We start from the raw sequence: 56,603 nt of genomic DNA, 5'->3' as shown, positions 1-56,603 counted from the left end.
TGGTACCGCCTTGTTTAAGTTGTGGCACAGTACAACTGTTATCCGGAAGGATTAACTGCGATTGACCATCTACAGTGGTTATGGCAGCCGACCAGAGCGGCTCGGCAAGGTAGAGATTAAAACTCAGTACGCGATTGCCGTTACGGTCCCTAAAGTGGATTTTGAGCGCCCTTGGTGCAGATGCCCCAGCGCCTTGAAGCGGTTTGGTAATTTGAATCAGGGTTTGATTACCCCCCAAATTACTATAATAAGGGAAGATTAAAACCTGCCCCTCTTTGCCAGGATTTAGGGAAACAGCAGCAGCCTGGGTGGCCAAAGTAAGGGTGAAAAAGACCAGTGCTAAACGCAAAACAACCATAACTTCCTCCGTGGAAGCCATCTGTTGACCGGGGAACATATAATCATTGCCATTGCAATATACAACAACATTATATGAAACCCCCTTGTTTATAAGATGACTCCTTTCATCTAAAATAATGGGGGCGTAGAAGACATTGCCCCCTAGCAACAGCTCTGTAAAGAGAGCTGCTCACAGTAAACATACGGTATATGTATATTAGCTGTCAAGGAAATGGGAGGATACTTCGGTGTATTTCTTCCGATGAACCAGCACCAAGCAATTATCAACCCAACAACAATTGAAATAAATTATACCTATGCTCATTATTGCATTCGTCTAACATTTGAGATAAACAGCGCGGTTACGCGTCTGCTGCAGCTACTTATTGGGCTTTTAAGGTACGAATTTTATTTCTAGCCGACAGTCTAAAGCTACCGCATATTTTTTTAGTGTTGCAATAGATGGTGAGTGTTGGCCACTAGATAAAGATGATTCTAATCTTGTAATAGCGGGTGGTTTTGTCCCCATGCGTTTAGCAATATCCGTTTGGCTTAAACCAGTTTTGTTGCGTGCTTTTAATATTTGTTTTAGCAAGCTAAATTCTGGTTCTAAAGCTTCATACTCTTGTCTAACTTTTTTGTTTTTTAATGCCTGTTTTTAAATTCTTCATGTTTCATTGGAAAGCAGCTCTTTCATTCGTTTTGTTGCAAGCGCGTGTTCTTTTTTTGGAATCTTTTGACTTTTCTTAATAAAAACATACAGCATTACAATCTGTTTGCCTACTTTTGTACAATAAAATACTCGCGTTATTCTTATCTTTACTTTTAACTCTTAATTCATTTAACCCGTTACCAATAGATTGCGTATGAGGTATTCCTAGGTTAAGCCAAATTCAAGCATCATGTCAATTAAACGCAGATAACGAGCTAATAGACCAACTGGAAGGTTCAATATTTCTGTTTCGACTTGTTTGCTAAAATAATGAATTTGCCAGCGCATACGGTAATAGTGACATGTTTGTTATGTTTGTTATGTAAGAATTTACAGAATCTCCGGGTTGGTGAATCCGGTAGTAGATTGCGCGACTTTCTAAGCTTATTCTAAAACTAATTCAAGAGGCAGGCACAATGTCTGAGTCTAGGAACTGTAAACTTTAAACGCTGTTATTGTGTTTTTCTTCAATCCGTTGAACACAGGCTTGCAGCGCGTCTTCCCGATCTCCAAACAATTTAACTTTGGGATTTATCATGCGATGGGATTGGCCTAGCTCACGCTGTGCCTCGTTACTGACAACCACAGCATAAAGCAATATTTCCTCTATATCTGAAAGCACAATCATCGATTCCAGTGTATGGCTATAACTTTCATGCCGATGGGCCAACACGCAGAAATATTTAGGCATGGCGACTTTAACTAAACCAAAAGCTTTGGCTATGTGTTCGGCTTTGAGCTCAACCCCAGCATCCACCGATACTTCAACCACACCATCAGCTACGATCTTCCAGTCGAAATAGTTTAATTCAGAATCCCGCATTTAATGATAATCCAGTTATAGTTGCAAGCAAGTCCCTACTAAATAATATAGCTTATAACTTCTGTTTAATCCAGAACTCTACCAAGCAAAATTTTAGACTGGCTTACGCTTTATCGCTCGCGACTACGCCAGCGGATTCCCAGCTCTGTGCTATAGCCGACCGATCGGGAAATGATCTGACCGGCCTCATTGAGCACATAGTAGGTCGGAAAAGCTTGGATTTTCCAGTCGATCATTTGCTCGCGGCCGCCGAGTAATACCGGCATTTGTAACTTGTGTTTGTCAACATACGCCCAAATCTCCTCTTCCTCTTGGTACTCGACACCCAAAGCCAGAATAGCTAGGTCTGGGTCGCGTTTTGCCGCTACATCAACCAAATTATGCATACTAAAAGAGCAGGTTTTGCACCAAGGGGCGAAAAAATACACCAGCACCCGTTTACCGCGAAAATCTTCAAGATTAACAATATTACCCTGACGATCCGGCAGGCTAAATACCGGCGCTATTTGCTGCGAGCCCGGCGGCAATAAGTCACGCGCCTGCCACATACCAATAGCCAGAAATACCGAAATAATCAGCACTGCATCAAATGCCAGCGCAAGCCAGTAGTTCCTGCGAAAGCGCTGCCACAAAGTTAATTGTTGTTTGTTTTCCATCTTAAAAAACTATCCCGAAAGTATTTTCTAATAACATTTACAAATAAAATATATTCTTATCGATATTTACTTTTCAAAAAATCCAGACCAAAGCTGCTCATCAATCACCGCTTCAGCCTGATATAAGTCCAGATTTAAGCGGCCTTTAATAAAAACTAAGCCCTCAGAGCACAGCAACTTATATTGCCGTAAATATTCTGATGAGCCCTTGGGAAAGGATATTTTTCCCTGTGAGTTAATTACTCGCTGCCAGGGTAAGTGTATGTCAGCAGGTGCTTTGCGCAGCGCGCTACTGACCATTCTGGCGGCTCTACCAAGGCCCGCCCTATCGGCAACTTGCGCATAAGTCATTACCCGTCCGGGCGGTATTGCAGCAACCACTGACCATACCGCGCGTTGGGCTGGGGTAGCGTTGGCTGCTTCAGGAGAACTAGAACTCATCAATGTAAGACTTTACTCATCGACTTCCGGGGTTTTCTCTGGCTTTATAAAATCGGTGGCGCAAGCTCGCTGACTAGCCGCTAGAATTCCGCGCAATATATTTATTTCATTTTGGTCCGGGCGGGCCCTTGAATATAATCTGCGTAAACGCGCCATTAACATTTTAGGTTGTGCAGGATTCAGAAAACGGGTATCGGTAAGTGTCTGTTCCAGGTGTTCAAAAAAGCGCTCCATCTGGGTAGCATCAACTGGCGAATAATCCAACGGGGCTTTGGTTAGCCCGGCTTCTCCCAGTGCTGCCACGCGTAACTCATAACTCAAAACCTGCACTGCCTGAGAAAGATTCAAAGAGCTGTAGTCAGGGTTACTGGGAATATTTAGCAAATAGTGGCAGCGTTGCATTTCTTCATTCAATAAGCCATGCCGTTCGCGACCAAATAAAATAGCGACCTCATGCTGCTTAGATTCTATTACAACCCTTTCTGCAGCAGCTCGAACATCCATTTGTGGCATCGACAAGGTACGCAAACGGGCGCTGGTGCCAAATACCAAGGGCACACCATCAAGCGCGCTCTCAAGGCTGTCGTGAATTACCGCATTATGCAGCAAGTCATCCGCACCAGAAGCCATGGCTGTGGCCTGGGCATCCGGAAACTTCAGCGGGCTAACAAGGTGCAAGTCACTCAGGCCCATAACTTTCATGGCCCTGGCAACCGAGCCGATATTTCCCGGATGAGTAGTGTTAATAAGGATGATACGGATATTATTCAATAGTTGAGTCATACTTTGCTCATGTCTGATCTGTTATACTGCGCGGCTAAACACGGATTAGATATTATGTCAGAAGCTGCCCTGAATATTGCCATTGATGCCGCCCGTAAAGCCGGTGACATCATCCATCGTTACTTACCTAAGATGGATAGAATTGCGGTGAGTAAAAAAACCCGGAACGACTATGTCTCTGAAGTTGATCGTGCCTGCGAATACGCTATTGTAAATCATATTCGCAAGCTGCACCCGGAACATGCAATCCTTGCCGAAGAAGGTGGGGCCGATGGTGAAAGTAACGAACTGTGGATCATTGACCCACTCGATGGCACCACCAATTTTCTCCATGGTATTCCGCATTACGCCATCTCGATTGCCCACCAGGTGAATGGAAAACTGGTGGCTGCGGTGATTTACGACCCTATTAAAGAAGAGTTATTCACGGCCAGCAGAGGTCGCGGGGCATATCTAAATGACCACCGTATCCGTGTTAGCCCACGCACCAACCTTGAAGGCGCTATTATGGGTACAGCACTGCCTTTCAGGAAGCGTCGCCACCTACAGCAGTCCCTAAACATCCTCGCGAGTGTATTTACTGAAGTTGAAGACATTCGTCGTGCGGGCAGTGCCGCACTAGATCTTGCCTATGTCGCCGCCGGTAGACTGGATGGTTACTGGGAAATGGGCCTAGACCGCTGGGATATCGCCGCCGGTATATTACTGGTACGAGAAGCCGGTGGCATTGTCACTGATTTTTCAGGTAATGATACTCTTGAGCGTGGCGGCAATATTATCGCCGCACCCTATAAAGTTATGGCCGCCTTACAACCACTTGTCGGCAAACACGGGTAACTCACAGCCCTCCTCTGGTTTTATTCTAAACATACATTTTTAATGTCTGTGGGAACAGTATCTACAGAAAGTGATGAAATAACGAACTCTCCTTGAAACGCACCCACATTATCATTTGGAAAAAACTTGTAATCATCAATCAAATGGATTCCTTCTAACTGTTTTGGGCACTGGGAGAGACTTTCATTTCATGGCAATCTGGAGCACATGCCCGGCGGCGGTTCAATGATGCGGTCAAAGCTCAGGGGCGCAATAAAAAACGCCGGTGTTGATGGCTCTTGTTATGCATTATTTCCCCACGGATTAAGCAATTCCACTGAACTTTGCTGCATGTCGGAAATGTTTCTTGTAACAACAACACAATTATTTACTAGACCTGTTATAGCTATTAGCCCATCAATTGAGGGAAGAGGCTTCCCCGCCATTTCCGATTTTCCCTGCATCTCACCCCATTTAGATGCCACTTTTATATCTATTTGAAGTACCCGCCCTTCAAATCGCTGCTTCAAATCTTCCTCAACCCACAGCCTCAATTTATTTTTTCTTCTTTTATCAGCTGATTTTTCAATACCTTTCTCAATCTCTCCAAATGTGAGAGCGCTGAGATATAGGTTTTTTTCATCCTGCTGTTTTAGCCATACCAAAACCTTGCTACTCGGTTTTGGCTTTATAACTTCAGAAATAACACAGGTATCAAGAAGGTATTTCATAGATTGATATCCCTTGGAACATCTTTGTTTCTTGTAATATCAATCGCTATCTCTGCGAGAGGAGACTCTATCAAAAACTTAACCAAGTCGGTCTTTGGTTTAGTGATTTTTGTATATTCCTCAAATGATAAAACCACTACTGCTTTGTCGCCGTACTTAGTGACAATTTGCGGCTCCTTATGCATAGCATCCTCAACCAACTGACTAAATTTGCTCTTTGCTTCTTGTAATTGCCATGTATTGTCTTTCATCATCACCCCAAACAATCAGACTAGTATGACTAGACTCTAGTTCTTGTTTGGGATTTTGTCAAGCCACGAACTTCATGAATGCAGTCGTGGTAGAACGGCTTCCCCGCAATATGTAAAATGTAAGCAAGGAATGCTGAGTGGCGTTAAAAGTAGTTGGTTTAGAAATAAAAAATTTGGCTGATGATGAACAGTGTTATCACCAAGTCAGGCAATTAAGATGACCAGATAAAATTTACTGCCCACATTGCCAGTCAGAGAAGATTATCAAACGAGGGAAAGATGATAGCGAACCTTACCGTCAACGGTATGAACCCAAATCCCCAGATAGGGGGGCATCATGACTCCAAGAGACCTTGAATCCCTCTTTCAGGTTTTATTGATGTGAGTAAACCGTTTGTTGTATCGAGTTTGTAGGGTAGAATAGTCATAAGCCTTGAGCTGTGCACCCATTGGGTGATGGTGGGTTTTGTCGCTAACCATTATACAGCCAAGGCTTACTGCGGTTTAGATCTTTCTATCTGGGGATCGGGGAACCACTAAAATTCATATGAAATTGATTTTATTGAGATATTTTCTTAAAGAAGCAATATCTAGAGCTAGAGAGGTATAACCTTATTAGCACATGGCCCTTTCTCGCCTTGACCAACTTCAAATTCCACCTTCTGACCATCATTGAGACTTGAATATCCACCGCCACTTTGAATTTCAGAATGATGAACGAATAGATCCTTGCTACCATCATCTGGAGTAATGAAACCGAAACCTTTGTCTGCATTGAACCACTTTACTGTACCTGTACTCATTTCGTGTTTTCCTTTATGTATTTAATATTTGTTGACTTTGATTGATTTTTCTATGTATCACTAGTTGTTACCAAGTTAATCAGTGTAGATTGATCATCCTACGACAGAGTATCGCTCGCTACTGTTTTTTGCAAGTGTGACGCGCCAGTCTTGTTCAATTAAGAAGCTTTAAGTTCACTACCAAACCAATGAAGTCACCTATCGAAATAATGTATAAGTTATTTCGTGACCGTTCCTAAGGAACAAAATCACAAACTTCACAACAACGTCTCCAATGTTTCACGCACTTTCCTGCCATCTTTATAATCTTCATTTAGCTGCACCGTGCCATCACGATCAATCACTACGATTATCCCCATACCGCCCTTAAAGACATCAAGCAATGCTTGATTACTATCGACCAATACGACGAAATTAGCATAACCATTGGCTAGCTGCGCTGCACGGGAAGCTGATACTGAACCACTCACATAATCAATCGTAAGAAAACTCACATTAGGAAAATCAGAAAGTAAATGTGAACGAATGTGGCTCATGTGACTGTCGCAGATGGGACACCACATAGTAAAATAGAGCACAACACCATCAGCCTGCAGTAACTCATCGCTCAGTGTATAGCTGTTATTACGAGTATCTACCACTGTAAATTCAGGTGCTAACTGCCCTGGTTCTGAACCGGTGGAGCCCAAACTGACTGTTGGGCGTTTATCATTATTTGATGGTGCCAGATCGTCAACTATCTCCTGACACCCCATTAACAGCACGGCCAACATGCATAAAAATAAGCAAGGTTTAACGTAAGACACGACTCACCCCCAGTGTTAATACATCAGTCGTAGGAAAATTTTCACCCCACCCATCCCTATCAATCGCATGGCTCCAAGTCACTTTGAAAACCCAGTCACGATTCATCGTCGCGTAAGCTGCGGTCAACGCAACTGAACGCTTGTCAAAAGCACTGATTGAGTCGTTGTATCCGTCAATTTCTGCTTCATCTTCCTGCAAGTGAGAAAGTGCCATAGTATAAGTTAGTGTATCCATAGATTTTAAAAACTGGGTATAACCAAGTGATAGAGTGCCCAGAAAACGATCTCCCAGATTTTTTTCATAAGGCTCAATATATTTGCCATATTCACGGTTCACTGACCGCTCAAAATATTTCCCATAGGACAACAGAAGCGAGGCATTCCAGGGATAGATGGTTTTTTCCAGCAACATAGTGCCATCCAGACGATAAAAGCCACGACCCGTAATATCAAAATTATTTTCAACATCATCAAAAAGTGAAACTCCTGTAGGCACTGTTAAAGTCGCACCGAAGTAAGCGGCCGGCTTCAGATCCTCCAGACTTTTCACCTTCCAGACACAGGTCATGCCATCAAATGCTTCGTACCACAGATTGAATGTAGCGTCACCCAAACCACGAGTTTGACTACTCAAACCACTGTATTGATTGTCGTTCCAAACATAAGGAATGATAACGCTGGCTTGCCAACGTGAAGCAAGCCGATGAGCGTAACCGAAGTTTAAACGGTACTGGTTCAGATCAGAGCCGGGAGGATCAGAGATATGATCACCTTCTTTATTCCAAAAACCATCATAACGCTCAATATCAAGAGAGCCGTCTACCATCGAGCGAGAAAATTTAGGTAGCACCAACGAAGTAGCAGAACCCCCACCACAACAAGATGCTGCATTGACAGTGGTGGTGGTAGACAATAAAACAGTTCCCGCAAGGAGAGTTGCCATTAGTGAAGTAGGCTTCATAAGTGACTAGGTGTCACGTTGAATTTTGCAAAGTGGTTATTAGCATCGTCTGAGGCTGGTAAGCCATTGGTTTTGAAACCATCAGTAGTCTTCTGTTCACCTTCCACTTTCAGTTTAACGTAGAGCGTACCCTGACTACCATCCGTCAACCCAGGAATACCACTTGCTACCCAGTAACCAGGCTGACCTTCTTTTTCCGTAGCGAACGTCCAATCGTTTGCATCACTGGAAACCTCAACTGACATCGTTGTAACTGATAGTTCATGGCGCATATCCCCTACACTCAACGTGCTTCCCATTGAGACCGCTGGGTAGTTCATCATATTGTCTTTTGCTGCGATAAAAAACTCAAATGAATGGTTATTGGTCACACCTGTGAGCGCCTGTTTAAATAAATAGTAGGTACGAGCCTCTGTTTCATCCTGCATACCGTTACCATTCATATCACTATCATGATTCATGCTGCTGGAGATTTTATCATTTTGACCTTTGAGCCTAGCCTGCGCTGTATCGCCCATCGCCATTGTGACCTTCGGATAAAAATAGGCATACTCACCATCATGGCCGCCCACCATCACTTTTAATTCCCAAGAGCCCATAGACATGCCATTCATCATGACGGAAGGCATTAGATAGTAAACCCTGCAGTCGTATGCACCCACCACATCACTCTCATTACATGTTGTTTCAAATGGTGTGCCATGTACCATTTCAGTCATATCCATCTTCGGCTTGATAGAAACATCCAGCCCTTCTTGTGGTGTGCCACTGAGGTCACTCACTTTCAGAGTAAATTTTGTTTGACCGTTAATTGCACCACGCATGCCAGGCACGTACTCTAACTTGTAGCTGTCAGTCATCGCAGTTTTAGAGAACGATAGACTACTAACATCATCAATTTGTACGTCATTACCTCCCGATCCACCACAGGCAGCCAATAGACTGATCAAAGGAACTCCCAACCAGCGTAAATGTACAACTTTTCTTTCTTTTGTTTTCATCGTCTTTGCCCTTAATTTAAGATGTAACACAATATTTTCAGATGAAATCAAGGCTAACGATAAAATCCTGTTGCGGGAAGTGACATAATGTCGCACCTGTCATGCAAAGTACGTAAATGTTATTCTGGCCTCAACTATTAACAAGTATTCCACCCGATAAAAAAACATATGTTCACCGTATTCATTGTTACCATTATTCTCGTAACCCTCTGTATCCTGATCCATTACGAAGCTCTGATTCGATTATCCCGAATGATGAGGAAAACTCATGTTTTACCGAGAATACGTATTGTATTTGGTTTAGTTGGTGCATTATTAGCGCATGTGGCTGAGGTCTGGATATTTTCTTTTGGTTATTTTTTTCTTGATCAATTTAATAACACAGGAAAGTTAGTCGGCTCTTTGAGTCACTCATATTCTGATTACGTCTATTTCTCTTTTTCCACCTATACTTCGCTAGGATTTGGCGACATTGTCCCAGAAGGACCTTTGCGTTTTATTACAGGTATGGAGGTGTTGCTGGGGTTAGTTTTGATCGCCTGGACTGCCTCATTTATGTACGTACAAATGGAACGTTTCTGGAGAGATACCTGAAGCAATAAAGAGTTGTTGAACCTGTTGTGAAAGTGAGGCACATGCTTTATCTTTGAACACTGGCTCAAACAAGGAAATTTTTATGCATCTTCATAATAAAAAACTAATCTCAACTTTAGTCACACTAAGTCTGATCTGTGCTTCAAGTGTTGTACTTTCTACTGAAATAGAGGATCGTGAACAAGCAGCAAAGCAGGCATCTTTGCAACTAATAAAGCAGCTCGGTAGTACACTAAAAAAAGAGATGAAAAACCACGGCGCAGAAGCGGCGATTAGCGTGTGCAGAGATCTCGCTCCGAAAATTTCTGGTGAAATTTCGCGAAAAAATGGTTGGCAAGTCACCCGTGTCAGCCAAAAAGTACGCAACCCTCTATTGGGCATCCCCGATGCTTGGGAACACAAAGTACTCACCGATTTCGAAACACGAAAAAAGAGAGGTGAGAAGTATTCTGAAATGACATTCAGTGAAACAGTTGAAGAAAGTGGCGTTCATTATTACCGCTTCATGAAAGCCATTGGTACAAAGCCTGTATGCCTCTCTTGTCACGGTAATTCAGATAAAATACCCGATGGGCTAAAAGCCAAATTGAATGCTGATTATCCAATGGATCAAGCTTTAGGGTATCAAGTAGGAGAGCTGCGTGGTGCCGTGAGCATAAAACAACCCATGGCAATTCCACTACCACGATAGTATTTGCATACAAATTTAAAAAATCATACAACATGCCATCAAAACGATCAAAAACACTCCGTAGCTGGCTCGTAAACATTTTAATATTTGCTTTGATTTATTGGGCAATTCAAGCCTACCAAAGCCGTGGCGCCCCTTCTTCGGGCCTTGCGCCTCAAATTGAAGGTGTCACGGTGAATGGACAAAACCTCTCTTTAGCATCACTCAAAGGAGAACCTGTTCTGGTTTATTTTTGGGCCACTTGGTGCGGTATTTGTTCACTGACCCGTGACAGCATCAACAACATTTCCCAAGACCACGCCGTCATTACCATTGCCAGCCAATCAGGCAGCACAGCTGAAATTTTCAAATACATCAAGGAGCACAACTTTTCTGCCTCAGTAATTAATGATGAGCAGGGCGCGCTCAGTCAACTTTATGGTGTCAGAGCCTTTCCATCCATTTTCATTATTGATGCCCAGGGTGAAATAAGTGACGTAGAAATTGGTTTAAGCAGTGAGTGGGGTTTACGACTGCGGCTGTGGTGGGCTGGAATTTGAGATATTTCAAAACGAATATTTAACCTCAGCAAACAACCGATCATTATCCGACAAAGCCTCCATAACAGGATTATCCCCACCGATATAATCCACCACACCAACGCTTGCCATCAAACCATCACTGATATCATAGTTTGCCCATAGGCGCTGAAAACCGCCATCATCACCACCACTTCCAAATAAGCTAATCAACCACGTTACATCAATCGTATCGTGATTGAATGAACGGGTGACGCGCAGCGCGGTTTGTAGCTCATTTTTATTTACAAAATCGGCGGGATTGATCATCTGAACTTCGTAGTCATTAATATGGCGATTGGCTATTTCCAGCGAAATAGAGGTCTCTTTAAAGCCCATATATTCCGTACCAATCAAAAAGTCCCAGCGGCTCTTTTTATTTTGAGTGGTGTTGTATTGAAGACCATTCAATGCGGCCAGCTCAGTTTTAAATAACCAGCTTCCTGCGGTAAAGTTCACTGCGGCACCGAGCATCTGGACTCGCCCGTACCGACGAACACTGTTGCTTTCCTCAAAGTGCCAACGACTGTCGAGCACATCAGCAGCATACAGTGAAAGATCCCAACCTTGGAACACGCCATTTAAGGCTAATCCATACTGGGTGTTATCTAAATTCTGCTCAGGTGTTTCATCTTCAGGAAAAATAAAGCCCTCAGGAAAAGGAAAAACATTCAAAGGCAAAAAATCACTGCCTTGCGCGGCTTCTTTAGGAATTCGGCTTTCATGAACAATGAGAGCCGAAAGATTCCAGGCACCACCTGGATAATAATCAAAGCGACTGGTGAATACCGGCAAACGCAGGTCTTCTATATCGGTCATGCCCGGTTCGCGACTGTCCAGTGGATTGATGATATCGGTGATACGAATATTGTCAGATTTTCCCCATACGATAATTTGGCGACCCAATTTAAAGTCTAGTTTTTCACTCACCGAACCTTGAACCCAAGCCTCAACGATTTCAGCTTCACTTTCATAGCTATCCAGCACATCATCGCTGTAATCACTGCGCCCATTGATTTGATAAGCCAAGTCATAAAAAGCTCTGCCTTCAATGCGTGCTTTCCAATGCTCATTGATACGGATATCCAGTTGCAGATCTAACTTATTTTTTGCGCGAGACAAACCTCGATAATCCGTATTGCCTGCCATAGGTGCATCATGTGCGTAATTAAATGAGGACGAAAAAGTATAAGCACCGCTGAGTTGGTAGCGACTTTGTAGCGCTGGCACCTGCTGCGGCACCTCTAATACAACTGACACCTCCTCATCAAAGCCCCCCATTAAATCATCAAAGGATTCATCCGCCCCATAAACAACCGCTGACATCAGCCATAAAGTGGCAATGGCCAAACGAAAAATTTTCACTTACAACCCCTTTTCCAAGGTACGAATACTGAAATAGGACTCACTCAAATCTTGATTAAATTTAATATTGCTCAAACTCAATACTGTGGTGTGAAGCCGCTCTTTCCCCTTCATCGTTTTCATTTCAATTTCAGTGGCCACCCAGATGCCATCAATCTGCTCCAGTTTTTTCACATCCATATATTTCTTTTTGCTGCCTTCGCTGGTGAGATGCAGCGCTCGAATCACCACGAAGTTATCTTGACGAACAAACATCCACGATTTTTTATAACCCGTTTCGTCAACCGTTTTTTTAGTTTTCGGCACAGACTCCATCACCCAGACTTTATGCCCGCCTACTTCCTGTTCTTTCACCAGCTTGTATTTATAGTCTTCTATATTGCGTGATGTCATATCCGAGTAGCTAAAATCCGAACCCATAAAGCTGCCGCTTTTGTCGCTGGATGCGATACGTTTAGTTTTCTTTAGCGCCGGCAGATAAAGCCACTGATCATCATCACGGTCGTCATCATAATCAAAGGTTAAAAACCCCGTGTTACGTACGTCAGCAGGCGTTTTGAAAAATAGTAATTTCAAATCGTCACCACCTCTTTTTTTACTAAAATTAAGCATGGTGCGCTGACGCTGATGGCCACGTTTGTCGATCAAGGTCATCTTCATATCAAACTTTGAGTTATCACCTGTATCACGAACATCTACCTGATGGGCAATTTCATCGGCGGTGATCGCTTGCACTTGCCATGAAACCGATAGAAGGCCGAGTATTAATCCACTCATTAACGTCTTGCTCACTTTCATATTCATGGTGTTGCCTCTCTGTTATTTTTGTTGCGGTAGATCAAAGCCATTAATGCAGGGGCTAATAAAAAATCCGCCAGCAGTGCGACCACAATTGCGATACTGGTGAGTAAACCAAAATTAAACAAATTATTCATTGATGCAAAAACGTAGATAAAAAAGCCGACACTCAGCACAATACTGGTCACTAACATGGCACGGCCGGTACTGGTCAAAGTGAGCCTAATCGCTTGCTCCACATCTCCCGTGTTGTCGTAATAACGTTTGAAGTTATGCATAAAATGTACGGTATCATCAACGGCCATACCAATCACAATCGCACCAATCAACATGGTAAAAAGATCCAACGGAATGTTGGAAATCACCATCACTGCTAACACGGTAAAGATCGGAATTAAATTAGGAAACATACTGATTGCCCCCAGTTTAAAACTTCCCAACATTGCCATCATCATCAATGTAATGGCGATAAAAGCAATCAGATAGCTGTAACCAGAACTATAGATGGCCGCACTGATGGTGTCGGCTAGTAAAGGAATCATTCCCGTCAATGTCACTGTGGCTTTTCCGGCGAACAGTGTGTCGGCTTTGTTTGAAACATCATCAAGTAAATCATGGTAATCAATCGCATCAATCCATGGCATTTTAATCGTCATCCGAGCCTTACTGAACCTGGAATCGACCCAATCTTCCAAATCATCTGAACCACTATTTTCAAAGAGCAATATCTCCTGTGCAATTAACTCAGGATCGTGCGGAATCGCATAAAACTCTTTCTGATTTTCATTCAATGCTTGATGAATTTCTTTGATAATATCGCTCAAAGAGACCGCTTTACCGACAAAATAGAGATCGGTTTTGATGGCCTCAGCGTAACGGCCTAATTCATCCAGCCCCTGCAAAACATCAAGGTCATACAGGCCATTTTCTTTGCCAGTATCAATCACCAGTTCCATGGAGATGGAGCCCTGCATTTCATGGTCAATAACTTCTGTTGCGACCCGAACGGGATGATCTTCGGGAAACCATTTCAGTGGATCGTGTGAATAACGCAGCTGCGAGGCCGATGCCATGGCCAGAATGGCAAAGATCACAGAGACAATCACGATTTTGCTCGCATGTTTCACAGAAAAATGGCTAAACCAGACAAGCATCTCTTCCATACGATCATGGTGGCCTGCATCGGTTTTGGGTTTCGGTTTGGCTTTAATGGGGAAAATACTGAGCAGTGCGGGTAATAAAATTAGCGTAAAAGCCAATACAATCAATACACCGAGACTGGCAAATATGCCTAACCTGGCAACTGGAGCGACCGTTGAAAAAGAGAAAGATGCAAGCCCTGCTGCCGTTGTCAATGAAGTTAATGTAATCGCCAGGCCGGAATGGCCCAAGGTGTGTGCAATGGCCTCAGCTTTGTTTTTATTTGTATCGTAATGGTGATAAAACATGGCGAGTAAATGAATCGATGCCCCAACTCCGACCGCCAATAAAAATGAGGGAATGATTTGCGTCATCGTTTGAATCGGCACACTGAAATGAGCCATCAAACCCATGGTGCTCACCACTGAGATTAATACCACCAAAATAGGCAGAACAACCCCTGAAGCACGTCTAAAAAGCAGTGCTAAAAAAATCAGTATGGTAGCAATAATCATGACAATGAATTTTGCCATATCTTTTGCCATTGAACGCTTCAACTGGTCAGTGACACTGGGGGAACCCGCACTATAAATAACAAAATCATCACTGCGATATTTTTCGATAATTTGCTCAACCGCATGAACCATCTCACTGTTTTCAGCATCTGTGAGAAATTCTTTAGGCATATCACTGCCTTCTTCCACCTCATCAAAACCAGCAAATAAATCCTCTTCGCTGACCTCTTCGGTACGATAAGTATTAGACTCTAAAACAATGGCAGTGAAGGTCGCATCATCATTAATAATGAGGTTCTTTAAGAGCGGATTATTTAAAGCCTTTTGCCGAATGGTTTCTAACTCTGCCTCTGTCTCAGGCCAATACTCAAAGAGGTCTTCGACGAGAAGGCTCTCTTCATCGCCCGTTGTGCTACGGGCATTAATCAGGCCGACAATATCATTAAGGTAGGGAGTATTTTCAGCCAGCTCTGTTTGTAAGTCACGTAGCTTTTCCAGTATGGGAAACTGAAAAATCCCTGCTGTTTTAATCGCAATGACTATTTTTTCATCCCGACCAAATTGATCTCTAAACTCGTTATAGGCAACACGCGCTGAGTCTGTTTCGTGCAAAAAACCTTCCGTGGACGTATCCACGGTCGTTTTGGGTAAACCTGATGCCAGCATGAAAAATGGAATCAACATCAGTATCAGGAATAGGTATCTCCTTTTGTAAATAACAAATCCTAAATTTTCAAAACCTCTCTCTATTTTATCTCTGACGTTTTTCATGACACGACTCCGATTAAAGACTCAATCCAGCCTCTCAGCGCTGGCCGTAAAAATGATTTTTGAGTTTTTTACGGTAACTTTCATGACACGTTAAGCACGTATTCTGTAATGTCGCAAACGCTGAAATCACCGCCCGACCATCATGGCCTTTTGCAATTTTTGCCAGTTCACGTGCCGCAGCATGTGTTTTCATATCACTGTCTTTAAATCTGGCCATCTCCGGCCCCATCAACTTCATGATACGTATTCGTTCGCTCATCGGTGGTTTGGGATGATCGGCAATTTTCATGGCTGACTTTTCAACTTTCACCCAATTTTCACTCGAAATTCCTGCGGTAATGTTCTGCATATTCTTATCCATATCAAACATAATTTTTTGTAGATCCAGAGGTTCTCTAGATGAACCGGATGCGGCCTCAGCCATAGCCTGGCCACACAAAATGATCGCTGAAAAACCTGCAACGAAAGCAACCTTTCGAATAAGTTGTATTTTCATCTCTATTTCTCCTTAAGTTCAAGTTAACTATATTGAATAAAAAGTATAAACCCTTAAATATAAGTTATTAATTAATTAATTATAATAGTTTAATTTAAAGTTAACAATGCGACAATTTGTCGCATACATCAGTGCAGCGCTAAGCTATATAATGCTGCAATGAATAAATTCCAGGCGAGCCACGACCCCACCGCTGCACTTAACCTGCGGCGCATCTTTATCTTGAGAAGTATTGCCATCATTTGTGCATTGGCAGCGATTGCTGTTGCTTCTCAGGTATTCGAGATGAACTTGCCATTATTACCACTGCTGCTAATTGTTGCCCTGCATGGTGTTATTAACATCATAACGTTGCTGCGAATGAGGCAACCGCACCCAGTTTCATCGTCGGAATTCTTTGTGCAGATGGCGCTAGATACTCTGATTTTATGCGCCCTACTCTATTTTTCAGGCGGATCGACCAACCCTTTTGTTTCACTTTTTCTGTTACCACTGGTTATCGTTGCCTCTATTTTGCCGCAACGTTTTACCTGGGCAATGGCGATATTGACTGTCGGTTGTTATAGCGTGTTGATCTATTTTTATCAGCCACTGCCCCACTCACATATCGAACACGGTGCTGATTTTGACCTGCATGTGACAGGTATGTGGTTTGGTTTTCTTTTAAGTGCTGGGCTTATTGTTTTCTTTGTAGTTCGTATGGCCAATAGCCTGCGAGAACGGGATGCAATTTTAACCGAAACGCGTGAACAGGCTTTGCGTAACCAACACTTGGTCGCACTGGGCACACTCGCCACTGGAGCCGCCCACGAGCTGGGTACGCCATTAGCAACAATGGCTGTGTTGGCCAGTGAACTGAAGCGTGAGCACGCTGATAATGCCGATGTTGTTGAAAAAGCACAAATGCTGCGCAGCCAGCTGGATCGCTGTAAAAATATACTCTCAAATATCACAGCCAGTGCCGGGCAAGCACGCCCTGAAGGAGGCAATCGGCTGGCTATTGATGACTACTTAATCAGTGTCGTGGAACTCATGCGTACATCACGTCCCGATGCAAAAATTATTTACCAACTGAACGGCTCAAAACCACCTCCACAAATTCTGGCAGACAAAACGCTCACTCAAGCCCTACTAAACATACTCAACAATGCGGCTGATGCCTCTATCGATCATATTGAAGTTAAAGGACAATGGAACAGCGAACAACTAACAGTAATTATCTGTGACCGAGGAGAAGGCATGAGCCCAGCCGTGCAAGCCGCTGCTGGCACACCATTTTTCACCACCAAACCAAATGGCCAGGGACTAGGGCTTTACCTGGCTCGTGCGGTCATGGATCGTTTCGGTGGAGAGGTGCGACTGCTCAATCGAAAAGGCGGTGGCGCTCAAGTCATCATTAAATTACCACTGAAAAACATTGAGGTTACTGTGTGACAAATGCCCCAGATTTACCCACCCTGTTATTAGTTGAGGATGATCTGTTGTTTTGCCAAGTAATGGGTGGTGCATTAGAAAAACGTGGTTTTAATGTACAGATCGCACATAACGTTGATGAAGGCATTGCGTTAAGCGAAAAAACAGCGCCTGAATATGCTGTGGTCGATCTTAATATGCCAGGGCCTTCAGGGCTGGTATTAGTCAAGCATTTAATCGCCATTGATCCTCACACCCGAATCGTCGTTCTCACTGGCTTTGCCAGCGTTGCCACCGCTGTTGAAACCATCAAGCTTGGAGCCATTCACTACCTTTCAAAACCTGCCGATGCCGATGAAGTAATCGCCGCATTTTATCGTGAGGAGGGAAACCCTGATGTCAAAATCAAAATACAACCTTTTTCAGTCAATCGTATGGAGTGGGAACATATCCAAAAGGTGCTGTCTGACCATGATGGTAATATCTCTGCCACTGCTCGAGCCCTCGGCATGCACCGTCGAACACTACAGCGAAAGCTACAAAAGCGACCACGATTAAAATGAAACTCACACAACAACTAGGGGCTGGAATTTGAATTTCTTAAATACAACACGCTACAGTAGACGTTCAAAATATCAAAATGGAGTGATTCAATATGGCACTTTCTGAATTTATCACTGAACATGAAGTGATGATTCGTCTCAGCTTCTTTTTTGGTATCTTTGCCTTGATGGCGCTATGGGAAATCAAAGCACCACGCCGTGCACTCACCGTTTCCAAAGTGATGCGCTGGGTGAATAATTTGGGATTGGTACTTCTGAACAGCATTATTTTACGCCTACTCTTTCCCGCTGCCGCTGTAGGTATGGCTGTTTTTGTTACTGATAATGGCTGGGGATTACTCAACCACTTTGCAATTCCATTTGCATTAGCTGTAATAATTTCAGTCATTTTCATGGACTTTATTATCTATTTTCAACACGTTTTGGTACATGCCGTTCCAACGTTATGGCGACTGCACCGAGTACATCATGCCGACCCTGATTATGATGTCACCACAGGTACGCGCTTTCACCCCGTCGAAATCATACTCTCCATGCTCATTAAGTTTGCCACCATTGTAGTATTAGGCCCACCCGTGATTGCAGTAATCATCTTTGAAATCATGTTAAATGGTATGGCAATGTTTAATCACAGCAACGTAAAATTACCATTGGGATTGGATCGTCTATTGCGCTTTATCGTTGTAACACCCGATATGCATCGAGTTCACCATTCAGTCGAGGACAACGAGACCAATAGCAACTTTGGCTTCAATCTCTCTATTTGGGATCGACTTTTCGGCACTTATATTGATCAACCCCGTGCTGGCCATATGAAAATGACCATCGGCATCCATAAATACAGAGATCCGAAACAGGTCTCCTGGTTATCTGGCATGCTGATTCTGCCTTTCATAGGTAAGATTACAAGCTATGCCATCAACCGGCGCGAATGGAGCAAGCCTGACGATTCATAAACAAGAGTTTATGGCTTTTTATCGACCTTACAGCTACTAAAACCGAATAGCGCATAAGGTGGGCACCAACCGATTAATCCAGTTAATAAAGGTATGAGACCGACCGCACCCCACCCACTCTGGAAATAAACACCGACACCAATAATAACCAAACCAATAATAATTCGCGCTGTTTTATCAATACCACCAACATTCTTTTTCATGACGATCCCCTTCAGTAACTTTTCTCAAGTGAGTAGTATTCACTTTAGAGGGTTTCTCATGGCCGGTATGTGACTAAGTCACTTTTAAGTGAGCATATTCATAAAGTGCCTGGACATCAGGAATCAAAATTTCTTTTCGACCTACAGATAGCAGCTTTTGTGCATCTAGGGTTTTTAAAGTACGACTGACAACTTCTCGTGATGTACCTAATTCAGCCGCAATTTCCTGATGGGTAATATTTAATACTATATCGACCTGACCTTGAGTCTCTGCTAAATGAACAAGGTACGCTGCAATACGTATATCCAGACGTTCAAATGCGACCTCTTCCAGCAAGGTAATAACACTTACCAACCTTTTTGAAATCAGACCAAAAATGAACGCACACCAAACTTGAGATTTAGAGATCCATGCGCGGGCAATATCCGCCGGTATGATGATCGCTTCGATATCACTATCCGCTTCTGCAATGGCAGGAAAACGAGAGTGGCTCATAATGCAGGAGGCTGTAAATACACAACTATCGCCTGAATTAATACGATAGAGTGTAATTTCACGACCGGATGCGGCAATTTTATAAACGCGTACCTGCCCAGACAATACCAAAGCTAGGTTGGTACAACGGTCATTCTCCGAAGCAATTACAAACCCTTTCGGCAATCGAACAGATGTGGCTGCATTAAAAAACATCTTTTGAAATGCAGGCTCCATATCTTTGATGAACGAAAAATTCTCAAAAATGGCCTGTTTTTTATTTGAGCTGTCGATCATATGAGCTATTTCAGGCCATTGCGCGATACGGTTATGAAAGGTTACTTGGCTACTTTGGAAATCTTTGCTTTTTCCAGTAACAATGGATATATGTACCCTCCCCCAAAATCATGATCGACTGCGACTGCTCCAACAACAGTAATTTCATCGCCAACCTGAGCGGTATCCTGGCTCGTGATCGTCAGATTGCCTGTCTTATTTTCACCCGTACCATCCTGTATATGGATGAAATTTTTGTTCATAATCCCATTGTTAACTTTAACAACCTTGCCTTTCAATTGAACCTGCTGACCTTTTAACTCAGCCTTTTCTTTGTATAGCGCTTCGATCGTTTTCTTCACTGGCTCACCCGCGGTCACTGACGTTACACCAAAGCAAAACAATAAAGAGAGAAGAGTAATAGAAATAATACGAGACATAGACTTTTCCTATATTTGTAATTGTTATTAAGAAAAAAATAAGTATAACAATAACTCACTTAATTTGGTCAATCTCAAATTTCAATGTGCTAAAATAACACGCTATTATAAATTTTCTGAATCAATTGCAAGTCTGCACGGAAGCGCCATATAAACTCAACCACTGGGGGCAAAACTATGCGCTGGAGAAGCGGAAAACGTAGCAGCAACATCGAAGATCGACGCGGCAGACGAATGAGACCCATGCGGCGCGGCGCAAAACTCGGTGGTGGCGCTACAATTATTATACTGCTGGTCAGCCTCTTTCTAGGCGCTGATCCGCAAGTACTTCTCAATGCAGTCAGTGGCACGGGAGGGTCTGGAGTATCAACCTCCTCTTCTGGATCTATGGCAGACGGCGCAAACATTGATCCTAATGATGAAACAGCCCTCTTTGTATCTGTCATTCTGGCCGACACCGAACAGACATGGCAAAAAATATTTGCTCAGAGCGGCAGTCGTTATCAAGAACCCAAGCTTGTTCTATTCACCGATCAGGTTCGCTCTGCCTGCGGCACCACCTCCTCTGCTTCGGGGCCTTTTTATTGCCCTGGAGATAATCAAGTCTATATTGATCTCAGCTTTTTTCGCCAACTAAAACAAATGGGTGCGCCAGGTGATTTTGCACAAGCCTATGTGATCGGCCATGAAATTGGTCACCATATTCAAAATATTACTGGCACGTCTCAAAAAATACGCAGCATGCAAGCACGTACCGACAAAGCTGGAGCCAATGCCTTATCGGTAAAACAGGAACTTCAAGCGGATTGCTATGCCGGTGTATGGGCTTATCACAGTAATAAAGATCGTAATATGCTCGAAGATGGTGATGTCGAAGAAGGTCTCAGAGCCGCTGCCGCAATCGGTGATGATGCACTCATGCGTGGTGCTGGTCGCAGTATCAGACCCGAATCATTCACCCATGGTTCATCAAGACAACGTATCAAGTGGCTCCGCATCGGCTTGGAAACGGGTTCACCTGATGCTTGCGATACGTTTGCCAACAGCTAAAACTGGAGTTTAACGCATGATAAAAAACTACCTCCTTTCACTGATCTTTGTCACCACATTTTTAAGTGGCTGCTCTGTCAATCCGGTCACAGGAAAAAAGGAACTCAGCCTAGTATCTGAAGCACAAGAACTTCAGATCGGCGCGCAGCAATATGCACCACTCAGGCAGTCACAGGGCGGTGATTACGCTGTTGATGTCGCATTAACCAAATATATCAACGAAGTCGGTCAGAAGTTGGCCGCCGTCAGCGATAGAAAACTCCCATATGAATTCAAAGTGCTGAACAACTCCATCCCCAACGCCTGGGCACTGCCTGGAGGGAAGATTTCGATTAACCGAGGGCTGCTGACCGAACTGGGCAGTGAAAGTGAACTCGCTGCTGTGCTAGGCCATGAAATCACCCATGCCGCTGCAAAGCACGGCGTACGAAGCATGTCTCGAGGTATGTTGTTACAAGGCGCGATGATGGCGACTGTGATCGCCAGCCAAGGCAAAGATTACGCTCAACTAGCTCAATTGGGTGCAGGTATTGGCGCACAGCTTATCACGACAAAATATGGCCGCGATGCTGAACGTGAATCAGACTATTATGGAATGCGCTATATGTCCCGTGCGGGCTATGATCTACAAGGCGCAGTGGATCTACAAAAAACCTTTGTCAAACTCTCCGAAGGCAAAAAATCAGATTGGTTAAGCGGCCTGTTCGCCAGCCACCCTCCTTCTCAAGAACGAGTGCAGAACAATATTGAAACAGCTAAACAGTTCCCTGGCAGTGGAGAACGCGGGATCGCACGATTCAAAAAAATGATGGCGCACCTTCAAAAAACAAAACCCGCCTACGAAGCCTATGATAAAGGCCGTATTGCTCTGGCAGATGGCAAACCCAAACAAGCACTCACTCTTATTAAAAAAGCAATGACCATTGAACCCCGTGAAGGTCACTTTTATGCACTATTGGGAGATATTAATTTAAAGTCAAAGAATCTAAGTAGTGCAAAAAACAGTTACGACAAAGCCATAAGTTTTAATAACCAATTTTTTTATTACTACTTGCAACGTGGGCAAATCCACGAACAACTGAATCACAATGCACAAGCCAAAAAAGACCTAGAGCAGAGCATAAAACTACTGCCAACAGCGAATGCCTACCACTCACTGGGTAATATCGCCCAACAAGAAGGACGAACAGAGGAAGCCAAATCGTATTACGCCAAAGCAGCCCCAGAAAAAAGTGACATTGGCCAAAAGGCTTTCAATTCACTATTAGAACTGGATCTTGCTGACAACCCTAAAAATTACATCTCAGCCCGAGCGACTACAAATCGTAATGGTCGAGTGTTTGCACAGATTAGCAACCCAACGCCCAGAGATATCAGAGGTGTACTCATCGCGGTACAGTTTCGAGATGCAAAAGGGCGAATTCGGCAAACCACGCAACCACTGCATGGCACATTGCGTTCGGGTAGCAGCAAAACCATTGACCTGGGTTTTAATGTCGTTGATGCCGTTCAGTTGCGCACTGTCCGTACAACAATCATCCGTGCGCAGCTGAAATAACCACATATTACTTGCTGAATAAATTATATTTCTATAATATTAGAAACTATGAATATAGATATCCAGCCAGACAAGATTCAACAAGCCGTTGAAGGGTTAAAAGGACTCAGCCACGAAACCCGACTTTTAATATTATGTCACCTTGCCCAGAAAGGCCCTATGACAGTGAATGAACTGACCGAAATAACCCAGGCTTCCCAGTCAGGTGTTTCGCAACACCTTTCAAAAATGCAACATGCGGGTTGGGTCACATTCGAAAGAGATGGCGCAAGCAAGCGTTATCAAATCGCCAATGAAGATCACCTGAAACTATTGGAAGCTTTGCACCGAATTTTTTGTTAATCATCTAAAACCCGCCCCCGTAACTTCTTCGTTTTACCTCGCAGGGTTTTTCTGTCCAGTCTTTTTTTCTGAGAGCTTTGAGTGGCTTTAGTGGGTCGCCTGACTTTCCGTACGATAGCTACACTTTTAATTAATTCCTGTAGCCGCTCCAGTGCATCTTCTCTATTTTTAACTTGAGTGCGAAATCGCTGTGCTTTGATAATAATCACACCCTCCTTGTTGATGCGACGATCTCGAAGGTTCAACAGGCGCTGTTTGTAGATGTCTGGAAGAGATGATGTGTTGATATCAAAATATAGATGAATTGCTGAAGAGACTTTATTAACATTTTGCCCACCAGCACCCTGCGCCCGAATCGCTGAAAGCTCAATTTCATTAGAAGGAAGAGATATGTTTTGAGATATATTTAACATAGCCAGATTTATCTTGGGTTGTGGCTTCTTTCAGGTGAACGAGTTTACCAACTTCGCCAGACAAAAAAAGGGTGATATTTCCATATCACCCTTTTATAAGAAGCTAAAATTTTAGTTGTTAGCTCACTTTTGGATCCAAAGAACCACTCTCATAGTTTCCAGTCATTGTTTCCAATGAAACAGGTTTAATTTTGGAAGCCATCCCCTCACAGCCAAACATCTGATAGCGAGCTTTACAGATCTCCATCATTGCATTAGTTGCTTCTTTATAGAACTTACGAGGGTCGAAATTAGAAGTATTTTCAGTTAAGTGACGGCGAATCGCACCAGTCGATGCCATACGCAAGTCCGTATCAATATTAACTTTACGTACACCACTTTTAATGCCTTCAGCAATCTCTTCAACAGGCACACCATAAGTCTGTGCCATATCGCCACCAAAATTATTAATCACTTTTAACCACTCTTGTGGCACCGAAGAGGAGCCATGCATCACTAAGTGTGTATTTGGAATTCGAGCATTAATCTCTTTGATTCGAGAGATTGCCAACACATCACCTGTAGGTGGGCGCGTAAATTTATAAGCTCCATGGCTGGTACCAATCGCAATCGCAAGTGCATCGACTTTAGTTTTCTTAACAAAGTCAGCCGCTTCTTCAGGGTCAGTCAGCATTTGTTCTATAGTCAACTTGCCTTCAGCGCCAACACCATCCTCTTCACCCGCTTCGCCAGTTTCTAAAGAACCTAAAACACCCAGCTCACCTTCAACAGATACACCACAAGCATGCGCGATATCAACCACTTTACGAGTCACTTCAACGTTGTACTCATAAGTTGAAGGGGTTTTAGCATCATCCATCAAAGAACCATCCATCATGACAGAACTAAAGCCACTCTGAATAGAACGGATACATACACTTGGTGATGAGCCATGATCTTGGTGCATTACAATAGGAATATGAGGATACTGCTCAAGAGCCGCCAAAATCAAATGACGCAAAAAAGGTTCGCCTGCATAATTGCGTGCACCGGCAGAACCTTGCATGATTACTGGGCTATTCATCGCATCAGCCGCTTGCATAATCGCGTGTACTTGTTCCATATTATTGACATTAAATGCCGGAACACCGTAGCTATTCTCAGCGGCATGATCAAGCAGCTGTCTGAGAGAAATTAAAGCCATTTTTTATCTCCTTAATTTATTGAATCAATATTAAAAATAGTTATTTTATATGTCTTGAGGTTCAGCCATATCGCCTACACAAACAATTTTCATTGCATTTGTCCCTGCAACAACTCCCATCAAATCACCTTTTGTAATAATAACCAGGTCGCCATCCTTAACGACATTACGCTCTTGTAATTCTGCAATAACCTGTTTATTAACTAATACATGATCGTTACTATCTGTACTAAACAAAATGGGCTTAACCCCTTTATACAAAGTCATTTTACGACTTGTTCTTACATGTGAACTTAAAGCAAAAATTGGAACTTCAGAGCTAATACGCGACATCCAGAGAGGAGTGGCTCCCGACTCTGTCAATGCAACAATCGCTTTTACACCAAAGTGATTTGCAGTATACATTGTAGCCATTGCAATCGCTTCGTCAGTACGACTAAAACGAGTATTTAGACGATGACCGGAAACTCGTGCAATTTTTTGTTTTTCAGCTTCAAGACAAATCCGTGCCATTGCCGCAACAGATTTTTCCGGGTACTTACCTGCCGCTGTTTCTGCCGAGAGCATAACGGCATCTGTTCCATCAAGCACAGCATTCGCTACATCAAAGACTTCAGCGCGTGTCGGAATCGGATTTTCGATCATTGACTCCATCATTTGAGTCGCAGTAATCGTCATACGATTCATGGCTCGTGCCAACTTAATCAAATGTTTCTGTACCGCAGGCAACTCAGCATCACCAATTTCAACACCCAGATCACCACGCGCAATCATGATGACATCCGAAGCAATTATAATTTCTTCGATATTGTCTATTGCTTCGGTACGTTCGATTTTGGCAACAATGCCTCCATGACCTCCTGCGGCCTCCAAAAGCTCACGAGCATATGTAATATCAGCCGCACAACGTGGAAAAGAGACCGCAAGATAGTCTGCTTCAATTTCCGCAGCAACCTTAATATCTGTTTTATCTTTTTCTGTCAGCGCATCAGCCGAGAGTCCCCCGCCTTGGCGATTAATGCCTTTATTATTGGAAAGCGCACCAGCGACTTCAACGATGCAATGAATCTGGGCACCTTTGACCTTACTGACTTTTAGTACAATACGGCCATCATCAAGCAGCAATGTATCACCAGATAAAACATCATTCGGTAGCTGTTTATAAGCGATACCGACTCGTGTTTTATCTCCAGCATTCGGATCACACTCAGCATCTAAAATAAATGCATCACCCTCTTCAAGCGTAATTTTCCCGTCAATAAAACGATCTATTCGAATTTTTGGCCCTTGTAAATCGGCCAAAACTCCAACTTGCCGCCCCGCCTCTTTCGCACACTCACGAACAAGATTACAACGCTGCCGATGATCGTCTGCATCGCCGTGCGAAAAATTAAGCCGTACGACATTAACACCTGCCGCAATCAGTGCAGCAATGCTTTCCTTGTCATCTGTCGCAGGCCCCAGTGTCGCAACAATTTTCGTTCTTCTGGCGTTCAAATCAGGCACAGGCTAAAAAGCTCCAATCTAGTTATATATTTTAAGTAAAGGAAAAGTCGCTTAAGCGCCTCTCTTCTCCAGCATGACTACAGCAGGCAGCTCTTTTCCTTCCAAAAACTCAAGAAAAGCACCACCACCTGTCGAGATATAAGAAATTTTATCTGAAATATTATATTTTGAAACGGCCGCAAGCGTATCACCACCGCCAGCAATTGAGAATGCAGGACTGTCAGCGATCGCTTCCGCTAATGCTTTGGTGCCTTCACCAAATTGATCAAACTCAAATACACCAACAGGGCCATTCCAGACAATCGTACCGGCCTTTTTTAAAATTTCAGCAAACGCTTTTGATGTCTCAGGACCTACATCAAAGATCATGTCATCATCCAGCGCTTCATCAACATTTTTTAGTGTTGCAGCCGCAGATTCAGAAAATTCTTTTGCACAAACAACATCACTCGGCACCGGAATACTTCCACCTCGAGCCTTTGCACTCTCTGAAAGTTCTTTTGCCACGCTCACTAAATCTTTTTCATATAATGATTTACCCACTTCATGACCGTCAGCTGCGATAAAAGTATTTGCAATACCGCCGCCTACAATCAACTGATCAACCACTTTAGAAAGCGACTTCAGCACAGTCAATTTAGTCGATACTTTTGAGCCACCCACGATTGCAACCATTGGACGCGCTGGATTATCCAACGCTTTACCAAGTGCTTCCAGCTCATTAGCTAGCAGTGGGCCGGCACATGCAACAGGTGCATGCTCGCCAACACCATGGGTAGAGGCCTGTGCTCGATGAGCGGTACCAAAAGCATCCATCACATAAATATCACACAAAGCGGCTATTTTTTTCGATAATGCTTCGTCATCCTTCTTTTCGCCTTTATTAAAGCGAACATTCTCACACAGAACAACTTCACCTTCAGCAACATCGACACCATCCAGCCAATCTTTTGCTAAGCGAACAGGTTGGCCCAACAAACCAGACAGATGCTCAGCGACAGGAGCAAGGGAGAATTTTTCTTCATACTCGCCTTCTGTTGGCCGACCCAAGTGAGACATCAGCATCACTTTAGCGCCCGCATCAACCGCTAATTTAATCGTAGCGAGTGAAGCACGAATACGAGTATCATCAGCCACTTTGCCATCTTTTAATGGCACATTTAAATCTTGGCGAATCAGTAAACGCTTACCTGATAAATTAAGATCTGTCATTTTAATCACAGACATAGTCAATCTCCATAATATTTATTTAAAAACTATTTGCAGAAGCCTGACTTTTGCAAATAGCTCTTGATACTCGAGCCAAATCAATAGAAAAAGGCATGAAAATTATTCTCATGCCTTTTCAAAACATCAATGCATATTAATTAGCAGCAACGTGCTCAACCAGACGCATCATGTTGCAGGTATAACCATATTCATTATCATACCAAGCGACTACTTTAACGAAAGTTCCATCAAGCGCAATACCTGCACCTGCATCAAAGATTGATGACTGGCCAATACCACGAAAATCAGTAGAAACAACTTTCTCGTCTGTGTAGCCCAATGTTCCAGCCATTGCACCTTCAGAAGCCGCTTTCATTGCCGCACAAATCTCGTCATAAGAAGCATTGCTGTTCAACTCTACAGTCAAATCAACAACGGATACGTCTGAAGTCGGTACACGGAACGCCATACCTGTTAACTTACCATTCAGCTCAGGTAAAACAACACCCACAGCTTTAGCTGCGCCGGTCGATGAAGGAATGATGTTTTCCAAAATACCACGTCCACCACGCCAATCTTTCATAGATGGGCCATCCACTGTTTTTTGAGTGGCAGTTGCTGCATGAACAGTCGTCATCAAACCACGCTTGATTCCCCACTTATCATTCAGAACTTTAGCAACAGGCGCTAAGCAGTTTGTTGTGCACGAAGCTGCAGATACAATTGCCTGGCCTGCATAGGTATCATGGTTAACGCCATAGACAAACATTGGGGTGCTATCTTTGGAAGGGGCACTTTGTACCACTTTTTTAGCGCCTGCATCAATGTGTGCCTGACAACTCTCTTCAGTTAAGAAGAAACCCGTACAATCAATAACAATCTCTGCACCGACTTCATTCCACTTCAAGTTCGCTGGATCACGCTCCGCAGTTAAGCGAATTGTTTTACCGCCAACAACAAGGTTATTACCTTCTACTGCAACCTCTTCACCGAAGCGACCATGTACTGAATCATATTTCAGCATGTATGCCAAATAGTCCGCTTCTAACAAGTCATTAATACCAACAACTTCAATGTCATTAAAATCTTGTGCCACTGCACGAAAAACCATCCGGCCAATACGACCAAAACCATTAATACCTACTTTAATAGCCATATACTTCTCCTAAATAATGTAAACAAATTTTTCTACCCTACCGCTACCGCAGCTGGGCTATATATTATTTTCCGAGAACTTTGTTTGCAGTCGCAACAACATTCTCTACTGTAAAACCAAATTGTTTAAACAGCTCACTAGCAGGGGCAGACTCACCGAAGGTCTTCATCGCAACAATACCGCCTTCCAAGCCAACGTATTTATACCAACCATCACCCATGCCCGCTTCGATAGCAACACGTTTAACACCTGGAATCAAAACAGAGTCTTTATAGGCTTGGTCTTGAGTATCATATGCACAAGTCGATGGCATAGAAACAATGCGCACGTTAGCATCCATTGCTTCTGCAGCGTCAACAGCCAGACCCACTTCAGAGCCAGTTGAAATAAAGATAATGTCTGGAGTTCCAGCACAATCTTTCAATACGTAACCGCCCTTCTCAATATTAGCCACCTGTTCAGCAGTACGCTCCATAGGGGTCAAAGTTTGACGAGAAAAAACCAGAGCTGTTGGCGCATCACCGCGCATCATTGCTACTTTCCAGGAAACAGCCGATTCGATGGCATCGCAACCACGCCATGTCTGGAAGTTAGGAATCACACGCATGGTTGCCAACTGTTCAACAGGTTGATGAGTTGGGCCGTCTTCACCCAGGCCAATCGAGTCATGAGTATAAACGTAGATCGTGCCAATCTTCATCAACGCAGACATACGCAGTGCGTTGCGCATGAACTCCATAAACATAAAGAAAGTTGCGCCGTAGACTTTAAAGCCACCATGAAGAACCATACCGTTCATCATGTGAGCCATGCCGAATTCACGCACCCCCCAAGAGATATAGTTACCATCAGCATTTTCAGCATTCACTTTAACCGTACCAGACCAGTTAGTCAGGTTTGAACCCGTCAAGTCAGCAGAACCACCGAACATTTCTGGAACCAATGGCCCCATCGCTTCGATCGCATTTTGAGACGCTTTACGAGAAGCGATATTTGGCATATCTGCTTGCGTTTTGGCGATGAATTTATCCATTTCAACTTCAAAATTAGCAGGCAGATCACCCGCCATACGACGTTCAAACTCAGCCGCTTCGGCAGGAAAGGCTGCTTTATAAGCTTTAAACTTAGCATTCCAAGAAGCTTCGTCTGTAGCACCTTGCACTTTGTGATCCCAGCCGGCATAAACATCGGCGGGCACTTCAAATGCACCGTGATCCCAACCCAGCGCCGCTTTGGTCAGGTTGATTTCTTCTTCACCCAGTGGTGCACCATGACAAGCGTGGCTGCCAGATAAATTTGGCGAACCAAAACCGATGGTAGTACGGGTACAGATCAAAGTTGGTTTATCAGAAACAGACTTGGCTTCTGTAATCGCCGCATTGATTGCTTCAGGGTCATGTCCATCAACATTAGGAATGACGTGCCAATCGTAGGACTTGAAACGACCCGGTACGCCCTTCTCCATCCACTCACCGATGTGACCGTCAATAGAGATATCATTATCATCCCAGAATGCGATCAACTTACCTAGACCCAAGGTACCGGCCATGGCACACGACTCGTGAGACAGGCCCTCCATCAAACAACCGTCGCCCATGAATACATAAGTATTGTGATCAACGATTTCGTGACCTGGCTTGTTGAATTGTGCAGCTAAAGTACGTTCAGCAATCGCCATGCCTACTGCATTAGTGATGCCTTGACCTAAAGGACCAGTGGTTGTTTCAATGCCATCGGCATAACCGTATTCAGGATGACCTGCGGTCTTTGCGTGTAACTGACGGAAGCTCTTAATGTCTTCAATGCTCAGATCAAAACCAGTCAAATGCAATAGCGAGTAAATCAGCATGGAGCCGTGGCCATTTGAAAGCACAAAACGGTCGCGGTCAGCCCACTTTGCGTTGGTTGGGTTGTATTTCATGTGGCTATTCCACAGAACTTCAGCAATATCAGCCATACCCATCGGCGCACCTGGGTGACCTGAATTAGCTTTTTGCACAGCATCCATACTCAGTGCACGAACAGCATTTGCCAGATTCTTACGAGAAGACATTTATTTCTCCTTATCCTAATTTTTTACAAAAACAAAAGATTTTCAAATGATGAATATATAAAACTCACTGCAGTCACCTGACTAAAGGCAACCACTTTAATACTTAGCAGCGCTTCAATTTTAGTATGATAAACGCATCGACAGGTCGTCGAAAAACGTGACATTCTGGCCTATTTAGCCCTTTTCAGCAAGCCTTCCAAGCATTGACAGTCAATAAAACAACAACAAACTATTGAAATAACTTACGAATATCAAATAACACTAATTTTATTCAAGCCATTTAATAGAGCAGCCCATGCTTGGAATTTGCTCTTTTGGGCCATGGCCTGTCTGTGCAACTTGTTTCATCGCCTCAAATAAATCCCGACGAACCTCACCTTCGGCCGTCTCTTTTCGGCTCGCATCCAAACGTCCGCGATACTGCAATTTAAGGTCTGCATTGTAACCAAAAAAATCAGGTGTACAGATTGCTCCGTAAGCTTTTGCCACTGATTGTGTTTCATCAATTAAATAAGGGAAAGGAAAAGCAAATTGCTCTGCCACTTTTTTCATATTTTCAGGTGAGTCTTCTTTATACATAGATGCGTCATTAGACATAATGGCCACACAATTCACATCATAACCCAAAAGTTCTTTTGCATCCCGCACCAGACGCGCCTGAATCGCTTTTACATAAGGGCAATGATTGCAGATAAACATCACAAGCAAGCCTTTTTCACCCTGCAATGAGGCTAGGCTCCAGAGCTTGCCGTCGGGGTCTGGCAGTGAAAAATCAACCGCAGGTAAATTAAAATCACAAACCGGTGTTTCCAAACTAACCATGTTAACAACCTCACATTATCTATATTTAATTAAAGATTTGATGAAAAATTACGATATGGCGTATTGTGAACGAGGTACGGTTAAAGGTAAACTAGTACAGCATTTTTATGCTGCAAACCAAACAGATACCAAATGTACTCGAAATCTGTTAATGCTATTGCCTGATGTTATCACACAATCAATAGCATCTCGCCAACTATTAAATTAATCAAATTGAGAGGAAATATATGGCAGGTAATCACCTTTTTACGTCTGAATCTGTCTCGGAGGGACATCCAGACAAAGTCGCAGATCAAATCTCCGACGCAATTCTTGATGCAATTCTTGCACAAGACCCTAAAGCTCGCGTTGCGTGTGAAACACTGGTCAATACCGGCATGGTTGTACTTGCGGGTGAGATCACTACCTCTGCATGGGTTGACATGCAGGAAGTCGCGCGCAATACAATCAAACAAATTGGCTATAACAGCTCCGAGATGGGTTTTGACTGGGAGTCTTGCGCAGTACTGACCTCTATTGACAAACAATCGGCTGATATCGCACAGGGCGTTGATGAATCAAGCGATCATGATCAAGGCGCAGGCGATCAAGGCCTCATGTTTGGCTACGCCAGCAATGAAACGGATGTTTTAATGCCCGCACCCATCACCTACGCTCACCGTTTGGTCAAACGTCAGGCAGAAGTTCGCAAAAATGGCATGTTGCCCTGGTTGCGTCCCGATGCAAAAAGCCAAGTGACATTCCGTTATGAAAACAATAAACCTGTCGGTATTGATGCCGTTGTACTCTCAACTCAGCACAACCCTGAAGTTTCAAACGACACCATTCGTGAAGCGGTGATGGATGAAATTATCAAGCCTGTTCTGCCTGCAGATTGGCTGAGTGATAAAACCCAGTTTCACATTAATCCAACCGGTCGCTTTGTGATTGGTGGGCCTGTCGGCGATTGTGGTTTAACAGGACGTAAAATCATTGTTGATACTTATGGCGGCATGGCTCGTCATGGCGGCGGTGCATTTTCTGGCAAAGACCCCTCCAAAGTCGATCGTTCTGCTGCGTATGCCGGCCGTTATGTGGCCAAAAATATTGTGGCTGCGGGTTTGGCTGAGCGTTGTGAAATCCAGATCTCCTATGCAATCGGTGTATCAGAACCCACTTCAATCAGCGTTGAAACCTTTGGTACTGGAAAGATCAGTGATGAACGCATCACCCAGTTGGTTCGTGATCAATTTGATCTGCGTGCTAAAGGACTGGTTACCATGCTTGATTTGTTGCGCCCCATTTATGCCAAAACAGCGGCATACGGTCATTTTGGTCGCAGCGAAACTGAATTTACCTGGGAACGTACCGATAAAGCAGATGCACTGCGTGATGCTGCTGGAATTTAACCACTGGATTAAATGACAGAAATCATATAAATTTCAAACCCCCGATTTTCGAGGAGCGCTGCGACAGGAAGACCCTGCCAGGCTCGAAAACCGGTTTTCAAAACGGCGCTCAGTTTTTTATTAATTTTAGAGGACTGATTGATGAACGCTGTAGAAAATGGCTTCACTGACTATAAAATAGCAGATATTTCACTGGCCGAATGGGGACGCAAAGAGGTCAGCATCGCCGAAACAGAAATGCCCGGCCTCATGGCTCTGCGCAAAGAATACAAAGGCAAAAACCCCTTAAAAGGTGCTCGCATTGCGGGCTGTCTGCACATGACCATTCAAACGGCTGTGTTGATGGAAACCCTGATTGACCTTGGCGCAGAAATTCGCTGGTCATCTTGCAATATTTTTTCCACACAAGATCAAGCCGCCGCTGCGATGGCCGCTGTCGGCATTCCTATTTTTGCCTGGAAAGGTGAAACAGAAGAAGAAGCCGAATGGTGCATCGAACAAACCATCATTGGCACAGACGGCTGGCGTCCAAATCTGATTCTGGATGATGGCGGCGATTTGACCATCATGATGCATGACAAATTTCCTGAGTTGCTCAATGACGTAAAAGGCCTTTCTGAAGAGACTACAACAGGAGTACATCGCCTTGCTGAAATGATGAAAGCAGGCACTCTGAAAGTCCCTGCTATTAACGTCAACGACTCTGTAACAAAATCAAAATTCGACAATTTATATGGCTGTCGTGAGTCACTGCTTGATGGCATCAAGCGTGCGACTGACGTGATGATCGCTGGAAAAATCTGTGTCGTACTGGGTTACGGCGATGTTGGTAAAGGCTGCGCGCAAGCATTCCGTGGCATGGGTGCAACTGTATGGGTCACTGAAATCGACCCAATCTGTGCACTGCAAGCTGCAATGGAAGGCTATCGCGTTGTTGACATGAATGAAGTCGCCAGCCAAGGGAATATTTTTGTCACCACCACCGGCAACGTCAACGTCATCAACCATGACCACATGAAAGCGATGAAAGATGAAAGCATCGTTTGTAACATTGGCCATTTTGACTCTGAAATTGAGATTTCTTCACTGCGCCAATATGAGTGGGAAAACATCAAGCCTCAAGTGGATCACGTGATCTTTCCTGACGGCAAGCGCATCATCATACTTGCGGAAGGCCGCTTGGTTAATCTGGGCTGCGCGACTGGCCATCCAAGCTTTGTTATGTCAGCTTCATTTACCAATCAAGTAATGGCTCAGATTGAATTGTGGGAAAATTCAGCAAATTACAAAAATGAGCTGTATGTTCTGCCTAAAGAGCTTGATGAAAAAGTAGCACGATTGCACCTAGATAAAGTGGGTGCAAACATCACCACGATGACCAAAGAGCAATCTGATTATTTGGGTATTCCAGTTGAAGGCCCTTATAAACCAACCCACTATCGTTACTGATATATAACTTATTCAGCTCACCCCCTGAAATCCGCTATTTTTGTCTTAAAATGACGAATTTTAGGGGCAATCTGAATAGTTATACTGAATTTATATATAAATAACTCTCTGCCATGTTTTTAAAACATGGCAGAGAAGCACTATAGGGAATCGACCTATGAAATCACAAAAACAGTACCCCCGCGCTTTCAGCTTTGAATTTTTCCCGACCAAGACAGAAGAAGGAGCCAAAAAGCTACTGACGACCAGCAGCACATTGGCCGCTATTGAACCTTGTTTTTTTTCGGTCACATTTGGCGCAGGCGGCTCAACACGAGAGCGCACTTTTCAAACCGTTACCGACATCAAACAACATACCGGCATTGATGTTGCGCCACACCTCTCTTGCATCAGTTCAAGCAAAGAAAGCATTCGTGAAATATTAAATCGCTATATGGAACAAGACATTCGTCATCTTGTTGCTTTACGTGGAGATATGCCCTCAGGCGTACATGAGCCTGGTGAATTTCGTTACGCCAATGAGTTGATCGAGTTTATTCGCACTGAAACGGGCGATCATTTTTTTATTGAAGTGGCCGCTTATCCAGAGTTCCACCCTCAAGCTTCGAGCGCGACTGAAGATTTAATCAACTTCAAACGCAAAGTAGATGCCGGTGCAGATGCCGCTATCACACAGTATTTTTACAATACGGATGCCTATTTTCACTTTGTTGAAAGCTGTGAAAAATTAGGCATTGATATACCGATCGTGCCGGGCATCATGCCCATTACGAACATCACACAACTGGCACGTTTTTCAGATATGTGTGGTGCAGAAATTCCTCGCTGGTTGCGAAAATCATTAGAAAATTATGGTGATGACATGGAGTCTTTGCGTGCATTTGGACTGGATGTCACTACGAAGTTGTGCCAACAGCTTTTAGAGGGTGGCGCTCCGGGACTGCACTTCTATTCCATGAATCAAAGCGGCCCAAGCATGGCGATTTGGAATAATTTACAACTCAGTTCATCAATTTAACCTAAACCCTGAAAATAAGAATGCCAAAACCTCACAAATTTAAAAAATAAGAAGCTCGCGCTTTGAGTTCAGGTCATAAGAGCATAACTTATTAAATCATTTTTGCTGATTCCCGTGATCTCTTCAAAAACTTCATAGAGAGTTTTGGCATCCTGATTACCACCCATTTTCATGACCACTTGATCAAACATTACAAATGCCGCCCCCCGGCTTCAAATATTTCTCACTTTCAGGCAGTGATTTTAGTTTATTATAAGGTATCATCATGTTCTTACAGTAGTATTTCTTATGCTGTATTAATTTTGAATCTTCAATTTCATGGTACCGCAAACGGAGGCAAATAAGCCCGCAAAGATTAAAAACCAGTTGCTAAATTTACAAAGGAAAAAACATGACCGATGTATATAAAATATTATCATTTGATGGTGGCGGCATTAGAGGAGTCATCCCTTCTATATGGCTAAGCTATATGGAAAATAAATGTTTAGAAGGAAAACTATTACATAATTATGTTGATATGGTTGCTGGCACATCCACAGGTAGCTTGATAGCTTGTGGTGTTGCAGCTGGGATTGAAGCTGAACGTATAAATTCCCTATTTATTGATAGTGGACCTTTGATATTCCCAAGTAAAACAAAACGCTTATGGGGGAGGTTTACAAGAACATTTTCCCAAGGTTTCAGTGCCCCAAAGTATGACGCTAATGGATTGGAAAAAGAGATCAAAAAAATTTTCACAAAGTCTGGGAGAGCACTAAAACTGAAAGATTTAAAGATCCCTGTAATGGTCGTTTCATATGATGTACTTAATAGAAGGCCTATTGTTTTTAAATCAACAAAAAAAGAGCATGAAAATTATGAGGTATGGCAAATTTGTAAAGCATCATGCTCTGCTCCTACATATTTCCCTGCTCATGAAATGAAACTTGGTCGTTCAATATCACCTTTGATTGATGGAGGCGTAGTCGCTAATAATCCTTCAGCTTGTGCGGTTGCAGAGGCAAAAAAATTGGGTAACGCTCTAGATAATATTTTGCTTGCTTCATTCGGGACTGGGCGCTCTACAAGAAAGATTTCACGTGATGAAGCAGAAGAATGGGGAGCTTTAGAGTGGGCAATACCTATTATCGACGTTCTTTTTGATGCGTCAGTCGAAATTGTTGACTATATAAACAATCAGTTTTTAGCTGACGGAAATTATTTTCGATTTCAAGTCATCTTAGATAAAGCATATGATGATCTCGATAACGCAGATGCCACAAACCTAAATGCACTTCAAGGTATTGCTGAGAGTTTTTTGAATGGAAAAGAGCAAGGAGATGAGCAACTAAATAGATTGAGTTCTAGACTTAAAGGTTAACCAAAAGTCAGGACGAGCGAGCCGTACTTATCTCTTTTACCTTATCTTCAATCCATGTCTCGGCAAGTTTGTTAATTTCAGAGGCTGAGCGATTTTTTGATTCAATCACGGGCCCAACACTGACCTGAATCGTTCCTGGCTTTAATATCAAGCCACGGCGCGGCCAAAACTCACCGGCATTGTGTGCAACAGGAACAACGGATGCGCCACTTTTCTGAGCGAGCATAGAGCCACCCATGTGATATTTACCTTTTTCTCCCGGTGCAATACGTGTTCCTTCGGGGAATATGATCATCCAGCGCCCCTCTTTCAAACGTTGAACCCCCTGCTCGACCAGTTGATTTAATGCCTGCCGTCCGGCTGAACGATCAATCGCAACAGGCTTTAACATTGCCAACCCCCAACCCAGAAATGGAATCCATAACAGCATTCGTTTTAGCACCCAGGTTTGCATTGGAAAAATATCCTGCAATACCAGAGAGTCCCAGTTTGATTGATGCTTGCAAAAAACAATACCTGCCTTATCTGGAATATTTTCCCTGCCATCGACAACATAATCAAGCTTGCATGTCACCCTCATCCAGAAAAGGCAAAAGCGAGCCCAGCCAGACAGCACCCGAAACCGTGTTTGAGGTGAAAAAGGAAAAACCAGCAGCCCAGCTACAAGAAAGAAAACCAAAGAAATAACAAGACCAGACCAGAAAAACAGAGAGCGAATCACCAACATGAGCTAAACCGCCTCACCATTTAACAACACATCAACAACGGCAGCCAAATCATCATAAACAGGAATTCCTTCCAACCCTTCATCTTTTTCCAATGTTGTTTCTCCTTTACCCGTGCGAACTAAAATGGGTGCAATTCCAACAGCCTGCGCAGCTTGCAAGTCACGCAAAGAATCACCGACCAGCCATATCGCCTGAAAATCCACACCAAGACGAGAGACAATTTTCCTGATCATTCCTGGCTTGGGCTTGCGACACTCACAGTCATCATCAGAGCTATGAGGGCAAAAAGAAATCATATCAATATAGCCACCAATATCAGCCAATTCCTGTCGCATTTTGTCATGCATCAGATTCAAAGCATCAAGGTCAAACAGGCCATGCGCCAGACCTGATTGATTTGTTGCAACCGCCACGTAATAACCGTGACGATTCAAACGTACAATAGCTTCCAGACTGCCCGGTAGAGCGACCCATTCATCAGGTGATTTGATAAGTTCGTCAGAATTTTCATTAATAACACCGTCACGATCTAATATAACTAAGCGCATCAGATTAACCCTGTAATCGTGACAAATCGGCCACGCGTAAAAATAGAGTATTCATCTGGTTCAAAAGCGCCAGGCGATTATTGCGTAGCTGGATATCATCCGTCATGACCATCACTGTATCGAAAAATGAATCGACGGGTGTTCGTAATCCCGCGAGATGAGTCATTGCCTCATTGTAATTACCTGCATCCAGTAACTTCGATACTGTTTTTGATAATGCATTCACGGCCTCGGCTAATGCTTTCTCAGCCGGTTCGACTAAAATTTCATGATTCACCGCACTCGGAATGTTTCCGTCAGATTTTTTAAGAATATTACGAATGCGTTTATTCGCAGCCGCCAGACTCGAAGCTTCAGGCAGTTGCCGAAAAGCCAATATCGCAGTAATGCGTCGATCAAAATCTAAGGGGGATGGTGGGCGACGCGCTAATACGGCATCAAACAAGTCAGCAGAAACTCCTTTTTCATGATAATACGTACGCAGCCGCTCCATCATAAAATCATAAATTTGTGATGATAAATCGGCCTTTAAATCACCCACTTTTTCTTTAGTGGACTCGATAGCCAAATCCAGCAGTTTAACCAAATCAAGCTCAAGCTTTTGCTCAATCACGGTTCGTAAAACACCTAATGCGGCACGGCGCAAGGCAAAAGGGTCTTTATCACCCGTGGGTATCAAGCCCACCGCAAAAATCCCAACCAGAGTATCCAGTTTATCTGCAATCGCCAGAGCTTGTGCAATTGGCTGACTCGGCAATTGATCCCCAGCAAAACGGGGCATATATTGCTCATCTAATGCCAACGCCACCCCTTCTGGCTCACCATCATGTAGAGCATAGTAACGCCCCATCACACCTTGGAGATCAGGGAACTCTCCAACCATCTCGGTCATCAAATCATTTTTTGATAATAGTGCGGCGCGCCCTGCGTGCTTAACATCAGCCCCCAAATCAGCTGCAATGGTTTTTGCTAATACAGATACTCGCTGAACCTTCTCTCGCAGACTCCCTAGTTTGGCCTGAAATACCACCGAATCGAGCATTGAGCTGTATGCTTCAAGAGGCTGTTTACGGTCTTGATTCCAGAAAAAAGCGGCATCCGCTAAACGAGGACGAATCACCCGCTCGTTACCTTCTTTGACTTTGCTCGGATCTTTGCTATCAATATTGGAGATCGTTACAAAATAGGGCAGTAACTGACCCGAAGTATCTTTGACTGGAAAGTATTTTTGATGACCCTGCATACTGGAAATCAGCGCTTCAGCAGGCACATCCAGAAAATCTGTATCAAACTGGCCACACACAGCAACAGGCCACTCAACCAAAGCGGTCACCTCATCCAATAAACCATCATCAATAAACGCCTCACCACCCACTGCTTTTGCCGCTTTGATGGCTTGATCACGCACCATTTTGCGTCGCAACGAATAGTCTGCAATCACTTTTCCTTGATCTTTCAATAGATCAAGATAAGCGGCCGGACTCTCTATGGATAACCGCTGCGGACAGTGGAAGCGATGACCATAAGTTTCACGCCCACTATTCACACCTAATATTTGGCATGGCACAACTTCATCATCTAACAATAAAACAACCCAGTGCACAGGACGAACAAACTCAACATCTGAACTACCCCAACGCATGCGTTTTGGGATGGGCAGACCTGCCAATGCTTTTGTAATAATAGCGGGCAGCAGCTCTTTTGTTTGTTGTCCGGTTTTAGTTGAGCGGAAAACGAGCCAAGTCCCTTTTGGCGTTTCCAGGCGCTCCAAATCACTCGGTTCAATACCACACGAACGTGCAAAACCTTTCACTGCGGATGTTGGGTTTCCATCTTCATCGAATGCAGCCACCAGTGCCGGGCCACGCCGCTCCTGTACTTGATTCGCTTGAGAGCTTGCTAAATCTTTAATCTTCACCGCTAAACGACGTGGTGACGCATACAAGTCCACCCCACCAAATACCAACTCAGCTTTTTTCAAACCATCCGTAATACCCGAGCCAAGTGCCTCACTTAGCTTTTTCAAAGCCTTAGGAGGAAGCTCTTCCGTACCAATCTCAAACAGTAGATCACATTTGTCCGACACTTATTTATCCTCCTTCAGCATTGGAAAATTCAACGCTTCTCGGCTTTTATAATAAGCTTCAGCGACAGCCCGAGAGAGAGTGCGCACTCGGCCAATAAACCGTGCACGTTCGGTGACACTGATGGCATGACGTGCATCCAGCAAGTTAAAGGTATGAGAGGCTTTCAACACCATTTCGTAAGCGGGCAGAGGCAAACCGGCTTCAATCAGTTTTTTACTCTCTTTTTCAGAGCAATCAAAAGCATGGAACAGATCTTTCGTATCGGCATGTTCAAAGTTATAAGTCGACATCTCAACTTCATTTTGATGAAACACGTCGCCATAAGTAATGGTTTGCCCTGCTTTGCCCTGCGCATCATTCCAGACAAGATCATAAACACTTTTAACGCCTTGCAGATACATCGCAATGCGCTCCAGACCGTAAGTGATTTCACCCGTGACAGGACGACACTCCAAACCACCCACTTGTTGAAAATAGGTAAACTGAGTCACTTCCATGCCATTCAACCAGACTTCCCAGCCCAGCCCCCAAGCACCCAATGTCGGTGACTCCCAGTTATCCTCGACAAAACGAATATCGTGAACCAATGGATCAATACCCAACATTTCCAGAGACTCCAGGTAGAGCTCCTGAATATTATCGGGAGATGGCTTAAGAATGACCTGAAATTGATAATAATGCTGAAGGCGATTTGGATTTTCGCCATAACGACCATCAGTGGGACGACGTGATGGCTGCACATAAGCAGCGCGCCAAGGCTCAGGGCCTATCGATCGTAAAAAGGTCGCTGGATGGAACGTGCCCGCGCCGACCTCCATATCATAAGGTTGCAACACGGCACAGCCTTGCTCTGCCCAAAATTGCTGAAGTTTCAGAATCAAGCCCTGAAATGTAATGACGCTGCTTGACCCATTTTGCTCAGGGTGATCTTCGTTCAAATCAAACCTTCCGTTACATACCAATAAAAGCGCACGAGTATAACGCGAGAAACAGATAGGTTAAAACAGAAATTCCAGCCCCACACTGATCCTGCTTGAATAGCGGTTCACTTCATTCAAACGTGTGCTTGCTTTTTGGCCATTGCTAAAATAGACCGTATCGAGACCATTAGTGACATTCCACGCCTGATACTGCGCTTCAACAAAAACAATTTGATAAGGTGTCATCCAGTATTCCCATGTCAATGAAAAGAGGCTGCCAATACCATTACCGCTGTGACGAAAACTCACGGGTTGAGCAAAATCCTGACGTAAATTCCATTGAGCCTTGGCTGTATAGTCCACTTGATGATATTCAACATTATACAGTAAAGCATGTTTTGCATTGAGCTCCCACCACAACTCTACACCGATCCATTGCCCCTCCCAAAGCGCCTCATAACTACTATCAAGACCATCAAGCACTCCTGCTGGCTTTTGGTTTACACCTAATGATGGACAAGTTTCTGAAGCTGTTTGCTGTCCATCAAAAATAGTTAAATACTGACGATAACGTGAAAAACCAATTTGAGGGATCAGAAAGATATTACGACTTAATAAACCATCAAACAAAACACCTACACCAAACATACTATTATCCAAATAGCCTCGTGATTGATTATTACTGCGTGAAAACTCCCCCGTACGATTATCATTACAATAATCAGAATCCTGATTTTTCCCTGATGTAATGTTACCCCGAGCTAACTGTCCACGAATATACAACGTATTATCAAGTAATAACTTCCCACCCACACCGGCATAAAAAACATCTAGATTCTCCCAGCGTAGCTCAGATAGTATATTAGGTGAACCCAAACCATCTATACTTCCAGAAATATTCCAATCTAGCTGGTCTAGCTGATACCCAGCCTGATAACGTATCGAATAATCCACCCCCATCGCTGCAAATGCACTGCTGGGAATACAGCTAAAAATGAGTAAATACAAAATTGAATAACGATCTATTTGTAAATTTTTAAACCACATAAAATTCACTAAATTTAGACCTTGCTTGATATACAGACTGAGGAGTGTTCACTAAAAATGATTGTATTCGTAAGATGAGATAACCGCCAGACACCCACAAAACCAATTTTTTGCATGCCTTTGATAATACACGCATGCGTAATGTTGCAGATTGCATTATAATTCCCAAAAGGTACGATACCATTCACAACACATGTTTACAAACCAGCTTCAAAACATATGAATAAACAGCGTAAAGCAGTCGCATTAATTTCTGGTGGCCTGGATTCTCTTCTTGCCGCAAAAGTCACTCAGGATCAGGGTATACACGTTGAAGGCATTAACTTTTTTACAGGCTTTTGTGTTGAAGGGCATACTCATGCTATTCGCAAGAAAGACCAGAAAAAGGTCAAACGCAATAATTCATTGTGGGTCGCTGAAAAACTCGGCATTAAACTTCACATTCTCGATATTTCAGAAGAGTATAAAGATGTGGTTATTAACCCTCAATATGGGTATGGAGCCAACCTGAACCCTTGCCTTGATTGTAAAATTTTTATGGTTAACAAGGCACGTGACTGGATGAAAGAAAATAACTTTGATTTCATTATTACAGGGGAGGTCATAGGGCAACGTCCAAAATCACAGCGCAAGGAGACTATGCCAATTATTTCACGAGACTCCGGCATTGATGACCTTTTACTTCGCCCACTCTGCGCCAAATTACTACCAGAAACATTGCCTGAACATGAAGGCTGGGTTAACAGAAAAGAGCTGTACGATTTCAGTGGTCGCTCTCGCAAACCACAGATGGCGCTTGCGGCTCAATTTGGTTTTGAAGAGTATGCACAACCAGCAGGTGGCTGCTGTTTCTTAACCGATGAACACTACTCATCAAAATTGGCTGATTTATGGAAATTCCGTGGCGAACGCACCTATGAGCTGGATGACATCATGCTGCTTAAAATAGGTCGTCACTTGCGCCCTCGCCCTAACTTTAAATTAATTATTGGTCGCGAAGAAGGGGAGAATAAATTTATGCAGGGTTACCGCAAAATGTTTACTCATTTACAGGTCAATGGTCATGCTGGCCCCATGGTATTGCTTGATGGCCAAACCAGTGAGAGTGACTTAGAACTTGCAGCTCAAATTACCGCTCGCTACAGCCAAGGTCGAAACCTTGATACAGTCAACGTTATAATTACTGATAAAACAGGCAATTTCAGTGAAATAACAGTCACTCCCATGCCTGAAAAATTAATACGTAAGGAGTGGTATATATGAGCCATCATACACTTGATGCACGTCGTTTATTATGCCCTATGCCTGTGATTCGCACACAAAATTCTATTAAAAACCTTGCAAAAGGTGACACCTTAGCGGTAATCTGCACCGACCCTGGTGCGGAGCACGATATTCCGGCCTGGTGCCGAATCAATGGCCATAAGGTGATTGACATTTCATCAACTGAAGAAGAGATGACAATTACTGTTGAAGTAGGCACGCTGGTATGACTACTCTAGAATAAAACAATATTTTTTACTTAAACTCTAAAAAAACATTCGTTTGGAGAATGCAAATGTCAGATTCAGTATTAAAGATCATTAAAGAACAAAGTGTTAAATTTGTCGATTTTCGCTTTACCGACACTCTAGGTAAAGAGCAACACATCTCTTTTCCTGCTCACACAATTGAAGAAGATGACTTCAAAGATGGTCGCATGTTTGATGGCTCTTCCATCTCTGGCTGGAAAGGTATTAACGAATCTGACATGGTCATGATGCCTGATGCGAGCACAGCCATTTTAGACCCTTTTTCTGACGAAACCACTTTGATTTTGCGCTGCGATATCCTTGAGCCTAATACGATGCAAGGTTACGAACGTGATCCACGCTCTGTTGCCAAACGTGCTGAAGCTTATTTGAAGTCTACCGGCATCGCTGACACCGCTTTTTTTGGCCCTGAGCCCGAATTCTTCATCCTTGATGACGTTCGCTGGGGTGCTGATATGAGCGGCACTTTCGTAAAGATTGATTCAGAAGAAGCGAGCTGGAACTCTGAAAAAGTATTCGAAGGCGGCAATATGGGGCATCGCCCCGGTGTTAAAGGTGGTTACTTTCCAGTCCCTCCTGTTGATAGCCTTCACGACATGCGTTCTGCCATGTGCCTGGCTATGGAAGAGATGGGTGTTGAAGTTGAAGTACACCATCATGAAGTTGCTACAGCAGGTCAATGTGAAATTGGCACTAAATTCAACACACTGACCAAGCGTGCTGACCAGAACCAAATTCTAAAATATGTTGTTCAAAATGTTGCCCACGCTTATGGCAAAACAGCGACATTTATGCCTAAACCAATCGTGGGTGACAACGGCTCAGGTATGCACGTACATATGTCTTTGGCAAAAGATGGAAACAACCTGTTTGCGGGTGACTTGTACGGTGGTCTGTCTGAAACAGCGCTCCACTATATCGGCGGCATCATCAAGCATGCTCGCGCACTGAATGCACTGACCAACGCCTCAACCAACTCATACAAACGTTTGGTTCCTGGCTTTGAAGCTCCGGTATTACTGGCTTACTCTGCCCGTAATCGCTCGGCATCTATCCGCATTCCTTTTGTTGCAAACCCACGCGGCCGTCGCGTTGAAGTTCGCTTTCCTGATCCAACAGCCAATCCATACTTAGCATTCTCTGCACTGATGCTAGCCGGCCTGGATGGAGTTCAAAACAAGATTCACCCAGGTGAAGCTTCAGACAAAGACCTGTACGACCTGCCGCCTGAAGAGTTGAAAGGTATTCCAACAGTATGTCACTCATTGGATCAAGCTTTAGAAGCTCTCGATGCAGATCGTGGTTTCCTGACTGCTGGCGGCGTATTCACTGACGATATGCTTGATGGCTATATCGCTCTGAAAATGGAAGAAGTCACACGCCTGCGTATGACAACTCATCCTGCTGAGTTTGATATGTACTACAGTCTGTAAGTTTATTAAGCTCACAAAAAAGCCACTCATTGATTGAGTGGCTTTTTTTATGGCTTAAATAGAAAAACTCACACTGGATTGTCAATATCAATAAAAGTATGCTCAATGCCATACTTATTCGCTAAATGCTCCCCTAAAACTTTGACACCATAACGCTCTGTCGCATGATGACCCGCAGCAAAGTAATGCACGCCACACTCTTTCGCCATATGCGTTGTATGCTCTGAAATTTCCCCGCTGACATAAGCATCCACACCCAATGCAATCGCCTCTTCAAAATAGGATTGCGCCCCACCGCTGCACCATGCGATACGATGAATTGGCCGATTATTCCCCATAATATGCAATGGCTGACGATCCAATACTTTTGCCAAATGATCCGCAAACACCACTCCTGATAACGGTTTTTGTAACGTGCCATACATGCCAAGTTTGTTGCTTGAAGCAAACCGACCTTCAACACTTGACCCAAACATATTCCCCAACTGAGCATTATTTCCATAAACGGGATGCGCATCTAATGGCAAATGGTAAGCCAACAAATTTATATTGTTTTTTAACAAACACTCTAAGCGGCGCTTTTTCATACCCGTCACACATGGGTTTTCACCTTTCCAAAAGTAGCCGTGATGCACCAAAACAGTATCAGCGCCGTGTTTGATTGCAGCCTCTAATAATTCCATACTTGCCGTCACACCTGAGACTAATTTTGATACCTGCCTTCCCCCTTCCACTTGCAAGCCATTCGGCGCATAATCATGGAAATTTTCAACATCAAGCAATGTATCAACATAGGAAATTAACTCGTTTAATTGCACCATTTCAGTCGTTCGCCCCATGTTCAATTTATAAAAAAACTCATTATGCCCTCTAAGAAAACATTTTTTTTCATTTTTCAAGCCATAGTGATCGGGCTTGCTGTCGCGCTTTTTATTATATTATTTATTCAGTTCAAAACCACACTGCAACCCACAGCACCAAAACCAAGCTATAGTAATGCGCCAACCTCTTATGCGGATGCTGTTTCAATCGCAACACCTGCCGTTGTTAATATTTATACAAAAAAAGTTGTCGTGCAGCGATTACCTCGCTTATTGGAAGACCCATTTATAAAACGATTTTTTGGTGATCGCCTTAGTATCGTGCCTCGAAAACGTCTTGAATCCAGCCTTGGTTCAGGCGTTATTATCAGCAAGCATGGTTATATTTTAACAAATCACCATGTGATTGCAGGAGCCAGTGAAATTCAGGTAGCACTACTCGATGGCCGCATAGCACAGGCCAGCATAGTCGGCACTGATCCTGATACTGATATTGCTGTGCTACATATCAAACTGCCTGAGCTGCCCAGCATCACAATCAGCCGTGCAGAGCACTTGCGTGTGGGTGATGTCGTTCTCGCCATTGGCAACCCTTTTGGAATTGGTCAAACGGTCACACAAGGCATTATCAGTGCCACAGGGCGCAATCGCTTGGGCATTAGCATTTACGAAAACTTCATCCAGACAGATGCCGCGATTAACCCGGGGAACTCAGGGGGCGCACTGATCAATCCTGATGGTGAACTGATTGGTATCAATACCGCTATTTTTAGTAAATCGGGTGGATCACAAGGAATTGGATTTGCCATCCCTATGAGCATCGCTAATAAAGTGATGGCACAAATTATTCAATATGGACAAGCACTGCGTGGCTGGATCGGTATTGAGCTGCAAACGCTCACGCCTGAGCTTGCCTCATCATTTAATGCACCCAATACAGAAGGTGTTATTGTGACAGGTATTTTTCGAAATGGCCCCGCACATAAGGCAGGGTTGCGTCCAAGTGATATTATCACTCATATTCAAAGCCGAAAGGTGACCGACCCAGTCAGTGCGATCCTCATGATTTCGGAAGTCCATCCCACAGATAAACTCACGCTTCAAGTCATACGTAAAAATCAGAAGATCAAACTAGAGATGATGGCAAGCATTCGCCCCAAACGTTTAAACAAACAAAATTGAGCGGTCTCTATTCTCTTACTTGATATTTTCTTCCGCAAAGCCAGCTTCTTTTACCGTTAAATCAATCTGTTTCAATACAGCCAGCAACGGTCTCATTTCGGCCAGCGGCCAAGAATTTGGGCCATCACTCAATGCTTTTTCAGGGTCAGGATGTGTCTCCATAAAAATACCTGAAACACCACTGGCAATAGCCGCTCTGGCCAACACCGGAACAAACTCGCGCTGCCCCCCAGAGCTGCCGCCTTGCCCGCCGGGCTGTTGTACAGAGTGCGTTGCATCAAACACTACGGGGCAACCTGTTTTACGCATCTCTGCTAAGCCGCGCATATCAGAAATCAGTGTGTTGTAGCCAAAAGAGACTCCACGCTCACAAACCATGATCTGTTCATTTCCTGTCTGTCTGGCTTTATCGACCACATTGATCATGTCCCACGGCGCTAAAAACTGGCCTTTTTTGATATTGACTGGTAAGTTTTGTTCAGCCACACTCTGAATAAAATTTGTTTGTCTGCATAAAAATGCAGGCGTTTGTAGAACATCAACAACATCAGAAACTTCGCTTAACGGCGTATCTTCATGTACATCGGTCAAAACCGGCACACCGACTTGTGACTTTACTTTTTCAAGAATACGCAAACCCTCTTCAAGCCCAGGGCCACGATAACTGCTGCTGGACGTTCTGTTCGCTTTATCAAATGATGCTTTGAATATATAGGGTATGCCCAGTTCATCCGTCAACATTTTCATCTGCTCTGCAATATCCAGAACAAGCTTTTCACTTTCTATTACACAAGGGCCAGCAATCAAAAAAAAGGGATGCTCTAGACCCGCGTTAAAACCACATAATTTCATATTGCTTCAGCCCTTTTTATTTTGTTCACTGTGAACACGCGCTGCATTAATAAAACCATCAAACAGCGGATGCCCATCACGAGGTGTCGAGGTAAATTCAGGGTGAAATTGACAGGCCACAAACCAAGGGTGAGACGGAATTTCCACGACTTCAATTAACTGCTCATCCATTGAGGTTCCACTGACCGACAAACCACTCTCTTCAAGTGTTTTCAAAAAATTATTATTGTACTCATAACGATGACGATGACGCTCAACAATCACCTCTTTACCATACAACTGATGTATTTTTGAGTTCGGCACCAAACGACACTCCTGCGCTCCTAATCGCATTGTTCCGCCTAAGTCATCCGCTTCACTGCATTGTTGAGTCAAACCCTCAGAGGTGGTCCACTCTGTAATTAACGCAATCACCGGATAGGGTGTATCCACATCAAACTCCGTACTGTGTGCCTCTTTCAAACCGGCAACATTACGTGCATATTCAATCACAGCCACCTGCATACCTAAACAGATCCCCAAGTAAGGCACATTGTTACGCCGCGCATAACCCACTGTTGCAATTTTACCTTCAACACCGCGTTCACCAAAGCCACCAGGAACAAGAATCGCGTCCATATTTTTCAGGCAAGCGGTTCCGTTATCCTCAATCGTTTCACAATCAATACAGTGAACTTTTACCTGGGTTCGTGTGTGAAATCCGGCATGAATCAATGCTTCTGTTAATGATTTATAAGCATCCGCCAGCTCAACATATTTACCCACCAGTGCGATATTAACTTTACCGTCAACATGATCACGATTATCCAGCACTTGCTGCCACTCAGAAAGATCAGCATCGGGAACATCCAGGCGTAATTTATCAACAACAATCTGATCTAAACCTTGCTCATGAAGCAGAAGTGGAATGCGATAAATACAATCCGTATCCACAGCAGAAATCACGGCTCGTTTTTCTACATTGGTAAACAGGGCTATTTTGCGACGTTCATCATCTGGCAGTGTTTCATTCAGACGGCAAAGCAAAACATCAGGCTGGATACCGATTGAGCGCAACTCTTTCACGGAATGCTGCGTCGGCTTGGTTTTAATTTCTCCTGCAGCTGCAAGGTAGGGAACCAAAGTCAAATGCATAAAAACACAGCGATCATGCCCCAGCTCAATACCCATCTGACGAATGGTTTCAAGAAATGGCAAAGATTCGATATCACCCACAGTTCCACCAATTTCGACCATGGCGATATCAGCGTCACCCGCACCTTCATAAATAGAGCGCTTGATCTCATCGGTGATATGCGGTATCACCTGTACAGTCGCACCATTATAGTCACCACGACGCTCTTTTTTGATCACACTTTCGTAAATTTGACCGGTGGTAAAGTTATTCGATCGCGTCATCGTCGCTCTTAAAAAACGCTCATAATGACCCAAGTCCAGATCAGTTTCCGCACCATCCTCTGTCACAAAGACTTCACCGTGCTGAAAAGGGCTCATCGTACCTGGATCAACATTAATGTAAGGATCCAGCTTTATCATCGTGACCTTCAAGCCGCGTGACTCCAGAATAGCGCCCAGTGAAGCGGCTGCGATTCCTTTACCTAGCGAAGAGACCACACCACCCGTGATAAAAATAAATTTTGTCATTTTATTGAGTTATCAAGTTATTGCTACGATTGCATGAAATTGGAAACAAGAGTAGACCGTGATTTTCTGCTCTTTACGTTAAAATTTCAATGATTGATTTTTTGGAATTGCCACCCTTCGATACTTTTCTTCACGCTGAAAGGCTCACAAATACAGGCCCCCACCACCACAGCCAACTGATCCCCCACATAAAGAAGAGGAACACGATCACGCAACCACGGGAGAATATTTTTTTCTTGAAGCAGTTTCTTGAGTGATTTGCTGTAATCTGACCCAGCAGGCCGACAAGATTCACCCCCCTGACGAAAGCGTACTATAACCTCTGTAACACTACAATCAAGCCCTTTTCCTTTGACCTTTTCAGCTGTCAAGTAACCGCTATTTTCTGGTAAATTCAACAGTCTGTTCAAGTTCCATGGAATTTCTAATGCGCGATTAAATATACTCAAAGGCGACATTGCATACAAATCCCCCTGATAGCGCCTCACTTCCCCGCCCCGCCAATGGACACAAGGCATCGCATCGGGCGCAGCATTGATGACATCGTGCAAAATATGTTCAATATGAACACTCGCGGGCATCGGTAGTTTGAGTTGTTTAATCCAGTAACGTAACAAAAGACGCTGACGAGCCACATCCAGCTGTTTTATAAAATTGACTGACAAAGTATTCGGTTGGCTGCCTACGGCAGCGCTAAAATCTTGTTCAGCTAAAACATCCAGTAATTGTGATGATTCAGCCTGATGCCTGGCACTTCGTGCAATCACTTTTGATGCAGAAGGCCAACGTGATTGAAGCAACGGCATCACTTTATGACGTAAATAATTACGATCAAAATTGGTTTCTGCATTACTCGGGTCATCAATCCAACGCAGCTGATGATGCTCAGCATATTCGTGCAATTGTTGCCTGGAAAATGACAGTAAAGGTCGTACTAATTGCCCATGAAAAAAGTCAGTTTGAGCAGGCATTGCAGCTAAACCTTGTGTGCCTGCGCCTCTGAGTAACTGCAACAATAACGTTTCTGCTTGATCATCCTGATGATGAGCTGTTAACAAAAAATCCCCCTGCTCAATATATTGAGCAATGGATTGATAGCGCGCATCACGTGCCGCCGCCTCTGGGCTTTCACCTTTTTCAGGGCGAGCATCAACAACTAATTGCTGACAACTTATTTGCAGCGCTTCACACACACTTTGACAATGCAACGCCCAATTTTTTGCCTCTGTGCATAATGAGTGGTTCACATGCACCGCATATAATTCAGTGCCAATGAGATCATTTTTAAGCCCTGCCATAGCATGAAGCAAAACATGGGAATCCAAACCGCCACTGAAGGCAACCCAGTAGCGACGTACCGAAGAAGATTGAGGTAATAAAGCCAATAACTTCTGAGAAGAGAACCCTGACATTTACTCTTTGAATTGACCGTAGCCCATCAAACGCTTGTAACGTTCATCAAGCAACTCTTCTGAACTTTTAGCGTTCAACCCTTCAAGCTTTCCAAGCAACGCTGTTTTAAGGTTTTGGGCGACCACATCAAAGTTACGGTAGGCACTGCCTAAAGGCTCATCAATAATTTGATCAACAAAGCCTAGCTCTTTCAAGCGGTCGGCTGTAAGCCCCATTGCTTCAGCTGCATCCGACGCCTTCTCTGCACTTTTCCACAAAATCGTGGCACATCCCTCAGGGGAAATCACTGAATAGGTGCTGTATTGCAGCATTAGCAAGCAATCCCCCACCCCAATGGCCAACGCACCACCCGAGCCACCTTCACCAATCACGGTACAGATAATTGGCGTATCCAGTTCTGCCATCATTTTCAGATTTGTTGCAATCGCCTCACTTTGGCCACGCTCTTCTGCTCCCACTCCAGGGTAAGCACCTGGCGTATCAATAAAGGTTAATAAAGGCAGATTAAAGCGCTCAGCCATCTCCATCAGTCGTTTTGCTTTGCGATACCCTTCTGGACGCGGCATTCCAAAATTACGCTGAATTTTTTCTTTAGTATCCCGCCCTTTTTGATGACCAATAACCATCACGGGTTGCCCCTCCAAGCGCGCAATGCCACCGACAATCGCCTCATCATCTGCATAAGCACGATCACCATGCAGCTCTTCAAAATCAGTAAATATTCGCTCAATGTAATCCAGCGTATAAGGCCGTTGTGGGTGGCGTGCCAACTGAGCCACCTGCCAAATAGAGAGGGAAGAAAATATTGACTCAGTTAATGAGTTACTCTTCTCTTCAAGACGAGAAATCTCATCACCTATGTTAAGCTCGTTGTCCCCCGTCAGGTGACGTAACTCTTCAATTTGAGCTTCAAGATCCGCAATCGGACGTTCAAAATCCAGAAAATTCATCAATAACTGCCCAGTACAAAAAAACAATATAATAATGCGTATAAAGATAACATAAAATCAGAGAGTTTTCGGCTACAATCAACCCTGAGTAAAAACCCACATTGCAGCAAAACACAGAAAAATGTAACGTAACCACTTCATCAATTAATTAATTGCTTATTTTAAAATGTCAGAACAACATACCTTTAAACAGTTAAAAAACCATATTACCGAGCAAATCATAGGGCAAGAGCAGCTCGTCACCCGGCTGCTTATTGCACTTTTAGCCGATGGCCATCTACTCGTTGAAGGCGCGCCTGGCTTAGCCAAAACAAAAGCAATAAAAACATTGGCGACGGGAATTGAAGGCCAGTTTCACCGAGTTCAGTTTACACCTGATTTATTACCCGCCGACCTGACAGGAACTGATATTTATCGGCCGCAAGATGGATCATTCACGTTCCAAAAAGGCCCCCTTTTTCACAATTTGTTACTGGCCGATGAAATTAATCGTGCACCGGCAAAAGTACAATCAGCGTTACTGGAAGCGATGGGTGAAGGGCAAATTACCGTAGGTAGCACAACCTACCCATTACCTGACCTGTTTCTGGTCATGGCGACACAAAATCCAATTGAACAAGAGGGCACATACCCGCTTCCAGAAGCCCAGCTTGATCGATTTTTAATGCACGTTGTGATTGACTATCCAGATATTGATGCAGAAAAAATCATACTACAACTCGCTAGAAATGAAGCGCTTCAAAAACAATCTGACCACACATCTGAAACTGTCACTGAAGTTTCTCAGCACGCTATTTTTGCAGCACGTAAAGAAGTTTTGGAGTTGCATTTATCGCCAGCACTGGAAGAGTATATTTTACAGCTAATCATTGCCACACGCCATCCAGAACCTTATGGCAGTGACCTTCAGCAGTGGCACCGATTTGGTGCCAGCCCTCGCGCAACGATTGCACTGGACCGATGTGCTCGCGCCTATGCATGGTTACAAGGGCGTGATTACGTCTCCCCAGAAGATATCCAGACAATAGCGCATGATGTTTTACGCCACCGCCTCATTCTCTCTTTTGAAGCTGAAGCCGATGGCATTACAACAGATATTTTTATAGATGAGCTCTTGCAACGTGTTCCTGTACCTTAGGAACGCACTGGTCTGAGAACAACCCCAGACAGCGGTGGCAGTGTCAAAGAGAGTGAAAAAGATTGATTCATCCAGGCCGTTGGCTCAGCTTCAACAAGAGAGTTATTACCCATGTTGCTTCCGCCGTAATACTCGGAATCTGAATTAAACACCTCTTGATATTTGCAATTAAACGGTACACCGATACGATACCCTTCTCTGGGTACGGGGGTGAAGTTCAAAATAACAATAACAATATCATCCCCATCTCGACGCATATAGCTTAGAACAGATTGCTCTGAATCATTACAATCGACCCACTCAAACCCCTCTCCATCAAAATCATGGCGATGCAATGGCGGCATATCTTTGTACATTTTATTAAGATCTCCAACCATAGAGTGCACCCCCTTGTGCTTGGGATAATCCATCACATACCAATCCAGTGCTTTGGAATCATCCCACTCTTCACCCTGAGCAAATTCACACCCCATAAAGAGTAATTTTTTACCAGGATGGGTAAACATATAGGTGTATAAAAGACGTAGATTTGCAAATTTTTGCCATTCATCGCCCGGCATTTTGTAAAGCAGTGACTTTTTCATATGCACCACTTCATCATGCGAAAATGGCAGAACAAAGTTTTCGGTATAGGCATAAAGCTGGCTGAACGTGAGCATATTATGATGATAACTGCGATATACAGAATCCTGACTCATAAACTTCAGGGTGTCGTTCATCCACCCCATATTCCACTTCATACTGAAACCCAGCCCACCCAGCCAGGTTGGACGAGAGACCATGGGCCATGAAGTCGACTCTTCTGCAAAAATCATCGTGCCTGGGTGCTGGCTATGTGTCACCTCATTCAATTCACGTAAAAATTCGACGGCTTCCAGGTTTTCTCGTCCACCATGAATATTAGGTAACCACTCCCCTTCTTTGCGTGAATAATCGAGGTAGAGCATTGAGGCGACCGCATCAACACGCAAACCATCCAGATGCATCTCTTCCAACCAGAACAATGCACTTGAAATCAGAAAGTTTTTAACCTCATTACGTCCATAATTAAAGATCAGTGTGCCCCAGTCTGCATGCTCACCTAAACGTGGATCTTCATGTTCATACAGTGTGCTGCCATCAAATTTTGCCAAACCATGCGCATCTTTTGGAAAATGAGCGGGGACCCAGTCAAGGATGACACCAATCCCTTCTTGGTGACAGCAGTCCACAAAATAACGAAAATCGTCGGGCGAACCAAAACGACTGGTGGCAGCATAATAGCCTGTTGTTTGATACCCCCAGGATGCATCGTATGGATGCTCAGTAATGGGCAGCAGCTCAATATGAGTAAAACCCATGTCGACGACATAGCTCACCAGACGATCAGCAAAATCACGATAATTTAAAAAATGACCGTTTTCATCTTTTTGCCAAGAGCCCAAATGCACCTCGTAAATAGAGACTGGGCTATGCATCCAGTCATTATCTTTACGCGTTGCCATCCACTCGTTATCTTGCCAGGAGTAAACACTGTTAGAGGGTGTAATTGCCGCAGTCCCAGGGCGCAATTCAAAGCGTTGTGCATAAGGGTCCGTTTTCATATGAAGCGCGCCATGGCGATCACGCACCTCATATTTATAATGATGATCCGACTCAATACCGGGAATAAACAACTCCCATACACCACAGCCGCCACGAGCACGCATGGGATAGCGCCGCCCATCCCAATGATTAAAATCACCCACGACACTGATTCGGCTCGCATTAGGTGCCCAGGTGGAAAACAACATTCCCTCCACACCGTCTATAACATGGTGGTGCGCCCCTAGAAATCGATACGCATGCCAGTGTTTGCCTTCACTGAATAAATGTAGATCATAATCTGTCAAACAGGGTGGAAAGCAGTATGGATCCAGCATACTAAGCGTCTCTCCTTCACCATTCGTCCACGTCAGAACATAACGATCGGGAATGATGCCTGCGGCTCCACGCCACTCAAAAAGGTCAGAGTTATAAAGGCGTGTCATGGCAATTTTTTCATCGCCCACCAGTACCTTGCTGGCATTTGGAATAAAGGCGCGTACAACGTCACCATCATCAACAGAGTGTTTTCCCAAAACAGAAAAAGGATCGTGGTGGCGTGCTTCAATCAACACCTGGATGTCATGTGGAATCATACTGCGTCCTTCATTCATTTTTATCTGTTTCCTCTAAATCATTATGCCCCATAAGCAGGAACGTATTCGAAATAATTTTAAACAGGTATCGCCATAACTATAAAAAAACTATAAAGAAATTTTTGCTACAAACCGCTAAGTCGTCCATTGTTCAATTAAAAATAAAAATGAACATCCAGCAGTGTTATGAACAAATATAAGCGCTATAATAACAACGTATGATCTCAACAACACTCTAAATATAAGGGAGATTGACCTAATGGCCACAAACACCCCCGAACGTTATGTGAGTCGTCTAACACAGAACACTTTAGCTTTGATTTTAGCAGGTGGCCGTGGGTCACGTCTAAAACAACTCACAAAATGGCGCGCTAAACCCGCTGTTCCTTTTGGAGGCAACTTTCGCATTATTGATTTTCCGCTCTCCAATTGCATTAATTCAGGCATCCGCCGCATTGCAGTACTCACACAATACAAATCACATTCATTAATACGCCATATCCAGCAAGGCTGGAGTTTTCAACGACCTGAACTGGGCGAGTTTGTTGAACTTGTACCCGCACAACAGCGTGTTAAAGATGACTGGTATGAAGGAACAGCTGATGCCGTTTTCCAAAATCTGGATATTATCCGCAGCCTTAACCCTGAATATGTACTGGTTCTTGCGGGCGATCATATCTATAAGATGGACTACGGCCCCATGCTGGCAGCCCATCAAGAAAAACAGGCCGATATGACCGTAGGTTGTGTTGAAGTGCCTATTGAGCAGGCTAAAGCATTCGGTGTGATGTCCGTGAATGATGACAGCCGTATTGTCAAATTTAGCGAAAAGCCGGATCACCCCGACCCTTTATCCTATAAAAAAAGTCATGCTTTGGCTTCAATGGGAATTTATATTTTCAATACTAAATTTTTATTCGAACAACTGAGTAAAGATGCTCAGACTCAAGGCTCCAGCCATGATTTTGGCAAAGATATGATCCCTTCGGTCATCGAAAAGTATCGTACATACGCTTATGCCTATCGTGATAGTTCAGGTAATCAACCTTACTGGCGTGATGTGGGTACGATTGATTCATATTGGGAGGCCAATATGGAGCTCATTGGTATCACACCCGAATTAAACCTTTACGATAAAATATGGCCGATATGGACTCACCAACCTCAGCTGCCCCCTGCAAAATTTATTTTTGATGATGATGGTCGTCGTGGCATGGCCATTGATTCGATGATCTCTTCAGGCTGCCTTATTTCTGGTGCGGAGGT

General features: G+C 43.8%; 58 protein-coding genes and 1 riboswitch (1 of these 59 running past the window's edge). Of the genes, 20 read left to right on the top strand and 38 right to left on the bottom strand.

Features of this window, described 5'->3' with window-relative positions; translation table 11 throughout:
* The 7 genes from L3J70_02270 to trmJ form a co-directional block, all read right to left on the bottom strand.
* The coding region (locus tag L3J70_02270) for a hypothetical protein (protein MCF6235196.1) at positions 1-358 on the bottom strand (358 nt) is incomplete at its 3' end.
* Between the two features lie 375 nt (positions 359-733).
* Complete coding sequence (locus L3J70_02265) at positions 734-934, bottom strand: helix-turn-helix domain-containing protein (GenBank protein ID MCF6235195.1); 201 nt, start codon at positions 932-934, stop codon at positions 734-736.
* A 72-nt stretch (positions 935-1,006) separates the two neighbouring features.
* Positions 1,007-1,105 carry a type II toxin-antitoxin system RelE/ParE family toxin gene (locus L3J70_02260; protein ID MCF6235194.1) on the bottom strand — a complete coding sequence of 33 codons (99 nt, stop codon included), beginning with the start codon at positions 1,103-1,105 and terminating at the stop codon, positions 1,007-1,009.
* Positions 1,106-1,493: 388 nt separating this feature from the next.
* Complete coding sequence (locus tag L3J70_02255; GenBank protein MCF6235193.1) at positions 1,494-1,874, bottom strand: hypothetical protein; 381 nt, start codon at positions 1,872-1,874, stop codon at positions 1,494-1,496.
* A gap of 110 nt (positions 1,875-1,984) precedes the next feature.
* Positions 1,985-2,530, bottom strand: a complete 546-nt coding sequence (locus L3J70_02250; protein MCF6235192.1) for a TlpA family protein disulfide reductase — start codon at positions 2,528-2,530, stop codon at positions 1,985-1,987.
* A 66-nt stretch (positions 2,531-2,596) separates the two neighbouring features.
* On the bottom strand, positions 2,597-2,971 hold the full coding sequence (locus L3J70_02245; protein ID MCF6235191.1) for a methylated-DNA--[protein]-cysteine S-methyltransferase: 375 nt from the start codon (positions 2,969-2,971) through the stop codon (positions 2,597-2,599).
* Between the two features lie 12 nt (positions 2,972-2,983).
* Positions 2,984-3,754, bottom strand: a complete 771-nt coding sequence (gene trmJ / locus L3J70_02240; protein ID MCF6235190.1) for a tRNA (cytosine(32)/uridine(32)-2'-O)-methyltransferase TrmJ — start codon at positions 3,752-3,754, stop codon at positions 2,984-2,986.
* Positions 3,755-3,763: 9 nt separating this feature from the next.
* Between trmJ and L3J70_02235 the strand changes: the two genes are divergently transcribed.
* Entirely contained in the window at positions 3,764-4,591 is an 828-nt protein-coding gene (locus L3J70_02235; GenBank protein ID MCF6235189.1) for an inositol monophosphatase, read from the top strand.
* A 281-nt stretch (positions 4,592-4,872) separates the two neighbouring features.
* On the opposite strand, the gene L3J70_02230 is transcribed toward L3J70_02235, so the two are convergent.
* The 6 genes from L3J70_02230 to L3J70_02205 form a co-directional block, all read right to left on the bottom strand.
* Positions 4,873-5,301, bottom strand: coding sequence for a type II toxin-antitoxin system VapC family toxin (locus tag L3J70_02230; protein MCF6235188.1), 429 nt, complete (start codon positions 5,299-5,301; stop codon positions 4,873-4,875).
* The gene (locus L3J70_02225) at positions 5,298-5,552 is read right to left on the bottom strand and encodes a type II toxin-antitoxin system Phd/YefM family antitoxin (protein MCF6235187.1); all 255 of its coding nucleotides are present in this window, start codon (positions 5,550-5,552) and stop codon (positions 5,298-5,300) included. Before L3J70_02225 ends, L3J70_02230 begins: the two co-directional genes overlap by 4 nt.
* A gap of 596 nt (positions 5,553-6,148) precedes the next feature.
* Entirely contained in the window at positions 6,149-6,355 is a 207-nt protein-coding gene (locus L3J70_02220) for a cold-shock protein (protein MCF6235186.1), read from the bottom strand.
* Between the two features lie 257 nt (positions 6,356-6,612).
* Complete coding sequence (locus L3J70_02215) at positions 6,613-7,161, bottom strand: peroxiredoxin family protein (protein MCF6235185.1); 549 nt, start codon at positions 7,159-7,161, stop codon at positions 6,613-6,615.
* Positions 7,148-8,104, bottom strand: coding sequence for a hypothetical protein (locus L3J70_02210; GenBank protein MCF6235184.1), 957 nt, complete (start codon positions 8,102-8,104; stop codon positions 7,148-7,150). The genes L3J70_02215 and L3J70_02210 overlap by 14 nt, the downstream gene beginning before the upstream one ends.
* A gap of 14 nt (positions 8,105-8,118) precedes the next feature.
* Positions 8,119-9,123, bottom strand: a complete 1,005-nt coding sequence (locus L3J70_02205) for a hypothetical protein (GenBank protein ID MCF6235183.1) — start codon at positions 9,121-9,123, stop codon at positions 8,119-8,121.
* Positions 9,124-9,375: 252 nt separating this feature from the next.
* Between L3J70_02205 and L3J70_02200 the strand changes: the two genes are divergently transcribed.
* The 3 genes from L3J70_02200 (at position 9,376) to L3J70_02190 (ending at position 10,947) form a co-directional block, all read left to right on the top strand.
* A complete protein-coding gene (locus tag L3J70_02200; GenBank protein MCF6235182.1) occupies positions 9,376-9,717 on the top strand; it encodes a potassium channel family protein in 342 nt (113 codons plus the stop codon).
* Positions 9,718-9,799: 82 nt separating this feature from the next.
* The gene (locus L3J70_02195) at positions 9,800-10,408 is read left to right on the top strand and encodes a DUF3365 domain-containing protein (protein ID MCF6235181.1); all 609 of its coding nucleotides are present in this window, start codon (positions 9,800-9,802) and stop codon (positions 10,406-10,408) included.
* Positions 10,409-10,440: 32 nt separating this feature from the next.
* On the top strand, positions 10,441-10,947 hold the full coding sequence (locus L3J70_02190; protein ID MCF6235180.1) for a protein disulfide oxidoreductase: 507 nt from the start codon (positions 10,441-10,443) through the stop codon (positions 10,945-10,947).
* 6 nt (positions 10,948-10,953) lie between these two features.
* Here L3J70_02190 and L3J70_02185 read toward each other — a convergent pair whose 3' ends face one another.
* From L3J70_02185 to L3J70_02170, 4 genes are read right to left on the bottom strand one after another with little or no spacing between them, the layout of a single operon-like run.
* Positions 10,954-12,330 (bottom strand): DUF1302 family protein, encoded by a 1,377-nt coding sequence (locus L3J70_02185; GenBank protein ID MCF6235179.1) that lies wholly within the window; start codon positions 12,328-12,330, stop codon positions 10,954-10,956.
* Positions 12,331-13,134 (bottom strand): outer membrane lipoprotein-sorting protein, encoded by an 804-nt coding sequence (locus tag L3J70_02180; protein MCF6235178.1) that lies wholly within the window; start codon positions 13,132-13,134, stop codon positions 12,331-12,333.
* Positions 13,131-15,554: an MMPL family transporter gene (locus L3J70_02175; protein MCF6235177.1), complete on the bottom strand. Its 2,424-nt coding sequence runs from the start codon at positions 15,552-15,554 to the stop codon at positions 13,131-13,133. The genes L3J70_02180 and L3J70_02175 overlap by 4 nt, the downstream gene beginning before the upstream one ends.
* A gap of 34 nt (positions 15,555-15,588) precedes the next feature.
* Positions 15,589-16,050, bottom strand: coding sequence for a cytochrome c (locus L3J70_02170; protein MCF6235176.1), 462 nt, complete (start codon positions 16,048-16,050; stop codon positions 15,589-15,591).
* A gap of 159 nt (positions 16,051-16,209) precedes the next feature.
* Between L3J70_02170 and L3J70_02165 the strand changes: the two genes are divergently transcribed.
* The 3 genes from L3J70_02165 to L3J70_02155 all read left to right on the top strand — a co-directional run bounded on the left by L3J70_02165 (position 16,210) and on the right by L3J70_02155 (position 18,982).
* Complete coding sequence (locus L3J70_02165; GenBank protein MCF6235175.1) at positions 16,210-17,484, top strand: ATP-binding protein; 1,275 nt, start codon at positions 16,210-16,212, stop codon at positions 17,482-17,484.
* A gap of 62 nt (positions 17,485-17,546) precedes the next feature.
* Complete coding sequence (locus L3J70_02160) at positions 17,547-18,026, top strand: response regulator transcription factor (protein ID MCF6235174.1); 480 nt, start codon at positions 17,547-17,549, stop codon at positions 18,024-18,026.
* Between the two features lie 92 nt (positions 18,027-18,118).
* A complete protein-coding gene (locus L3J70_02155; GenBank protein MCF6235173.1) occupies positions 18,119-18,982 on the top strand; it encodes a sterol desaturase family protein in 864 nt (287 codons plus the stop codon).
* Between the two features lie 8 nt (positions 18,983-18,990).
* Here L3J70_02155 and L3J70_02150 read toward each other — a convergent pair whose 3' ends face one another.
* From L3J70_02150 to L3J70_02140, 3 genes are all read right to left on the bottom strand, one after another.
* Positions 18,991-19,185, bottom strand: a complete 195-nt coding sequence (locus tag L3J70_02150; protein ID MCF6235172.1) for a DUF2892 domain-containing protein — start codon at positions 19,183-19,185, stop codon at positions 18,991-18,993.
* A gap of 73 nt (positions 19,186-19,258) precedes the next feature.
* Positions 19,259-19,957 (bottom strand): Crp/Fnr family transcriptional regulator, encoded by a 699-nt coding sequence (locus L3J70_02145; GenBank protein ID MCF6235171.1) that lies wholly within the window; start codon positions 19,955-19,957, stop codon positions 19,259-19,261.
* A 41-nt stretch (positions 19,958-19,998) separates the two neighbouring features.
* Positions 19,999-20,376, bottom strand: coding sequence for a hypothetical protein (locus tag L3J70_02140; protein MCF6235170.1), 378 nt, complete (start codon positions 20,374-20,376; stop codon positions 19,999-20,001).
* Positions 20,377-20,553: 177 nt separating this feature from the next.
* Here L3J70_02140 and L3J70_02135 point away from each other — a divergent pair, with 177 nt between their 5' ends.
* From L3J70_02135 to L3J70_02125, 3 genes are read left to right on the top strand one after another with little or no spacing between them, the layout of a single operon-like run.
* Positions 20,554-21,426 carry a zinc metallopeptidase gene (locus L3J70_02135; protein MCF6235169.1) on the top strand — a complete coding sequence of 291 codons (873 nt, stop codon included), beginning with the start codon at positions 20,554-20,556 and terminating at the stop codon, positions 21,424-21,426.
* Positions 21,427-21,442: 16 nt separating this feature from the next.
* Positions 21,443-22,984, top strand: a complete 1,542-nt coding sequence (locus L3J70_02130) for a M48 family metalloprotease (GenBank protein MCF6235168.1) — start codon at positions 21,443-21,445, stop codon at positions 22,982-22,984.
* Between the two features lie 48 nt (positions 22,985-23,032).
* Positions 23,033-23,326 (top strand): metalloregulator ArsR/SmtB family transcription factor, encoded by a 294-nt coding sequence (locus tag L3J70_02125; protein MCF6235167.1) that lies wholly within the window; start codon positions 23,033-23,035, stop codon positions 23,324-23,326.
* On the opposite strand, the gene arfB is transcribed toward L3J70_02125, so the two are convergent.
* The 7 genes from arfB to L3J70_02090 form a co-directional block, all read right to left on the bottom strand.
* Entirely contained in the window at positions 23,323-23,739 is a 417-nt protein-coding gene (gene arfB / locus L3J70_02120) for an aminoacyl-tRNA hydrolase (protein MCF6235166.1), read from the bottom strand. The genes L3J70_02125 and arfB overlap by 4 nt on opposite strands.
* Positions 23,740-23,857: 118 nt before the next feature.
* Positions 23,858-24,922: a fructose-bisphosphate aldolase class II gene (gene fba, locus L3J70_02115; protein MCF6235165.1), complete on the bottom strand. Its 1,065-nt coding sequence runs from the start codon at positions 24,920-24,922 to the stop codon at positions 23,858-23,860.
* A gap of 45 nt (positions 24,923-24,967) precedes the next feature.
* The gene (gene pyk / locus L3J70_02110) at positions 24,968-26,428 is read right to left on the bottom strand and encodes a pyruvate kinase (protein MCF6235164.1); all 1,461 of its coding nucleotides are present in this window, start codon (positions 26,426-26,428) and stop codon (positions 24,968-24,970) included.
* 51 nt (positions 26,429-26,479) lie between these two features.
* The gene (locus tag L3J70_02105; protein MCF6235163.1) at positions 26,480-27,655 is read right to left on the bottom strand and encodes a phosphoglycerate kinase; all 1,176 of its coding nucleotides are present in this window, start codon (positions 27,653-27,655) and stop codon (positions 26,480-26,482) included.
* Positions 27,656-27,791: 136 nt separating this feature from the next.
* Entirely contained in the window at positions 27,792-28,793 is a 1,002-nt protein-coding gene (gene gap, locus L3J70_02100) for a type I glyceraldehyde-3-phosphate dehydrogenase (GenBank protein ID MCF6235162.1), read from the bottom strand.
* 64 nt (positions 28,794-28,857) lie between these two features.
* Positions 28,858-30,846 (bottom strand): transketolase, encoded by a 1,989-nt coding sequence (gene tkt / locus L3J70_02095; GenBank protein MCF6235161.1) that lies wholly within the window; start codon positions 30,844-30,846, stop codon positions 28,858-28,860.
* A gap of 267 nt (positions 30,847-31,113) precedes the next feature.
* Positions 31,114-31,668 (bottom strand): thioredoxin family protein, encoded by a 555-nt coding sequence (locus tag L3J70_02090; GenBank protein ID MCF6235160.1) that lies wholly within the window; start codon positions 31,666-31,668, stop codon positions 31,114-31,116.
* Between the two features lie 227 nt (positions 31,669-31,895).
* Between L3J70_02090 and metK the strand changes: the two genes are divergently transcribed.
* From metK to L3J70_02070, 4 genes are all read left to right on the top strand, one after another.
* Positions 31,896-33,056 carry a methionine adenosyltransferase gene (metK, locus tag L3J70_02085; GenBank protein MCF6235159.1) on the top strand — a complete coding sequence of 387 codons (1,161 nt, stop codon included), beginning with the start codon at positions 31,896-31,898 and terminating at the stop codon, positions 33,054-33,056.
* 44 nt (positions 33,057-33,100) lie between these two features.
* Positions 33,101-33,174, top strand: a riboswitch (S-adenosyl-L-homocysteine riboswitch).
* A 23-nt stretch (positions 33,175-33,197) separates the two neighbouring features.
* The gene (ahcY, locus tag L3J70_02080; protein ID MCF6235158.1) at positions 33,198-34,505 is read left to right on the top strand and encodes an adenosylhomocysteinase; all 1,308 of its coding nucleotides are present in this window, start codon (positions 33,198-33,200) and stop codon (positions 34,503-34,505) included.
* A gap of 157 nt (positions 34,506-34,662) precedes the next feature.
* Positions 34,663-35,523, top strand: a complete 861-nt coding sequence (gene metF, locus L3J70_02075; protein MCF6235157.1) for a methylenetetrahydrofolate reductase [NAD(P)H] — start codon at positions 34,663-34,665, stop codon at positions 35,521-35,523.
* A 391-nt stretch (positions 35,524-35,914) separates the two neighbouring features.
* The gene (locus tag L3J70_02070; protein ID MCF6235156.1) at positions 35,915-36,883 is read left to right on the top strand and encodes a patatin-like phospholipase family protein; all 969 of its coding nucleotides are present in this window, start codon (positions 35,915-35,917) and stop codon (positions 36,881-36,883) included.
* Between the two features lie 7 nt (positions 36,884-36,890).
* Here the strand turns inward: L3J70_02070 and L3J70_02065 are convergent, their stop codons facing one another.
* The 5 genes from L3J70_02065 to L3J70_02045 are packed head-to-tail and all read right to left on the bottom strand — an operon-like array spanning position 36,891 to position 42,213.
* Positions 36,891-37,610 carry a 1-acyl-sn-glycerol-3-phosphate acyltransferase gene (locus L3J70_02065; GenBank protein MCF6235155.1) on the bottom strand — a complete coding sequence of 240 codons (720 nt, stop codon included), beginning with the start codon at positions 37,608-37,610 and terminating at the stop codon, positions 36,891-36,893.
* A 3-nt stretch (positions 37,611-37,613) separates the two neighbouring features.
* A complete protein-coding gene (gene gmhB / locus L3J70_02060) occupies positions 37,614-38,159 on the bottom strand; it encodes a D-glycero-beta-D-manno-heptose 1,7-bisphosphate 7-phosphatase (protein MCF6235154.1) in 546 nt (181 codons plus the stop codon).
* A gap of 4 nt (positions 38,160-38,163) precedes the next feature.
* Entirely contained in the window at positions 38,164-40,245 is a 2,082-nt protein-coding gene (gene glyS / locus L3J70_02055) for a glycine--tRNA ligase subunit beta (protein MCF6235153.1), read from the bottom strand.
* Positions 40,246-41,184: a glycine--tRNA ligase subunit alpha gene (gene glyQ / locus L3J70_02050; protein ID MCF6235152.1), complete on the bottom strand. Its 939-nt coding sequence runs from the start codon at positions 41,182-41,184 to the stop codon at positions 40,246-40,248.
* Positions 41,185-41,244: 60 nt separating this feature from the next.
* Positions 41,245-42,213 (bottom strand): hypothetical protein, encoded by a 969-nt coding sequence (locus L3J70_02045; protein MCF6235151.1) that lies wholly within the window; start codon positions 42,211-42,213, stop codon positions 41,245-41,247.
* A gap of 219 nt (positions 42,214-42,432) precedes the next feature.
* Here L3J70_02045 and L3J70_02040 point away from each other — a divergent pair, with 219 nt between their 5' ends.
* The 3 genes from L3J70_02040 (at position 42,433) to glnA (ending at position 45,178) form a co-directional block, all read left to right on the top strand.
* Positions 42,433-43,476: a tRNA (5-methylaminomethyl-2-thiouridylate)-methyltransferase gene (locus L3J70_02040; GenBank protein ID MCF6235150.1), complete on the top strand. Its 1,044-nt coding sequence runs from the start codon at positions 42,433-42,435 to the stop codon at positions 43,474-43,476.
* Positions 43,473-43,706: a sulfurtransferase TusA family protein gene (locus L3J70_02035; GenBank protein ID MCF6235149.1), complete on the top strand. Its 234-nt coding sequence runs from the start codon at positions 43,473-43,475 to the stop codon at positions 43,704-43,706. Before L3J70_02040 ends, L3J70_02035 begins: the two co-directional genes overlap by 4 nt.
* A gap of 65 nt (positions 43,707-43,771) precedes the next feature.
* Positions 43,772-45,178 carry a glutamate--ammonia ligase gene (gene glnA, locus L3J70_02030; GenBank protein MCF6235148.1) on the top strand — a complete coding sequence of 469 codons (1,407 nt, stop codon included), beginning with the start codon at positions 43,772-43,774 and terminating at the stop codon, positions 45,176-45,178.
* A 68-nt stretch (positions 45,179-45,246) separates the two neighbouring features.
* Here glnA and L3J70_02025 read toward each other — a convergent pair whose 3' ends face one another.
* Entirely contained in the window at positions 45,247-45,999 is a 753-nt protein-coding gene (locus L3J70_02025; protein MCF6235147.1) for a Nif3-like dinuclear metal center hexameric protein, read from the bottom strand.
* Positions 46,000-46,041: 42 nt separating this feature from the next.
* Between L3J70_02025 and L3J70_02020 the strand changes: the two genes are divergently transcribed.
* Positions 46,042-47,181, top strand: coding sequence for a trypsin-like peptidase domain-containing protein (locus L3J70_02020; GenBank protein ID MCF6235146.1), 1,140 nt, complete (start codon positions 46,042-46,044; stop codon positions 47,179-47,181).
* Between the two features lie 15 nt (positions 47,182-47,196).
* Here the strand turns inward: L3J70_02020 and kdsA are convergent, their stop codons facing one another.
* From kdsA to accA, 4 genes are all read right to left on the bottom strand, one after another.
* Entirely contained in the window at positions 47,197-48,033 is an 837-nt protein-coding gene (gene kdsA, locus L3J70_02015) for a 3-deoxy-8-phosphooctulonate synthase (GenBank protein ID MCF6235145.1), read from the bottom strand.
* Between the two features lie 6 nt (positions 48,034-48,039).
* Positions 48,040-49,677: a CTP synthase gene (locus tag L3J70_02010; GenBank protein MCF6235144.1), complete on the bottom strand. Its 1,638-nt coding sequence runs from the start codon at positions 49,675-49,677 to the stop codon at positions 48,040-48,042.
* Positions 49,678-49,763: 86 nt separating this feature from the next.
* Positions 49,764-51,089 (bottom strand): tRNA lysidine(34) synthetase TilS, encoded by a 1,326-nt coding sequence (tilS, locus tag L3J70_02005; GenBank protein MCF6235143.1) that lies wholly within the window; start codon positions 51,087-51,089, stop codon positions 49,764-49,766.
* On the bottom strand, positions 51,090-52,040 hold the full coding sequence (gene accA, locus L3J70_02000; GenBank protein ID MCF6235142.1) for an acetyl-CoA carboxylase carboxyl transferase subunit alpha: 951 nt from the start codon (positions 52,038-52,040) through the stop codon (positions 51,090-51,092).
* Between the two features lie 166 nt (positions 52,041-52,206).
* Between accA and L3J70_01995 the strand changes: the two genes are divergently transcribed.
* Complete coding sequence (locus L3J70_01995; protein ID MCF6235141.1) at positions 52,207-53,178, top strand: MoxR family ATPase; 972 nt, start codon at positions 52,207-52,209, stop codon at positions 53,176-53,178.
* Here the strand turns inward: L3J70_01995 and glgB are convergent.
* Positions 53,175-55,355 carry a 1,4-alpha-glucan branching protein GlgB gene (gene glgB / locus L3J70_01990; GenBank protein MCF6235140.1) on the bottom strand — a complete coding sequence of 727 codons (2,181 nt, stop codon included), beginning with the start codon at positions 55,353-55,355 and terminating at the stop codon, positions 53,175-53,177. The genes L3J70_01995 and glgB overlap by 4 nt on opposite strands.
* 241 nt (positions 55,356-55,596) lie before the next feature.
* On the opposite strand from glgB, the gene glgC reads away from it, so the two are divergent.
* Positions 55,597-56,603: the 5' portion of a glucose-1-phosphate adenylyltransferase gene (gene glgC, locus L3J70_01985; GenBank protein ID MCF6235139.1), read on the top strand. It continues 259 nt past the right edge of the window; only the first 1,007 of its 1,266 coding nucleotides appear in the window; the start codon lies at positions 55,597-55,599; its stop codon lies off the right edge, out of view.

The sequence above is a fragment of the Gammaproteobacteria bacterium genome (assembly GCA_021648145.1).
Lineage (GTDB): Bacteria > Pseudomonadota > Gammaproteobacteria > JAADGQ01 > JAADGQ01 > S141-38.
This window is presented reverse-complemented; position numbering and strand designations above follow the sequence as displayed.

Bases quoted from the DNA above. Each gene is read 5' to 3' on its own strand.
- L3J70_02260 (MCF6235194.1), bottom strand. From the start codon at position 1,105: ATGCTGTATGTTTTTATTAAGAAAAGTCAAAAGATTCCAAAAAAAGAA.
- L3J70_02255 (MCF6235193.1), bottom strand. From the start codon at position 1,874: ATGCGGGATTCTGAATTAAACTATTTCGACTGGAAGATCGTAGCTGAT.
- L3J70_02250 (MCF6235192.1), bottom strand. From the start codon at position 2,530: ATGGAAAACAAACAACAATTAACTTTGTGGCAGCGCTTTCGCAGGAAC.
- L3J70_02245 (MCF6235191.1), bottom strand. From the start codon at position 2,971: ATGAGTTCTAGTTCTCCTGAAGCAGCCAACGCTACCCCAGCCCAACGC.
- trmJ (MCF6235190.1), bottom strand. From the start codon at position 3,754: ATGACTCAACTATTGAATAATATCCGTATCATCCTTATTAACACTACT.
- L3J70_02235 (MCF6235189.1), top strand. From the start codon at position 3,764: ATGTCTGATCTGTTATACTGCGCGGCTAAACACGGATTAGATATTATG.
- L3J70_02230 (MCF6235188.1), bottom strand. From the start codon at position 5,301: ATGAAATACCTTCTTGATACCTGTGTTATTTCTGAAGTTATAAAGCCA.
- L3J70_02225 (MCF6235187.1), bottom strand. From the start codon at position 5,552: ATGAAAGACAATACATGGCAATTACAAGAAGCAAAGAGCAAATTTAGT.
- L3J70_02220 (MCF6235186.1), bottom strand. From the start codon at position 6,355: ATGAGTACAGGTACAGTAAAGTGGTTCAATGCAGACAAAGGTTTCGGT.
- L3J70_02210 (MCF6235184.1), bottom strand. From the start codon at position 8,104: ATGGCAACTCTCCTTGCGGGAACTGTTTTATTGTCTACCACCACCACT.
- L3J70_02205 (MCF6235183.1), bottom strand. From the start codon at position 9,123: ATGAAAACAAAAGAAAGAAAAGTTGTACATTTACGCTGGTTGGGAGTT.
- L3J70_02200 (MCF6235182.1), top strand. From the start codon at position 9,376: ATGATGAGGAAAACTCATGTTTTACCGAGAATACGTATTGTATTTGGT.
- L3J70_02195 (MCF6235181.1), top strand. From the start codon at position 9,800: ATGCATCTTCATAATAAAAAACTAATCTCAACTTTAGTCACACTAAGT.
- L3J70_02190 (MCF6235180.1), top strand. From the start codon at position 10,441: ATGCCATCAAAACGATCAAAAACACTCCGTAGCTGGCTCGTAAACATT.
- L3J70_02180 (MCF6235178.1), bottom strand. From the start codon at position 13,134: ATGAATATGAAAGTGAGCAAGACGTTAATGAGTGGATTAATACTCGGC.
- L3J70_02175 (MCF6235177.1), bottom strand. From the start codon at position 15,554: ATGAAAAACGTCAGAGATAAAATAGAGAGAGGTTTTGAAAATTTAGGA.
- L3J70_02170 (MCF6235176.1), bottom strand. From the start codon at position 16,050: ATGAAAATACAACTTATTCGAAAGGTTGCTTTCGTTGCAGGTTTTTCA.
- L3J70_02165 (MCF6235175.1), top strand. From the start codon at position 16,210: ATGAATAAATTCCAGGCGAGCCACGACCCCACCGCTGCACTTAACCTG.
- L3J70_02160 (MCF6235174.1), top strand. From the start codon at position 17,547: ATGGGTGGTGCATTAGAAAAACGTGGTTTTAATGTACAGATCGCACAT.
- L3J70_02155 (MCF6235173.1), top strand. From the start codon at position 18,119: ATGGCACTTTCTGAATTTATCACTGAACATGAAGTGATGATTCGTCTC.
- L3J70_02150 (MCF6235172.1), bottom strand. From the start codon at position 19,185: ATGAAAAAGAATGTTGGTGGTATTGATAAAACAGCGCGAATTATTATT.
- L3J70_02145 (MCF6235171.1), bottom strand. From the start codon at position 19,957: ATGATCGACAGCTCAAATAAAAAACAGGCCATTTTTGAGAATTTTTCG.
- L3J70_02140 (MCF6235170.1), bottom strand. From the start codon at position 20,376: ATGTCTCGTATTATTTCTATTACTCTTCTCTCTTTATTGTTTTGCTTT.
- L3J70_02135 (MCF6235169.1), top strand. From the start codon at position 20,554: ATGCGCTGGAGAAGCGGAAAACGTAGCAGCAACATCGAAGATCGACGC.
- L3J70_02130 (MCF6235168.1), top strand. From the start codon at position 21,443: ATGATAAAAAACTACCTCCTTTCACTGATCTTTGTCACCACATTTTTA.
- L3J70_02125 (MCF6235167.1), top strand. From the start codon at position 23,033: ATGAATATAGATATCCAGCCAGACAAGATTCAACAAGCCGTTGAAGGG.
- arfB (MCF6235166.1), bottom strand. From the start codon at position 23,739: ATGTTAAATATATCTCAAAACATATCTCTTCCTTCTAATGAAATTGAG.
- fba (MCF6235165.1), bottom strand. From the start codon at position 24,922: ATGGCTTTAATTTCTCTCAGACAGCTGCTTGATCATGCCGCTGAGAAT.
- L3J70_02105 (MCF6235163.1), bottom strand. From the start codon at position 27,655: ATGTCTGTGATTAAAATGACAGATCTTAATTTATCAGGTAAGCGTTTA.
- gap (MCF6235162.1), bottom strand. From the start codon at position 28,793: ATGGCTATTAAAGTAGGTATTAATGGTTTTGGTCGTATTGGCCGGATG.
- tkt (MCF6235161.1), bottom strand. From the start codon at position 30,846: ATGTCTTCTCGTAAGAATCTGGCAAATGCTGTTCGTGCACTGAGTATG.
- L3J70_02090 (MCF6235160.1), bottom strand. From the start codon at position 31,668: ATGGTTAGTTTGGAAACACCGGTTTGTGATTTTAATTTACCTGCGGTT.
- metK (MCF6235159.1), top strand. From the start codon at position 31,896: ATGGCAGGTAATCACCTTTTTACGTCTGAATCTGTCTCGGAGGGACAT.
- ahcY (MCF6235158.1), top strand. From the start codon at position 33,198: ATGAACGCTGTAGAAAATGGCTTCACTGACTATAAAATAGCAGATATT.
- metF (MCF6235157.1), top strand. From the start codon at position 34,663: ATGAAATCACAAAAACAGTACCCCCGCGCTTTCAGCTTTGAATTTTTC.
- L3J70_02070 (MCF6235156.1), top strand. From the start codon at position 35,915: ATGACCGATGTATATAAAATATTATCATTTGATGGTGGCGGCATTAGA.
- L3J70_02065 (MCF6235155.1), bottom strand. From the start codon at position 37,610: ATGTTGGTGATTCGCTCTCTGTTTTTCTGGTCTGGTCTTGTTATTTCT.
- gmhB (MCF6235154.1), bottom strand. From the start codon at position 38,159: ATGCGCTTAGTTATATTAGATCGTGACGGTGTTATTAATGAAAATTCT.
- L3J70_02045 (MCF6235151.1), bottom strand. From the start codon at position 42,213: ATGTGGTTTAAAAATTTACAAATAGATCGTTATTCAATTTTGTATTTA.
- L3J70_02040 (MCF6235150.1), top strand. From the start codon at position 42,433: ATGAATAAACAGCGTAAAGCAGTCGCATTAATTTCTGGTGGCCTGGAT.
- L3J70_02035 (MCF6235149.1), top strand. From the start codon at position 43,473: ATGAGCCATCATACACTTGATGCACGTCGTTTATTATGCCCTATGCCT.
- glnA (MCF6235148.1), top strand. From the start codon at position 43,772: ATGTCAGATTCAGTATTAAAGATCATTAAAGAACAAAGTGTTAAATTT.
- L3J70_02025 (MCF6235147.1), bottom strand. From the start codon at position 45,999: ATGGTGCAATTAAACGAGTTAATTTCCTATGTTGATACATTGCTTGAT.
- L3J70_02020 (MCF6235146.1), top strand. From the start codon at position 46,042: ATGCCCTCTAAGAAAACATTTTTTTTCATTTTTCAAGCCATAGTGATC.
- kdsA (MCF6235145.1), bottom strand. From the start codon at position 48,033: ATGAAATTATGTGGTTTTAACGCGGGTCTAGAGCATCCCTTTTTTTTG.
- L3J70_02010 (MCF6235144.1), bottom strand. From the start codon at position 49,677: ATGACAAAATTTATTTTTATCACGGGTGGTGTGGTCTCTTCGCTAGGT.
- tilS (MCF6235143.1), bottom strand. From the start codon at position 51,089: ATGTCAGGGTTCTCTTCTCAGAAGTTATTGGCTTTATTACCTCAATCT.
- accA (MCF6235142.1), bottom strand. From the start codon at position 52,040: ATGAATTTTCTGGATTTTGAACGTCCGATTGCGGATCTTGAAGCTCAA.
- L3J70_01995 (MCF6235141.1), top strand. From the start codon at position 52,207: ATGTCAGAACAACATACCTTTAAACAGTTAAAAAACCATATTACCGAG.
- glgB (MCF6235140.1), bottom strand. From the start codon at position 55,355: ATGAATGAAGGACGCAGTATGATTCCACATGACATCCAGGTGTTGATT.